Origin of the sequence: Marinobacter sp. G11 (assembly GCF_021282325.1) — a bacterium.
In the GTDB taxonomy this organism is placed as follows: Bacteria; Pseudomonadota; Gammaproteobacteria; order Pseudomonadales; family Oleiphilaceae; genus Marinobacter; species Marinobacter vinifirmus.
In genome coordinates this window covers 55758-113428 of record NZ_JAJSPB010000001.1, presented here as the reverse complement: position 1 = coordinate 113428, position 57671 = coordinate 55758, and the positions used below count along the sequence as shown (strand labels likewise).

Annotated in this window: 49 protein-coding genes (2 of these 49 cut by a window edge); 38 read left to right on the top strand and 11 right to left on the bottom strand. The window is 60.3% G+C overall.

What is annotated here, in order from left to right; translation table 11 throughout:
- From LWH94_RS00510 to ung, 6 genes are all read left to right on the top strand, one after another.
- Positions 1-315: the end of a homoserine dehydrogenase gene (locus tag LWH94_RS00510; protein ID WP_058340303.1), read on the top strand. The gene continues 987 nt to the left of window position 1, outside the view; only the last 315 of its 1302 coding nucleotides appear in the window; its start codon lies beyond the left edge, outside the window; the stop codon is at positions 313-315.
- 11 nt (positions 316-326) lie between these two features.
- Complete coding sequence (thrC, locus tag LWH94_RS00505; RefSeq protein ID WP_232900766.1) at positions 327-1727, top strand: threonine synthase; 1401 nt, start codon at positions 327-329, stop codon at positions 1725-1727.
- 6 nt (positions 1728-1733) lie between these two features.
- On the top strand, positions 1734-3467 hold the full coding sequence (gene recJ, locus LWH94_RS00500; RefSeq protein WP_232900763.1) for a single-stranded-DNA-specific exonuclease RecJ: 1734 nt from the start codon (positions 1734-1736) through the stop codon (positions 3465-3467).
- Positions 3468-3861: 394 nt separating this feature from the next.
- Positions 3862-4957, top strand: a protein-coding gene (prfB, locus tag LWH94_RS00495; protein ID WP_199456295.1) for a peptide chain release factor 2 whose coding sequence is annotated in 2 segments (ribosomal slippage) — positions 3862-3933 and positions 3935-4957 — 1095 coding nt in all. Because the reading frame shifts where the segments join, the coding sequence is not laid out codon by codon here.
- A gap of 51 nt (positions 4958-5008) precedes the next feature.
- A complete protein-coding gene (gene lysS / locus LWH94_RS00490) occupies positions 5009-6544 on the top strand; it encodes a lysine--tRNA ligase (protein WP_232900761.1) in 1536 nt (511 codons plus the stop codon).
- A gap of 4 nt (positions 6545-6548) precedes the next feature.
- The gene (gene ung, locus LWH94_RS00485; RefSeq protein ID WP_232900759.1) at positions 6549-7283 is read left to right on the top strand and encodes a uracil-DNA glycosylase; all 735 of its coding nucleotides are present in this window, start codon (positions 6549-6551) and stop codon (positions 7281-7283) included.
- Here ung and ygfZ read toward each other — a convergent pair whose 3' ends face one another.
- The 4 genes from ygfZ to nadB are packed head-to-tail and all read right to left on the bottom strand — an operon-like array spanning position 7284 to position 10638.
- A complete protein-coding gene (gene ygfZ / locus LWH94_RS00480) occupies positions 7284-8249 on the bottom strand; it encodes a CAF17-like 4Fe-4S cluster assembly/insertion protein YgfZ (protein ID WP_232900758.1) in 966 nt (321 codons plus the stop codon).
- A gap of 30 nt (positions 8250-8279) precedes the next feature.
- Positions 8280-8738 (bottom strand): hypothetical protein, encoded by a 459-nt coding sequence (locus tag LWH94_RS00475; RefSeq protein WP_232900756.1) that lies wholly within the window; start codon positions 8736-8738, stop codon positions 8280-8282.
- On the bottom strand, positions 8722-8994 hold the full coding sequence (locus tag LWH94_RS00470; RefSeq protein WP_058340296.1) for an FAD assembly factor SdhE: 273 nt from the start codon (positions 8992-8994) through the stop codon (positions 8722-8724). Before LWH94_RS00470 ends, LWH94_RS00475 begins: the two co-directional genes overlap by 17 nt.
- 36 nt (positions 8995-9030) lie before the next feature.
- Positions 9031-10638, bottom strand: a complete 1608-nt coding sequence (gene nadB, locus LWH94_RS00465) for an L-aspartate oxidase (RefSeq protein ID WP_232900755.1) — start codon at positions 10636-10638, stop codon at positions 9031-9033.
- 94 nt (positions 10639-10732) lie between these two features.
- Between nadB and rpoE the strand changes: the two genes are divergently transcribed.
- From rpoE to pdxJ, 13 genes are all read left to right on the top strand, one after another.
- Positions 10733-11422, top strand: a complete 690-nt coding sequence (rpoE, locus tag LWH94_RS00460; RefSeq protein ID WP_036219391.1) for an RNA polymerase sigma factor RpoE — start codon at positions 10733-10735, stop codon at positions 11420-11422.
- A gap of 15 nt (positions 11423-11437) precedes the next feature.
- Positions 11438-11995: a sigma-E factor negative regulatory protein gene (locus LWH94_RS00455; protein WP_232900753.1), complete on the top strand. Its 558-nt coding sequence runs from the start codon at positions 11438-11440 to the stop codon at positions 11993-11995.
- 16 nt (positions 11996-12011) lie between these two features.
- The gene (locus LWH94_RS00450; RefSeq protein ID WP_442914953.1) at positions 12012-13043 is read left to right on the top strand and encodes a MucB/RseB C-terminal domain-containing protein; all 1032 of its coding nucleotides are present in this window, start codon (positions 12012-12014) and stop codon (positions 13041-13043) included.
- Complete coding sequence (locus LWH94_RS00445; RefSeq protein ID WP_058340294.1) at positions 13040-13489, top strand: SoxR reducing system RseC family protein; 450 nt, start codon at positions 13040-13042, stop codon at positions 13487-13489. Before LWH94_RS00450 ends, LWH94_RS00445 begins: the two co-directional genes overlap by 4 nt.
- Before the next feature lie 156 nt (positions 13490-13645).
- Positions 13646-15049 carry a DegQ family serine endoprotease gene (locus LWH94_RS00440; RefSeq protein WP_232900913.1) on the top strand — a complete coding sequence of 468 codons (1404 nt, stop codon included), beginning with the start codon at positions 13646-13648 and terminating at the stop codon, positions 15047-15049.
- Positions 15050-15168: 119 nt separating this feature from the next.
- Positions 15169-17895 (top strand): bifunctional diguanylate cyclase/phosphodiesterase, encoded by a 2727-nt coding sequence (locus LWH94_RS00435; protein ID WP_232900751.1) that lies wholly within the window; start codon positions 15169-15171, stop codon positions 17893-17895.
- A gap of 104 nt (positions 17896-17999) precedes the next feature.
- Positions 18000-19802 carry a translation elongation factor 4 gene (gene lepA / locus LWH94_RS00430; RefSeq protein ID WP_094624780.1) on the top strand — a complete coding sequence of 601 codons (1803 nt, stop codon included), beginning with the start codon at positions 18000-18002 and terminating at the stop codon, positions 19800-19802.
- A 15-nt stretch (positions 19803-19817) separates the two neighbouring features.
- Positions 19818-20597, top strand: coding sequence for a signal peptidase I (lepB, locus tag LWH94_RS00425; RefSeq protein ID WP_232900749.1), 780 nt, complete (start codon positions 19818-19820; stop codon positions 20595-20597).
- 25 nt (positions 20598-20622) lie between these two features.
- Positions 20623-21009, top strand: coding sequence for a DUF4845 domain-containing protein (locus tag LWH94_RS00420; protein WP_022988878.1), 387 nt, complete (start codon positions 20623-20625; stop codon positions 21007-21009).
- Entirely contained in the window at positions 21006-21695 is a 690-nt protein-coding gene (rnc, locus tag LWH94_RS00415) for a ribonuclease III (RefSeq protein ID WP_036219388.1), read from the top strand. Before LWH94_RS00420 ends, rnc begins: the two co-directional genes overlap by 4 nt.
- Positions 21695-22612, top strand: coding sequence for a GTPase Era (gene era, locus LWH94_RS00410; protein WP_022988876.1), 918 nt, complete (start codon positions 21695-21697; stop codon positions 22610-22612). Before rnc ends, era begins: the two co-directional genes overlap by 1 nt.
- 7 nt (positions 22613-22619) lie before the next feature.
- Complete coding sequence (gene recO / locus LWH94_RS00405; protein WP_232900747.1) at positions 22620-23375, top strand: DNA repair protein RecO; 756 nt, start codon at positions 22620-22622, stop codon at positions 23373-23375.
- Positions 23375-24109 carry a pyridoxine 5'-phosphate synthase gene (gene pdxJ, locus LWH94_RS00400; RefSeq protein WP_022988874.1) on the top strand — a complete coding sequence of 245 codons (735 nt, stop codon included), beginning with the start codon at positions 23375-23377 and terminating at the stop codon, positions 24107-24109. Before recO ends, pdxJ begins: the two co-directional genes overlap by 1 nt.
- Here the strand turns inward: pdxJ and LWH94_RS00395 are convergent.
- Entirely contained in the window at positions 24106-26982 is a 2877-nt protein-coding gene (locus LWH94_RS00395) for an ATP-binding protein (RefSeq protein WP_232900745.1), read from the bottom strand. The two genes, pdxJ and LWH94_RS00395, sit on opposite strands and share 4 nt — an antisense overlap.
- A 150-nt stretch (positions 26983-27132) precedes the next feature.
- Between LWH94_RS00395 and cysM the strand changes: the two genes are divergently transcribed.
- The 9 genes from cysM to LWH94_RS00350 all read left to right on the top strand — a co-directional run bounded on the left by cysM (position 27133) and on the right by LWH94_RS00350 (position 39068).
- Positions 27133-28026, top strand: a complete 894-nt coding sequence (gene cysM / locus LWH94_RS00390; RefSeq protein WP_199456318.1) for a cysteine synthase CysM — start codon at positions 27133-27135, stop codon at positions 28024-28026.
- A 28-nt stretch (positions 28027-28054) separates the two neighbouring features.
- The gene (gene rlmD / locus LWH94_RS00385; RefSeq protein ID WP_232900744.1) at positions 28055-29404 is read left to right on the top strand and encodes a 23S rRNA (uracil(1939)-C(5))-methyltransferase RlmD; all 1350 of its coding nucleotides are present in this window, start codon (positions 28055-28057) and stop codon (positions 29402-29404) included.
- A 78-nt stretch (positions 29405-29482) separates the two neighbouring features.
- The gene (gene relA, locus LWH94_RS00380) at positions 29483-31720 is read left to right on the top strand and encodes a GTP diphosphokinase (protein WP_232900743.1); all 2238 of its coding nucleotides are present in this window, start codon (positions 29483-29485) and stop codon (positions 31718-31720) included.
- The gene (gene mazG, locus LWH94_RS00375; RefSeq protein WP_232900741.1) at positions 31717-32562 is read left to right on the top strand and encodes a nucleoside triphosphate pyrophosphohydrolase; all 846 of its coding nucleotides are present in this window, start codon (positions 31717-31719) and stop codon (positions 32560-32562) included. Before relA ends, mazG begins: the two co-directional genes overlap by 4 nt.
- 81 nt (positions 32563-32643) lie before the next feature.
- On the top strand, positions 32644-35289 hold the full coding sequence (ppc, locus tag LWH94_RS00370) for a phosphoenolpyruvate carboxylase (RefSeq protein WP_232900739.1): 2646 nt from the start codon (positions 32644-32646) through the stop codon (positions 35287-35289).
- Positions 35290-35302: 13 nt separating this feature from the next.
- The gene (locus tag LWH94_RS00365) at positions 35303-36685 is read left to right on the top strand and encodes an HDOD domain-containing protein (protein WP_232900737.1); all 1383 of its coding nucleotides are present in this window, start codon (positions 35303-35305) and stop codon (positions 36683-36685) included.
- A gap of 192 nt (positions 36686-36877) precedes the next feature.
- A complete protein-coding gene (adk, locus tag LWH94_RS00360; RefSeq protein WP_022988866.1) occupies positions 36878-37531 on the top strand; it encodes an adenylate kinase in 654 nt (217 codons plus the stop codon).
- A 36-nt stretch (positions 37532-37567) separates the two neighbouring features.
- The gene (tsaB, locus tag LWH94_RS00355; RefSeq protein WP_232900736.1) at positions 37568-38269 is read left to right on the top strand and encodes a tRNA (adenosine(37)-N6)-threonylcarbamoyltransferase complex dimerization subunit type 1 TsaB; all 702 of its coding nucleotides are present in this window, start codon (positions 37568-37570) and stop codon (positions 38267-38269) included.
- Positions 38232-39068 (top strand): class I SAM-dependent methyltransferase, encoded by an 837-nt coding sequence (locus LWH94_RS00350; protein ID WP_199456332.1) that lies wholly within the window; start codon positions 38232-38234, stop codon positions 39066-39068. The genes tsaB and LWH94_RS00350 overlap by 38 nt, the downstream gene beginning before the upstream one ends.
- A gap of 25 nt (positions 39069-39093) precedes the next feature.
- Here the strand turns inward: LWH94_RS00350 and plsB are convergent, their stop codons facing one another.
- A complete protein-coding gene (gene plsB, locus LWH94_RS00345; protein ID WP_232900734.1) occupies positions 39094-41565 on the bottom strand; it encodes a glycerol-3-phosphate 1-O-acyltransferase PlsB in 2472 nt (823 codons plus the stop codon).
- Between the two features lie 142 nt (positions 41566-41707).
- On the opposite strand from plsB, the gene nudC reads away from it, so the two are divergent.
- Complete coding sequence (nudC, locus tag LWH94_RS00340; RefSeq protein ID WP_022988862.1) at positions 41708-42532, top strand: NAD(+) diphosphatase; 825 nt, start codon at positions 41708-41710, stop codon at positions 42530-42532.
- 2 nt (positions 42533-42534) lie between these two features.
- A complete protein-coding gene (gene murI, locus LWH94_RS00335; RefSeq protein ID WP_232900733.1) occupies positions 42535-43380 on the top strand; it encodes a glutamate racemase in 846 nt (281 codons plus the stop codon).
- On the opposite strand, the gene LWH94_RS00330 is transcribed toward murI, so the two are convergent.
- Both LWH94_RS00330 and LWH94_RS00325 read right to left on the bottom strand, forming a co-directional pair.
- The gene (locus LWH94_RS00330; RefSeq protein WP_232900730.1) at positions 43358-44365 is read right to left on the bottom strand and encodes a DUF2156 domain-containing protein; all 1008 of its coding nucleotides are present in this window, start codon (positions 44363-44365) and stop codon (positions 43358-43360) included. The genes murI and LWH94_RS00330 overlap by 23 nt on opposite strands.
- A 50-nt stretch (positions 44366-44415) precedes the next feature.
- A complete protein-coding gene (locus LWH94_RS00325; protein ID WP_058340275.1) occupies positions 44416-45069 on the bottom strand; it encodes a class I SAM-dependent methyltransferase in 654 nt (217 codons plus the stop codon).
- A 461-nt stretch (positions 45070-45530) separates the two neighbouring features.
- Between LWH94_RS00325 and LWH94_RS00320 the strand changes: the two genes are divergently transcribed.
- From LWH94_RS00320 to LWH94_RS00305, 4 genes are all read left to right on the top strand, one after another.
- Complete coding sequence (locus LWH94_RS00320; RefSeq protein WP_199456337.1) at positions 45531-47069, top strand: fatty acyl-CoA reductase; 1539 nt, start codon at positions 45531-45533, stop codon at positions 47067-47069.
- A gap of 207 nt (positions 47070-47276) precedes the next feature.
- Entirely contained in the window at positions 47277-49226 is a 1950-nt protein-coding gene (gene acs, locus LWH94_RS00315; RefSeq protein WP_232900727.1) for an acetate--CoA ligase, read from the top strand.
- A 41-nt stretch (positions 49227-49267) separates the two neighbouring features.
- Complete coding sequence (locus tag LWH94_RS00310; protein ID WP_022988856.1) at positions 49268-49933, top strand: LuxR C-terminal-related transcriptional regulator; 666 nt, start codon at positions 49268-49270, stop codon at positions 49931-49933.
- A 372-nt stretch (positions 49934-50305) separates the two neighbouring features.
- Positions 50306-51403 (top strand): fatty acid desaturase family protein, encoded by a 1098-nt coding sequence (locus LWH94_RS00305; protein WP_232900726.1) that lies wholly within the window; start codon positions 50306-50308, stop codon positions 51401-51403.
- Between the two features lie 166 nt (positions 51404-51569).
- Here the strand turns inward: LWH94_RS00305 and LWH94_RS00300 are convergent, their stop codons facing one another.
- The gene (locus LWH94_RS00300; protein WP_232900725.1) at positions 51570-52550 is read right to left on the bottom strand and encodes a D-2-hydroxyacid dehydrogenase; all 981 of its coding nucleotides are present in this window, start codon (positions 52548-52550) and stop codon (positions 51570-51572) included.
- Between the two features lie 153 nt (positions 52551-52703).
- On the opposite strand from LWH94_RS00300, the gene LWH94_RS00295 reads away from it, so the two are divergent.
- Together LWH94_RS00295 and LWH94_RS00290 are read left to right on the top strand one after the other, a co-directional pair.
- The gene (locus tag LWH94_RS00295; RefSeq protein ID WP_022987986.1) at positions 52704-53930 is read left to right on the top strand and encodes a pyridoxal phosphate-dependent aminotransferase; all 1227 of its coding nucleotides are present in this window, start codon (positions 52704-52706) and stop codon (positions 53928-53930) included.
- A 69-nt stretch (positions 53931-53999) separates the two neighbouring features.
- Positions 54000-54569, top strand: coding sequence for a DUF1439 domain-containing protein (locus LWH94_RS00290; protein WP_232900723.1), 570 nt, complete (start codon positions 54000-54002; stop codon positions 54567-54569).
- 83 nt (positions 54570-54652) lie between these two features.
- Here LWH94_RS00290 and LWH94_RS00285 read toward each other — a convergent pair whose 3' ends face one another.
- Together LWH94_RS00285 and LWH94_RS00280 are read right to left on the bottom strand one after the other, a co-directional pair.
- Positions 54653-55912: an aspartate aminotransferase family protein gene (locus tag LWH94_RS00285; protein WP_232900721.1), complete on the bottom strand. Its 1260-nt coding sequence runs from the start codon at positions 55910-55912 to the stop codon at positions 54653-54655.
- 45 nt (positions 55913-55957) lie between these two features.
- A complete protein-coding gene (locus LWH94_RS00280; RefSeq protein WP_232900719.1) occupies positions 55958-57112 on the bottom strand; it encodes an isocitrate/isopropylmalate dehydrogenase family protein in 1155 nt (384 codons plus the stop codon).
- 143 nt (positions 57113-57255) lie between these two features.
- Here LWH94_RS00280 and LWH94_RS00275 point away from each other — a divergent pair, with 143 nt between their 5' ends.
- A complete protein-coding gene (locus LWH94_RS00275) occupies positions 57256-57417 on the top strand; it encodes an EAL domain-containing protein (RefSeq protein WP_227508232.1) in 162 nt (53 codons plus the stop codon).
- A gap of 23 nt (positions 57418-57440) precedes the next feature.
- Positions 57441-57671 carry the 5' portion of a hypothetical protein gene (locus tag LWH94_RS00270; RefSeq protein WP_232900717.1) on the top strand. It continues 126 nt past the right edge of the window, so only the first 231 of its 357 coding nucleotides appear in the window; the start codon lies at positions 57441-57443; its stop codon lies beyond the right edge, outside the window.

Here is a 57671-nt window from a genome sequence, read left to right as displayed (position 1 = left end):
GGCTTCAGCCCGGATGCACTGGAAGACCTGCCGGTATTGCCGATGGAAGATGTTCAGTCTGCCTACTATCTGCGCATCCAGGCCTTTGACCACCCGGGCGTGCTGGCCAAGGTGGCGTCGATTCTGAGTGAGCATGGCATCAACATCGAATCCATCATGCAGAAAGAATCCGAATTCAAGGATGGCCGTATTCCGGTCATCATCCTGACCCACACGGTTCAGGAGCGCCAGATGAACCTGGCCATCGAGGAAATGGAAGCCCTGGCCGACGTTGACGGCAAGGTTGTCCGCATCCGCGCTGAAAACTTTAACTGACAGGTACGCACGTGAGATACATCAGTACACGGGGTGAAGCTCCCGCTCTGGGCTTTGAAGACGTTCTTCTGACCGGACTGGCCACCGATGGCGGCCTGTATGTGCCGGAATCCCTTCCGCACTTCAGCCTGGAAGAAATCCGAAGCTGGCGTGGCCTGCCGTATGCCGAACTGGCCTACAAGGTCATGTATCCGTTCGTGGAAGATGCCATTCCGGCCGATGACTTCCGCAAGATGCTGGACGAAACCTACAGCGTGTTCACGCACCAGGCCGTCGCGCCGCTGGTACAGCTGGATACCAACGAGTGGGTGATGGAACTGTTCCGTGGCCCCACGCTGGCGTTCAAGGACTTCGCCCTGCAGCTTCTGGGTCGCCTGCTCGACTATGTTCTGGAAAAGCGTAACCAGCACGTGGTGATCATGGGGGCTACCTCCGGTGATACCGGCTCGGCTGCTATTGAAGGCTGCCGTCGCTGCGAGCACGTGGATATCTTCATCCTGCATCCGCACCAGCGGGTGTCTGAAGTACAGCGCCGCCAGATGACCACGGTGCAGGGTGATAACATCCACAATATCGCAGTCAAAGGCAACTTCGACGACTGCCAGCGCATGGTGAAGGATAGCTTCGGCAACCAGTCCTTCCTGGGCGGCAAAACCCAGCTGGCGGCGGTGAACTCCATCAACTGGGCGCGGATCATGGCCCAGATCGTGTACTACTTCCAGGCATCCCTGGCCCTGGGTGGCCCGGACCGCAGCATGGCGTTCTCGGTGCCCACCGGTAACTTCGGCGATATCTTTGCGGGCTACCTGGCCAAAAAAATGGGCCTGCCCATCAGCCAGCTGGTGATTGCCACCAACCGCAACGACATCCTGCATCGCTTCATGAGCGGTAACAAGTATGAGCAGCACCAGCTGGAGCATACCCTGTCGCCGAGCATGGATATCATGGTGTCCAGCAACTTCGAGCGCCTGTTGTTTGACCTGCACGGTCGTGATGGCGCTGCCGTGAAAGACCTGCTGGAGCGTGCCGCCAAGGGCCCGGTCAGTATCGAAGACTATCGCTGGAAGCACGCCCGCAAACTGTTCGACAGCGACGCGGTAGACGACAAGACCACCTGCGACACCATCCGGGAAATCTACGAGCAGAACGAATACCTGCTGGACCCGCACACCGCCATTGGCGTGCGTGCCGCCCGCAACTGCCGTCGTGACAGTGCCGTGCCCATGATCACCCTGGGTACCGCCCACCCGGCCAAGTTCCCGGACGCCATCGCCGAATCCGGCCTGAGCGTGAAGCCCGAGCTGCCGGCCCACATGGCCGACCTGTTCGAGCGGGAAGAGCGTTATACCGTTCTGGACAACAATGTGTCCGAGGTGCAGGGCTTTATTGCCAAGCATTGGAAGAACGCCTGATCCGGCATGACTCCTAAAAAGATCCTGCGTCGCCCCCAGCCGTCCGATGTGGCGGGCTGGGGGCAAAACCTGCCCCCCATCCTTCGCCGCCTGTACGCCGCCCGCGGTGTGCACTCCGACGACCAGCTCCAGTACACCCTGAAACACCTGGCTTCACCCCTGCAGCTTCGCGGCATTGATCGCGCGGTTGAACTGCTGGCCGAGGCTATTGTGCAAAAACAGCGGGTGATGGTGCTGGGGGACTTCGATGCCGATGGCGCCACCAGTACTTCTGTAGCCATGCTCGGCCTGTCTATGCTGGGCGTGGCAGCCATCGACTTCCGGGTACCCAGCCGCTTCTCTGATGGTTACGGCCTGACGCCGGGCATCATCCATCGCTTGCAGGAAGAAGGCGATTTGCCCGACTTGCTGGTGACCGTGGATAACGGCATCTCCGCCATCGAAGGTGTGCGTGCCGCCCGGGAGCTGGGTATCAAAGTGGTCATCACCGACCACCACCTGGCCGGTGACGAACTGCCAGACGCCGATGCCATCGTGAACCCCAACCAGCCCGGCTGCCCTTTTCTGAGCAAGAATGCCGCCGGCGTGGGTGTGATGTTCTATGTGCTGACAGCCCTGCGCAAACACCTGCGAGACAACAACCTGCTGCCGGACCCGGAGCCCAACCTGGGCAGCCTGCTGGACCTGGTCGCACTGGGAACCGTGGCCGACGTCGTGCCGCTGGACCACAACAACCGGATTTTCGTGGAGCAGGGCATCCGTCGCATCCGCAAGGGCGAAGCCAGACCGGGCATCCTGGCCCTGCTGGAAGTCGCTGGCCGCGACTACACCGAAATCAGCGCTACCGACCTCGGCTTTGTGGTTGGCCCACGCCTGAACGCCGCCGGCCGGCTGGACGATATGAGCATCGGCATCGGCTGCCTGCTCGCCGACAGCCGCGACGAAGCCCTGCGCCTGGCCCGGGAACTGGACAACTTCAACCGCGAACGCCGCAGCATCGAAAAAGACATGAAAGCCCAGGCCCAGGACCTGTTGGCCTCCATGTCCCTCGACATCGAAGGCCTGCCCTGGGGCCTGGCCCTGTTCGACCAGGACTGGCACCAGGGCGTAATCGGCATCCTGGCCGCCCGAATCCGCGAACAAACCCATCGGCCGACCATCGCCTTCGCGCCCGACGACGACGGCGAACACCTCAAAGGCTCCGCCCGCTCCATCCCGGGCCTTCACATCCGCGACGCCCTGGCCGTGGTCGACGCGAAGAACCCGGGCCTGATGAAAAAATACGGCGGCCACGCCATGGCCGCCGGCATGACCATCGCCCGGGACGACCTGGAACGTTTCAGCAACGCCTTCGACCAGGCCGTGCGCGATACCCTGAAACCGGAAGACCTTGAGGCGGCCATCACCACCGACGGCCCCCTGGCCCCGGAAGAACTGAACCTGGACACCGCCTACCTGCTGAAACGCGCCGGCCCCTGGGGCCAGCATTTTCCGGAGCCGGTATTTGACGGCGAATTCCGGGTGGTGAGCCAGCGGATTGTCGGCGAGAACCATTTGAAGCTGGTGCTGCAGCCGGTTGAAGGCGGGGGCATTATCGATGGCATCGCCTTCAACACCGGGCCGGAAGTGCCGGACTTTACCCGGAGTGGCGCGCGGGTGGTTTATAAGCCGGATGCTAATACGTTTCGGGGGCGGACTAATTTGCAGCTTTTGGTGGATTATCTGGAGCCTTTGGGGTGATTTTTTTGGCCACTAAATCCGCGAAAGGACACGAAAAAATAAGGGGTTAAAAGATAAGGATTTTTTGCCACGGAAGACACGGAAAAACACGGAAAGATAAAACGGCAAATACGTAGCCGCAGACTCCCCGAAACATGTCTGGGCGCAGGGTGGGTGGGAACCTTTCCGGGAGTATCGAAACATGGATGTTTTCGTTAAGCGTACATGGACGTATTCACAGCGTCTCCCGGAAAGGTTCCCGCCCACCCTGTGCTTGCACCAGAGCCGAAGCCTCAGGGCCGGGCTCGGAACTCAGATACTCCGTACTTTCCGCTTGCTGATTTACCCCGCAAATTCCGGTAGAATCCGCCCTCTGTTTTTATCGCATCATTTTTCCAAAGCGAGACAAGGTTTCATGGAAATTAATCCCATAGTGACGAAGATCAAAGAGCTTCGCGAGCGCACTGAAGCGCTGAGGGGGTATCTTTGACTACGATCAGCGCAGTGAACGCCTGACCGAAGTCGAACGCGAACTCGAACAACCCACCGTCTGGGACGATCCCGAGCGTGCCCAGAACCTGGGTAAAGAGCGCTCTGATCTTGAACTGATCGTCAAAACCATCGACAACCTCACCAACGGCCTGGCCGATGCAGAAAGCCTGCTGGATATGGCCGTGGAAGAGGATGACGAAGGTACCGTCCAGGAAATCGAAGCCGATCTCGAAGGCCTCGATAAAGAACTCGAGAAACTCGAATTCCGCCGCATGTTCTCCGGCGAAATGGACGCCAACAACGCCTACCTGGACATCCAGGCCGGCTCCGGCGGCACCGAAGCCCAGGACTGGGGCAATATGCTGCTGCGCATGTACCTGCGCTGGGCCGAGCGTCGCGGATTCAAATCCGAGATCGTTGAACTGCAGGAAGGTGAAGTGGCGGGCATCAAGAGTGCCACCATTCACATCCAGGGCGACTACGCCTACGGTTGGTTGCGCACTGAAACCGGCGTACACCGCCTGGTGCGTAAATCCCCGTTTGATTCCGGCAACCGTCGCCACACCTCTTTCTCTTCGGTATTTGTATCGCCGGAAGTGGACGACAGCTTCGAAATCGAGATCAACCCGGCGGATCTGCGGGTGGACGTTTACCGTGCCTCCGGTGCCGGTGGCCAGCACGTTAACCGGACCGAATCCGCGGTGCGACTGACCCACAACCCGACCGGGATTGTGGTGGCCTGCCAGGCCGGCCGAAGCCAGCACCAGAACAAAGACCAGGCCATGAAGCAGCTCAAGGCCAAGCTCTTTGAGCTGGAAATGCAGAAGCGCAACGAAGAGAAACAGAAAGCCGAAGACTCCAAGTCTGACATCGGCTGGGGCAGCCAGATCCGCTCCTACGTGCTGGATGACAGCCGTATCAAGGACCTGCGCACCAAGGTGGAAACCAGCAACACCCAGTCGGTGTTGGATGGTGACATCGACAAGTTTATTGAAGCCAGTCTGAAGATGGCGCTGTAACCAGCGCCATTCACCCACACCCGGACAATCCCGACTTCTTAGTGAGCCAACATGACTGAACACACCCAGAACGCTGCACAGCCCGAGGACAACAAGCTGATTGCCGAGCGCCGCGCCAAACTGGCAAACATGCGCGAGCAGGGCAATCCGTTCCCGAACGACTTCCGTCGCGATGCCACCGCTGCCGAGCTGCAGGAAAAATACGGTGACAAATCCAAGGAAGAGCTGGAGTCCCTGGGCATCAAGGTGGCCATTGCCGGCCGCATGATGCTCGACCGCAAGGCGTTCAAGGTGGTTCAGGACATGACCGGCCGCATCCAGATCTATGCCTCCAAGGATGTCCAGAAGGACACCAAGCACTGGGATATGGGCGACATCGTGGGCGTGCGCGGTACCCTGTCGAAGTCTGGCAAGGGCGACCTGTACGTCACCATGGAAGACTACGTGCTGCTCACCAAGTCTCTGCGCCCGCTACCGGAGAAGCACAAGGGCCTGACCGACACCGAAGCCCGCTACCGTCACCGGTATGTGGACCTGATGGTGAACGAAGACAGCCGCCGCGTGTTCCATGCCCGGTCGAAGATCATCAACACCATGCGCCAGTACTTCACCGACCGTGACTTCATGGAGGTGGAAACCCCCATGCTGCAGGTGATCCCCGGTGGCGCCACGGCCCGTCCGTTTGTGACCCATCACAACGCCCTGGGTATCGACATGTATCTGCGGATTGCCCCTGAGCTGTTCCTCAAGCGCCTGGTCGTGGGCGGTTTCGAGCGGGTGTTCGAGATCAACCGTAACTTCCGTAACGAAGGGCTGTCGACCCGGCACAACCCCGAGTTCACCATGGTCGAGTTCTACCAGGCCTACGCCGATTACAACGACCTGATGGACCTGACCGAAGACATGCTGCGCACCATCGCGCAGAAAGTGCTGGGCACCACCACCGTGGTGAACACCCGGGTACTGAAAGATGGCAGTGACGAAACCATCGAATACGATTTCGGCAAGCCGTTCGAGCGCCTGACCGTGGTAGACGCCATCCTGCGCTACAACCCGGACATCACCCGCGAGCAGCTGGCAGACGACGCCCAGGCCCGCGAAGTGGCGAAGAACCTGGGTATCCACGTGAAAGATATCTGGGGCCTGGGCAAGGTGCAGATCGAAATCTTCGAGGCCACCGCCGAGCATCGCCTGATGCAGCCGACGTTCATCACCGAGTACCCGAAAGAAGTGTCGCCCCTGGCACGCTGCAAGGACAGCGACCCGTTCGTAACCGAGCGCTTCGAGTTCTTCGTGGGCAGCCGCGAGATTGCCAACGGCTTCTCCGAGCTGAATGACGCCGAAGACCAGGCCGAGCGTTTCCAGGCCCAGGTGGCCGAGAAAGACGCCGGCGACGACGAAGCCATGTTCTACGATGACGACTACGTGATGGCGCTGGAATACGGCCTGCCGCCGACCGCCGGTGAAGGCATCGGTATCGATCGCCTGGCCATGCTGCTGACCGATTCGCCGTCCATCCGCGACGTTATCCTGTTCCCGGCCATGCGCCCGGAGCACAAGGCCGAGCAGAAGCCGGAAGGCGAGTAAAGCGATGCACCCTGCCGAGGCGCTGGCTCAGCAACTGAAGCCCAGTCGCGGCTGGGATGAGTGGCTGGCGGACGAGTTCCGTCAGCCTTACATGCGGCAACTGGCCGAGTTCCTGGCCGCCGAGGAACAGGCCGGAAAGGTGCTGTTTCCTCCAAGACACCTGTGTTTCAACGCCCTGAACAGCACGCCGCTGGATAAAGTGAGCGTGGTGATTCTGGGGCAGGATCCCTACCACGGCCCCGGCCAGGCCCATGGCCTGTGTTTTTCGGTCCGGCCGGATGTGCCTCCGCCACCGTCCCTGGTGAATATCTTCAAGGAAATTGAAACGGATCTTGGCCATCCCCGGCCTGATCACGGCTGCCTGCAAACCTGGGCTGGGCAGGGTGTGCTTTTGCTGAATGCGGTACTGACCGTGGAGCAGGGCAATGCCGGCGCCCATCAGGGCAATGGCTGGGAAACCTTTACCGACAAGGTGATCGAAACCATCAATCGCGAGCGCGACGATGTGGTGTTTCTGCTCTGGGGCAGCTACGCTCGCAAGAAAGGCCGGCATATCGATCGCAACCGTCACCTGGTGCTGGAAGGGCCGCATCCGTCGCCCCTGAGTGCCTACCGGGGCTTCTTCGGCTGCAGTCACTTCTCCCGGGCCAATGACTGGCTGCTCAGCCGGAACCGGCCTGCGATCGACTGGAGCCTGCCACCGAAGGCCGAATTGCTACAGCGTTACGGCAAGCAATAATCAGCTTGCCGGATCAGCTTCCCGCTCCGGTACCGGGTAGGGCAGGTCGAGCACTTCGAATTGGCACGCGTCGTTACCTTCCAGGCTCAGTGCCGACTTGTCCGCATCATGGCGCAGAACGGCCAGCAGCTCGCCCCCGTTGTCTGAGGTCATCACCGCATTGACCACATCCCCGGCCTTTTTGTCGCCTGCCAGCAGGTTGCTGTCAGCTTCAGGCGCCTGGGTGCAGCCGGTAAAGGCTAGCCTGTACAGGCTCTTCTTCAGCTGGCCGAGGAAGTGCATGCGGGCGATCACTTCCTGCCCGGTATAGCAGCCTTTCTTGAAATGCACGCCCTGCAGGTGCTGAAGGTTCAGCATTTGCGGTACGTAAGCCTCTGCGGTAGCCGGTGTCAGCCAGGGTACGCCGGCGGCAATGCTGGCGGCGTTCCAGTCGTTTATGGTCAGCTCGGGAAGCCCTTCGGGTAATTCGGCACCACCTTCCGGTAGCCACCATTCGTATCGGGGTAAAGCCCCGGCGCTGTCCTCAATGCGGATCAGGTAGCCGTTCTCTGTGGCCACTACATCGCCCGGGCTGGCCAGTTTGGCGGCGTTGTCTCCGGCAACCGTTACGGCGGCCTCCTGGCCCAGCAGGCCGATAATCCGGGCCTGCTCTACGACATCCATGCGGGTACCGCGGAACAGCATCAGGTATTTCTTCAGCTGGCCCAGGGTGGCGTCTGACAGTTCCCGGTCCAGGTCCATCAGCAGGTCCTGCTGGTCCCGCACCAGGCGGGTCAGGCAGTAGGCGCGGCCTTTTGGCGTGCTGGCTGCGGCCCGGCGTGATTGTTGGGGGGTAACGTCGTCCACGTGCTGGGAAAACTGGCCCTGAACAAACTTGTCGGTGCCCGGGCCGCTGATGCGGACCATGACCCTGTGCTCAAGCACCGCGTAGCCATGTTGGTTGGCGGTGGTGGGGCGGTTGTTCATAAAGCTCTCCGCAATGGGGTGGAAAATTCGTTAAGCCGTTGTTGGCCGGCCGGCTCTCAGCCACATCCGTAACCGGCGAAAATCGGTCTCCGGGGCGTTGGCGCCAAACAGGGAGCTGGCACCGAGAACCAGTACAAACATAGTTCTGGATGTGGTGTCTGCAGGGCGAAGTTTCAAGGCCAGGAAGGAGGCGCCGAGGCTGCTCGAACCGCAGATTCTTACAGTGCGGGTTTCCCCGTTTGCCAGCTGGCAGGTGAGGGTGTCGGCGTCAGATTGCAGGGCAACAATGGCGTCAGGGCCCTTTAACAGCCCGCAACGCCGGAACTGGCGAATAGCCATGATCCCTGCAGGCGCCAGCAGCAACAGCAGCCAAAGACTGCTGGCCGGGGCTGCGACGAGGCTGAACACCATCAGTACCAGCCAGGGCAGGGCAGCCAGTATGCCGGCCGCCCGTGAAGGGGAAAGTCTCAGTTCAATCCGGCTGGACACGGTTCAGGATGATCTCCACGATCCGCTGCAGATCCGGGTCCTGCGGCTTGCTGCGCTGCATGAACCACTCGAACATGTCGGTGTCTTCGCAGCTCAGCAGCTTGCGATAGCGCTCCTGGTCTTCCGGATCGAGATCCCGGTAGGCTTCTTCCAGAAACGGCAGCAGCAGTACATCCAGCTCGAGCATGCCCCGGCGGCTGTGCCACCACAGGCGGTGAAAGTCGGTATGGTCGTTGGATGCGTTGGTGTCAGACATAGTCGATTGCCTTGAAAACAGAATGGAATCTCCCGGTCAGGGAGACAGCGTGCGATAGGTGGTGGGTACCAGGACCGTGTCTTGCGGATCGTTCAGCATGCCCGGGTAGTCCAGTGTGTAGTGCAGGCCCCGGCTTTCCTTGCGTTGGAGGGCCGAGCAGATGATCAGGTCTGCTACGGTAACCAGGTTACGCAGCTCTATCAGGTCATTGGTTACCCGGTAATTGCTGTAGAACTCGCCGATTTCCCGGGACAGCAGATCGACCCGGTGCTTGGCCCGCTGCAATCGCTTGGTGGTGCGCACAATGCCCACGTAGTCCCACATGAAGTGGCGAAGTTCGTCCCAGTTGTGGGAGATCACAACGTCTTCATCGGAATCCCGTACCTGGCTTTCATCCCAGTCCGGTGCTGCGGGCGGTGCCGGAATATCCGATTCCCGGCGGGTGATATCGGCAGCGGCGGCGCGGCCGTACACCAGGCATTCCAGCAGGGAGTTGCTGGCCATGCGGTTGGCGCCGTGCAGGCCGGTGAAGGCTGCTTCCCCCACCACATAGAGCTGGTTGATGTCGGTGCGGGCGCGTTCGTCGCTGACAATGCCACCACAGGTGTAGTGGGCCGCAGGCACCACCGGAATAGGCTCCCTGGTGATGTCGATGCCAAAGCCCAGGCACTTCTCGTAAATGGTCGGGAAGTGGTGCTTGATGAAGTCTGCCGGTTTGTGGCTGATGTCCAGGTACAGGTGGTCTGCACCCAGGCGCTTCATTTCATGGTCGATGGCCCGGGCGACGATGTCCCGGGGCGCCAGCTCGGCGCGTTTGTCGAAACGGTCCATAAACCGGCTGCCGTCTGGCAGCTTCAGTACACCACCTTCACCGCGAACGGCTTCGGTAATCAGGAATGACTTGGCGTGCGGGTGGTACAGGCACGTAGGGTGGAACTGGTTGAATTCCATGTTGGCGACCCGGCAACCGGCCCGCCAGGCCATGGCAATACCATCGCCGGAAGCACCATCCGGGTTGGTGGTGTACCGGTAAGCCTTGGAAGAGCCGCCGGTGGCAATCACGGTAAACCGGGCCCGGAACAGTTCCACGTGGTTGTCTTCCAGGTTCAGGATGTAGGCGCCCACGCAGCGGTTGCCCGGCAAGGCCAGTTTACGGTTGGTGATTAGGTCTACCGCCACCCGGCCGGATTTCAGGTCGATATTCGGGCGCGCCGCAGCCTGGCTGGCCAGGGTGGTGGATACCGCATGGCCGGTGGCATCGGCGGCATGGATGATACGCCGGTGGCTGTGCCCGCCTTCACGGGTCAGGTGGTAGTCAGCGCCATCGTCCTGGCGGGTGAACTCCACACCGGATTCAATCAGCCACTCGATGCTTTCCTTGCTGTGCTCCACGGTAAAGCGCACGGCGTCTTCGTGGCACAGGCCACCGCCGGCGTTAAGGGTGTCCTGTATGTGGTTTTCCACCGAGTCGGTATCGTCGAGCACCGCCGCAATGCCGCCCTGGGCCCAGAGTGTGGCGCCCGAACTGATGTCGGCCTTGCTGACCACGCACACCCTGAGGTGTTCCGGCAGGTTGAGCGCTACGGTCAGGCCGGCAGCGCCGCTGCCGATAATGAGAACGTCGTATTCGTAGGACTGTGGCATTGAGTCGATGTCGCGGGCCATAATGTGGACGTGTATTGAACTAAACTTTGCGCTTGCTGTCTATTTGGCCTGAACGAACGCAGGAAAATGCCCAATGACTCAAGCAAATCTTGCCAAGGCCAGAAAGCCAGTGGCCAGCAACAGGGGACACACTGCTGTTTCGTCCATGACACCTGATAAAGACTGGAATCCCGGAGAGCAGTCCGACAGCCAGACGGACCTGCAACTGGTACGCAAGGTTCGTAATGGCGACCGTGCGGCCTTCGACCTGCTGGTGGTGAAATACCAGTCGCGCGTGGCCTCTATTATCAGCCGCTATGTCTACGACAGCCAGGAAGTCATGGATCTGGCCCAGGAAACCTTTGTCAAAGCCTACCGGGCGATTGACCGTTTCCGGGGCGACAGTGCGTTCTATACCTGGTTGTACCGGATCGCTGTTAATACCGCCAAAAACTACCTTGAAGCCCGGGGGCGCAGACCTCAGGGCTCGGCCGATGCCGCCGAAGCCGAAAACTTTGATGATGGCAGCCGCCTGCGCGACGTCGCCTCGCCAGAGCGGCTGCTGCAGCGGGAGCAATTACAGAAAGCCCTGACCGAAGCCATCGCCGGTTTGCCGGAGGAACTTCGGTCTGCGTTTCTGCTCAGAGAGTATGACGGCCTGAGCTACGAAGACATTGCCCGGATTCTGGAGTGTCCGATAGGAACCGTTCGTTCCCGGATATTCAGGGCGCGGGATGCAGTGGATCGCCAGTTGGCGCCGCTGCTGAATCATTCAGAGATATAAACGAGGTTGCACCTGATGGATGATCGTCTCAGAGAGACCCTGTCAGCGATGATGGACGACGAAGCGGATGAACTGTCGGTTCGGCGCTTGTTGTCCCATGCCAGCCAGGGCGAAGTCCGGGATCAATGGCAGCGCTGGCAGCAGGTCCGGGATCTGATGCACGAAAACCACGGCCCGGCGGAAGGCCTGGATATCGCCTCTGCTGTGCGTGAGCAGCTTGATGGCCGGAGCCGCCGCGAGGTAGCGGCCAGTGAGGTTGCCCGGTCGCCGCGCCGGCGCTGGCACATGCCGGTCGCTGCCATGGTAGTGATGGCGCTGGTGGTCGGCTTTGGTGCCGGGGCCGGCTGGGATTCCCGACCGGGTGACGTTCCCGCAGCCCTCGCCGGGCAGGGTGCGGTTGCAGCGGTTGCCTTGCCATCGGCAGTGGAAGAGGTGGCCCTGCAACGCCTGGATGAAGAACAACTGCAGCAGATGCGCCAGTATCTGCTTGAGCATGCGCAGCACAACAGCGTGGGCGCCGGGCGCGGTTCGGTAGGCTATGCCCGCCTGGTCAGTGCCAGCGGCGGTTATTGAGTTTGGAGCAGTTTCAATGATGGTTCCGGTTGGCATGAATGTCAGGTTGGTGGGTACTGCGCTGGTGACAGTTCTGGTATGGCTTTTTGCCATGCAGCCGGTAAAGGCCGACGAGTCGCCTGTTGAGCCGGACCCGGCCATGGCCTGGCTGGAGCGCATGGGCCCGGCCCTGAATATGACGTCTTATCGCGGTGTGTTTGTTTATGCCCGGGGCGACCGGGTTCACTCCATGCGCATCGCCCACCGCTACCGCAACGGCCGGGTGGAAGAACGCCTGGTGATGCAGGACGGTGGCAGCGGGGAGATTGTCCGCAAGGGCATGAATGTAGTGTGCGTGTTGCCGGATCGTGGCCGGATCAGCCTGGAAGAAGTCATTCCCTCCGGCCCGTTTGCCGAGGCCTTTACCAGCCAGCTGATGCCATTCGGGCAGTGGTATCAGCCGGAACTGATCGGTGAAGACCGGGTGGCGGGATACGATGTGGTTACCGTGGCCCTGACCGCCCGAGACAGCGATCGTTACAGCCACCGGCTGTGGCTGGAGAAAGAAACGGCTCTGCTGGTGAAAAGCCATGTGCGCAACGCTGACGGTGAGGTGCTGGAGCATTTCCAGTTCACCAACCTGGAGATAACCGGCGATATTCCCGACGAAGAGTTCGAAGTGCAGACCCGGGGCCGGGAAATTACCCGTACGCTCGACGACGCCGGCCAACCCCGGCAATCGATGATAGCGCGCATGAACGGCTGGACCCTGAACTGGCGCCCCGAGGGTTTTGAACCCGCAGCAGCGCCTCGTTCCGGCAAGGGCAAGGCAGTTGCTTTCTCTGATGGCCTGGCGGCGTTTTCGGTATTTGTTGAACCCATGGGCCGGCTGAAAATGCCCGCCGGGGCGTCCAGAATCGGTGCTACCACCGTATATATGCGTGAGGTGGCGGTAAATGAACGCGCGTTCCTGATCGCGGTGGTGGGAGAGATCCCGCCAGCCACGGCACGAAAGGTGGCCGATGGTGTGAAAATTGACGGCGCCCTTGGCCTGGTGTCTGAACGATGATCACTGAAACCGGCAAAGTGGTTGCCCTCAAGGGCGACCGGGCCTGGGTGCAGACTATCCGCACCAGCGCCTGCCAGAGTTGTTCGGCCCGCTCCGGTTGCGGCCAGCGGGCACTGGCGTCTGTATCCGGTGGGCGTGCGAACCAGATACTGGTGGCCAACACCGTGGATGCCCGGGTGGGCGATGAAGTGGTGATCGGAGTGGATGAGCAATCGGTGCTGACCGCGTCGCTGGCGGTATACGGGCTGCCCCTTGTACTGATGGTGCTGGGCAGTATCGGGGCCTATCGGTGGCTGGGGGCGACGGACCTTGTCGCGATTACCGGCGCGCTGGCGGGCCTGGCTGCGGGCTTTGTCGCAGTCAGACACTGGCAGTCCGGCTCCGGTGACCGGTTTGAACCGCGCCTTGTGAGGGTCAACCGTATCGCAACGGTGAACTGTCTCTGAGTCCTACCGTTTTTTAAGTTGAAAATCAGAGGCCTGACCCCAGAATTAACGCTGTATCACAGTCATAACAGGGGGTTGTAGATGTCGAGAACAAACACAAAAGCTGCCCGGTTGTCCCCGGCCCTGAAGCCCTGGCCGGTGCTGGGCGCACTGCTGATGTTGTCAGCACTGGTGTCGGTATTCTGGAGTCAGGACCTGGCGGCCCGCGGCTTGCCGGACTTCACCGAGCTGGTGGAGGAAAATTCCAGTGCCGTGGTCAACATAAGCACCACAACGGATCCGCAAAGCAGCGGCTCCCGCTTCCAGGGTATGCCCTTCGACGAGCGCCAGTTCGAGCAGCTGCCCCCGTTCCTGCAGGATTTCTTCCGTGGCCCCCAGTCGCCGTTTGGCGGGTCTCCCCATTCCCAGCAGCCCAGCCGTTCCATGGGCTCCGGCTTCATTGTTTCCAAAGACGGCTACGTGTTGACCAACAACCACGTGGTGGAGGGTGCAGACGAAGTGATCGTGCGCCTGAATGATCGCCGGGAGTTCAAGGCGGTTATCGTAGGCACAGATCCACGCTCTGACATGGCGGTGCTGAAAATCGACAACGGTGATGACCTGCCGGTGGTCAGTGTTGGTCGTTCTCAGGATCTCAAGGTCGGTGAGTGGGTGTTTGCCATCGGATCGCCGTTCGGGTTCGACTACACGGTAACTGCGGGCATTGTCAGCGCGCTTGGCCGCTCCCTGCCATCGGAAAACTATGTGCCGTTTATCCAGACCGATGTGGCCATCAACCCCGGCAACTCCGGCGGGCCGCTGTTCAACCTGGATGGTGAGGTTGTCGGCATCAACTCCCAGATTTACACCCGCTCCGGTGGCTTCATGGGGGTGTCGTTTGCCATTCCCATTGATGATGCCATGAGCGTATTCCGCCAGATCCGTGATGAAGGCAGTGTGGCCCGGGGCTGGCTGGGTGTGTTGATCCAGGAAGTAAACCGGGACCTGGCCGAGAGTTTTGGTCTGAAGCGCCCCCGTGGTGCCCTGATCGCTGAAGTGATGGAAGGCTCTCCGGCTGAAAGCGGTGGCCTGCAGTCCGGCGATATTGTCCTCGAGTTCAATGGCGAAGCTATCCAGCGTTCCTCAGACCTGCCGCCCATGGTGGGTCGCACTGCGGTGGGCGAGTCGGCCCGGTTGACCGTGTTGCGTGAAGGCCGGGAGATGGACCTGGATGTCGAGATCGGTCGCTTGCCGGAGGACGGTGAAACCGCAGCCAGCCCGGAAGTGGGCAGCAACGAGAACAGCGGCGCCAACCCCCTGGGGCTGGCGGTCGAGTCGCTGAATGATGAAATGGCCCGGGCAGCAGGCGTCGACGGTGGGGTGCTGGTGTCCGGAGTTGGTCAGGGCGCAGCCTACGAGGCCGGAATTCGTCCCCGGGATATCATCACCGAAATCAACCGCAAGCAGGTGCGTTCGGTTGACGAGTTCCGCAAGGTGGTCGCGGGCCTGCCGGATAACCGGGCCGTTTCGGTACGCATCGTGCGCCAGGGCCGGGCTATCTATCTGGTGATGAAGCCCTGACCTGAACGCCCGCGTTCGACAGCTCACAAAGCCCCTGACGTAGTTCACGACACGCTCAGGGGCTTTTGCTATACTTTTTCGACCGATAATAACGATGGCTATGGCACGGATCGCCGGAAATGATGACAAAAAAGGAACTCCCCCTCCGTAAGTTGCTGAAATTCCGGAACGCTTGGGTTGCCTGGGGCGTGTTCCTGGTTTCAGTCATTGCCACCATTCTGCTCTGGCAATTGTCCATCCGCCTGGTGGAAGATCGCACCGAGGCCCGCTTCCGTACCCAGTCCCTTCAGCTGAGAACTGCCATTGAAGAGCGTTTGCTCAATTACGAGCAGGTGCTGGCCGGCAGCGCCGGGCTGTTCGCTGTCAGTGGCCGCGTTACCCGAGAGCAGTGGAGCGAGTACGTCAATAAAGTGGACATCAACCGCTACTACCCGGGCATTGAGGGTATCGGGTTTGTCGAGCGCATTGGCGTGCGACAGATGGCGGATCACATCTCTTCGGTGCGGGCCCAGGGGATATACGATTACCTGGTCCGGCCGCTGGGCAAGGGGCCCTACTATTACCCCATGGTGTATCTGGAGCCGGGTACCGACAGGAACCGGCGGGCACTGGGGTACGATGCGTTCAGCGACCCGGTGCACCGGAGTGCCATGGAGCGGGCTCGGGATGCCGCAGTGCCTATGGTTACCGGCAAGGTGGTGCTGGTGCAGGAATCGGTTGATGAAGACCAGGCCGGCTTTCTCATGTATTACCCGGTTTTTCAGGGCGGTGAGGTGCCGGAAATCCGGGCCGAGCGACGCATGATGCTGGCGGGCTATGTGTTCAGTGCCTTTCGTATGAACAGTCTGTTTGACGGCATTGTCGGGCTGATCTCCCCGTTCCTGGACGTTCGCATCTACGATAACGGCGTAGTGTCCCGCGACACCCTGATGTACGGCTCCAACCTCGGTTCCCTGGAAAACGATTTCAGTTTTGAAATGAGCCAGACCGTGTCGCTCGGTGGCCGGGACTGGTTGCTCCAAACCCGCTCCACTCCAGCCTTTGATTACCTGGCCTCTGACGCGCGCCCGCCGATTGTGCTGGGCTCCGGCTTGGCCATCAGCCTGTTGCTCTGGCTGTTTGCCCTCGCCCTGATCCGTTCGCGGATGATTGCCCAGGCCAGCGCCGGCCGTTACCGGGCCATTACCGAGGGGGCCGCCAACGTAACGCTGGTCCTGGATGAAGAGGGCCATGCCCTGTACGCCAGCCCCTCCAGCAAGGATATTCTGGGCTTTGATCCGGACGCCGTTGATGAACTGGAGTTTGACCAGCTGGTGCATGCGGACGACTGGTCGGCCCTGAAGCGCGGCTTCAAGGATGCGATGGCAGAGCCGGGCAAGCAGATGCCGGTGGTGCGGGCCAGGATACGGGATGCCCAAAGCCGCTGGCGCGATATGGAAGGTACCTACACCGCCATGCTGACGGTTCCCGGGGTGAATGGCGTTGTGCTCAGCCTGCGGGACCTTACCCAGCTGAAGGCGGCCCAGTCGGAATTGCATCGCCTGGCCTTCTACGATCCGCTGACCGGGCTGGCAAACCGGCAGCTGTTCCGGGACCGGCTGGACCACGTGGTGCGCCGGTGCCGGCGCAGTGGTGAACCGGCCGCGCTGATGTTCCTGGACCTGGACGGGTTCAAGCGAATCAACGATACCCTCGGCCATGACGCCGGTGATGAACTGCTGTGCCAGGTGGCTCAATGGCTGCAGGGCTGTGTCCGGGAAGAAGATTCGGTGGCGCGGCTCGGTGGTGACGAATTTGTGGTACTGCTTTCGCGTATCAGCGATTCCGACGCTGCAGGGCGGGTCGCCGAGTCGATTCTGCGCCGGCTTTGCCAGCGTATCCGCCTGAACGAGCACGAGGTAGGGGTAACTGTCAGTATCGGGATCACCATGATTCCCGACGACAGCGAAGATGCCGGCACCCTGATGAAATACGCAGACCTCGCCATGTACCGGGCCAAGGAGGTCGGCCGCAACACCTATCAGTTCTTTACCCCGGCGATGAATATCAAGGCGGCCAGGCGGCTGTTGCAGCAGGAAGAGCTGGCAACCGCCCTGGAAGGCGACCGGTTTGTACTGCATTACCAGCCGAAACTGGACCTGGCCAGCCAGCGGGTAATCGGGGTAGAGGCCTTCCTGCGCTGGCATCATCCGGAAAAGGGATTGGTATCGGCGCAGCAGTTTATCAGCCTGGCAGAGGAAACCGGCCTGATCATCCGCCTCGGTGAGCTCGCCCTGCGCCAGGCCTGCATCCAGGTACAGGCGCTGGAGCGGGCGGGCTTTGAATCCCTGAAAATGGCGGTGAACCTCTCGGTACGGCAGCTCACAGATTCCGGTTTCCCGGATCTGATGCGCCGGGTGATTACTGAAACCGGGGTATCACCGGACCGGCTGGAGCTGGAAATGCCCGCCGAGCTGCTCAATGAAGACCCGAGACTGGTGCGGGAGTTGCTGTTGTCGTTGAGTGATCTTGGTGTGTGCCTGATCCTGGACGACTTCGGCACCGGTTCCTGCTCTCTGGCTGCCCTGCAGCAGTTACCGCTGAACGTGATCAAGATTGATCACCGGTTTATCCGGGACATTCCCTACAATGTCAGCGCTACCGACGTAGCCTCGGCCGTTATCGCCCTGGCGCACCAGCTGCACCTGACCGTTGTGGCGGAAGGGGTGGAAACCATGCAGCAGCTTAACTTCCTGAAATCCGCCGGTTGTGCCCAGGGGCAGGGTAACCTGTTCAGCTATCCGCTGGACGAAGATGCCCTGATCGGGTTCCTGATTCGCCAGTACGAGAAGCCGCTGATTTCCTGATCATGGCAATGACGGCCGGTAACCGGTAAAATCACGCCGTTCCCGGATCCCGGTAGCGGCCCCTCCGGGCTCAATCCTACGTCTTATATGAGTAATCATTGTCTGTGACTGAACTGAGCCGAATCCGTAACTTTTCCATTATTGCCCACATCGACCACGGTAAATCCACGCTGGCGGACCGCTTTATCCAGATTTGCGGTGGCCTGACGGACCGTGAAATGGCCGAACAGGTCCTGGACTCCATGGACCTCGAACGGGAACGGGGCATCACCATCAAGGCCCAGAGCGTAACGCTCAACTACACCGCCAAAGATGGTGAAACCTACAAGCTGAATTTTATCGACACCCCTGGCCACGTGGATTTTTCCTACGAGGTATCCCGCTCATTGTATGCGTGCGAAGGCGCGCTGCTGGTGGTGGATGCCGGGCAGGGGGTCGAGGCCCAGTCTGTGGCCAACTGTTACACCGCCATCGAGCAGGGGCTGGAAGTTGTTCCTGTCCTGAACAAGATGGACCTGCCGCAGGCCGAGCCCGACCGGGTAGCCGCAGAAATCGAGGACATTATCGGAATCGACGCCACTGACGCCGTGCGCTGCAGCGCTAAGAGCGGTCTGGGTGTCGAGGATGTGCTGGAAGACCTGATCAAGAAGATTCCGCCCCCCAAAGGAGATCGAAGCGCACCGCTGCAGGCGCTGATCATCGACTCCTGGTTTGATAACTACCTGGGGGTTGTGTCGCTGGTGCGGGTCACCGAAGGGGTGCTGCGCAAGGGCGACAAGATTGTCATCAAGTCCACCAAGAAAGCGTGGAACGCGGACAAGGTCGGTATTTTCAACCCGAAGCCTACCGATACCAATGTCCTGGAAGCCGGCGATGTGGGCTTCGTGGTGGCGGGTATCAAGGACATTCACGGGGCACCGGTGGGCGACACCATCGTGCACCAGAAGTTTGCTGAAGAAACCCCGATGCTGCCGGGCTTCCAGAAAGTGAAGCCGCAGGTGTATGCCGGTTTGTTCCCGGTCAGCGCCGATGATTACGACGATTTCCGGGATGCCCTGGAAAAGCTGACCCTGAACGATGCTTCGCTGTTTTTCGAGCCGGAAAACTCCGATGCCCTGGGCTTCGGCTTCCGCTGTGGCTTCCTGGGCATGTTGCACATGGAGATTATCCAGGAGCGACTGGAGCGGGAGTATGACATTGACCTCATTACCACCGCGCCCACGGTTATCTACGAAGTGGTCACCAAGCAGGGTGAGACCCTGTCGGTGGACAACCCTTCCCGGCTGCCGGATATTGGCTCCATCGAGGAAATGCGCGAGCCGATCGTAGAAGCCAATATCCTGGTGCCCCAGGAACACCTGGGTAACGTGATTGCCCTGTGCGAGGAAAAGCGCGGCGTTCAGAAGAATATGCACTTTATGTCCACCCAGGTGCAGGTCAGCTATGAGTTGCCCATGGCGGAAGTGGTGATGGATTTCTTCGATCGCATTAAGTCGGCCAGCCGGGGCTTTGCCTCACTGGATTACCACTTTGTGCGTTTCCAGACGGCCAACCTGGTGCGACTGGATGTGCTGATCAACGGCGAGCGGGTAGACGCCCTGGCCCTGATCGTTCACAAAGACCTGGCCCATCGCAAGGGCCGGCAGCTTATCGAAAAGATGAAAGAGCTGATTCCGCGGCAGATGTTCGATATCGCCATCCAGGCTGCGATTGGCACCCAGGTGGTGTCCCGGGTAACCGTTAAGGCCCTGCGCAAGAACGTAACGGCCAAGTGTTACGGTGGTGACGTCAGCCGTAAGAAGAAACTGCTTCAGAAGCAGAAGGAAGGTAAAAAACGTATGAAGCAGCTGGGCAATGTCGAGGTGCCTCAGGAAGCGTTTCTTGCCGTGTTGAAAGTCGATAACTAAAACTAAGGCGCCCGGATGGACATTGATTTTCCACTGGTACTGGTAGTTCTGACATTGGTAACCGGTGTGATCTGGCTTGCCGACAAACTGGTTTTGAAGAAGCGGCGCCTGGCCGCGGCGGGAGCAGAGGATGCCCCCGCCGAGGAAGCACCGGCCGAACCCTGGCTGGTAGATATCAGCCGGTCGTTCTTTCCGGTGCTGGCCGTGGTGCTGGTGCTGCGGTCATTCCTGGTTGAGCCGTTCCAGATTCCCTCGGGTTCCATGTTGCCCACGCTGGAAGTGGGCGACTTCATCCTGGTCAACAAGTATGCCTACGGCCTGCGCCTGCCGGTTGCCGGTACCAAGGTTGTTGAAATCGGCGATCCGGAGCGGGGCGATGTGATGGTCTTCCGTTACCCGGAAGACGGTTCCACCAACTACATCAAGCGGGTGATCGGCCTTCCGGGTGACCATATCCGCTACCGTAACAAGCAGCTGTTCATCAATAACGAGCCGGTGGCCCGGGACTTTGTGGCGCGTCTGCCGCCGATGGAGCGCTGGCGCGAGCAGCTGGGGCCGGTAGAGCATGACGTGTACCTGACCATGGGCCGCGTCAGCGGTACCGGTGAGGGCGAATGGGTGGTGCCGGAAGGGCATTACTTTGTTATGGGCGACAATCGCGACAACAGTAACGACAGCCGATTCTGGGGTACCGTGCCGGACGACCTGGTGGTGGGCAAGGCGTTTGCAATCTGGATGCACTGGCAATCGCTGACAAGTCTGCCATCTTTTGATCGAGTAGGCTCTATTGAGTAATCCATTGTTCCGGAGACAGAAAAGAATGAATAACAAAACTCCTGCAGGCCTGAAAAAGCAACAAGGTGGCGCACTGGCCATGATGATCATCGCGCTGTTCTTCGGTGCGCTGCTCACCCTGGCGATCAAGATCGGGCCGGCCTACATTGATGACATTACCATCCAGGAAGCACTGGAAAGCCTGGAAGGTACCGAAGGCCTCGGGCAGATGGGGCCGGCACAGGTACGCACACTGATCAACAAACGCTTGAGCGTCAATAACGTCCGGGGCTTCGATGCCAAGAACATCACTGTGGAAAAGAACGGTGAGTTTGTGGTGATCAAGGTGGACTATGAGGTTCGCAACAATATCATCGGGAATGTGGACAGCATTGTTCATTTCCAGCACGAGTATGAGTTAGAGGGCAAGTGAGTTCACAACCAGATCTTGATCAGTTACAGCGCCGGATCGGCTACCAGTTCAGGGAACCTGAAAGGTTGCTGCTGGCGCTGACCCACCGAAGCTACGGCAACCAGAACAATGAGCGGCTGGAGTTTCTGGGCGATTCCATCGTGAATATGGTGATCGCCGAACATCTGTTCCTCCACTTCGAAAAAGCCCGGGAAGGCCAGCTGAGTCGCCTCCGGGCACGCATGGTCAAAGGCGTGACCCTGGCGGAAATCGGCCGGGAGTTCCAGCTGGGCCAGTATCTTCGCCTGGGTTCCGGTGAACTCAAAAGCGGTGGTTATCGCCGGGAATCCATCCTGGCGGATGCCGTGGAATCCATCATCGGGGCCATTTACCTGGACAGTGATTTTCACACCTGCCGCGAGCAGGTGCTGCGCTGGTTCAAGGAGCGGCTGGCGAAACTGGATATCCAGGATACCCAAAAAGATCCGAAAACCCGGTTGCAGGAATACCTGCAGTCCCGGCAGTTCCCGTTACCCCGGTATGAAGTGATTTCCGTGGACGGCGAAGCCCACAACCAGACCTTCCATGTGTCCTGCGCCTTGCCGTCACTGGATCGGAAAACCTCCGGCACCGGCAGCAGTCGCCGTATTGCTGAACAGCAGGCCGCCCGCAGTGCCCTGAAACAACTGGGCGTGGAGAACGACTGATGAATGATATTACCCGCCCGGAGAATCCGGACAGCCGCTGTGGCTTTGTGGCCATTGTGGGGCGCCCGAACGTGGGCAAGTCCACGCTGCTGAACCACATCCTGGGCCAGAAGCTGAGTATTACCTCCCGCAAACCCCAGACCACGCGCCACCAGGTGCTGGGCATCAAGACCGTGGGTCCGGTGCAGGCCATCTATGTAGACACCCCGGGCATGCACGAAGAAGAGCCCCGGGCCCTGAACCGCTACATGAACAAGGCTGCGACATCGGCCCTGATCGATGTGGACGTTGTGGTGTTTGTGGTTGACCAGCTGGCCTGGACCAGCGCCGACGAGATGGTGCTGGAAAAACTGAAGCGCCTGAAGTGTCCGGTCATCCTTGCGGTTAACAAGGTCGACAAGATCGAGAAACGGGATTTGCTGCTGCCACACCTGGAAACGCTGTCGAAGAAGCGGGAATTCGCCGAGATTATTCCGCTGTCGGCCCTGAAAGAGACCAACCTGAAACCACTGGAAGAAGCGGTGGGCCGGTATCTGCCGGAGAGTGTGCATTTCTACCCGGATGACCAGATTACGGATCGCAGCGAGCGTTTCATGGCTTCGGAAATGGTGCGTGAGAAAATCACCCGGCAACTGGGCGCGGAATTGCCGTATTCCGTAGCGGTCGAAATTGAAGAGTTCAAGCATCAGGGCAAAACCCTGCATATTTCAGCCCTGATCCTGGTCGAGCGTGAAGGCCAGAGGAAAATCATCATCGGTGATAAGGGCGAGCGCCTGCGCCAGATTGGCCAGGATGCCCGTATGGATATGGAGAAGATGTTCGGCTGTAAGGTGATGTTGCGGCTGTGGGTCAAGGTCAAGCGGGGCTGGGCAGACAGCGACCGGGCCCTGAAAAGTCTGGGCATGAGCGACTTCTGAGGCCGCCATGGTGGCCTCGAAGGGAGCTGTGCAGCAGGAGCCGGCGTATGTGATCCACCGCCGGCCCTGGCGGGAAACCGCCCTGCTGGTAGACCTGTTTACCCTCAACCATGGCCGCATGAGCCTGGTTGCCCGGGGTGCCAACAGTGCAAAAAGCCCCCTCAAGGCCCAGCTGCAGCCGTTTCAGCCCTTGCTGGTCGACTGGACCGGCCGCAGTGACCTGAAAACCCTGGTGCAGCTGGAAGTGCGCTCTGCACCGTTGCTCAGGCAGACCCTGTCGCTCTACAGTGGCCTTTACATCAACGAGTTGCTGCAACGGGTCTTGCCGGTTGCCGATCCTTATCCCACCCTGTTCGCCAGCTATATCGATACCCTGCAAGCCTTGACCGGCCTGGCCGGCCTGGCCGGCCGGGGTGAGCTGGAGCCCTTGCTGCGTCGCTTCGAGCGGGAGTTCTGTTCCGCGCTGGGCTATGACTTTGCCTGGGACCAGGCCACCGATACCGGCTTGCCGGTCAGCGCCGGCCAGGTATACGGATACGACCCGGCCCAGGGAATTGTGTCGGCGGCCAGCCGTGATGCCCGCCTGAATCAGTTGCCCGGGGATGTGCTGATAGCCCTCGCTGCCGGTGACTACACCAGTGAAGCCAGCCGCAAAACCGCCAAGCGGGTGATGCGTGTACTGGTAGACTACCTTCTGCAGGGAAAGCCCCTGCACAGCCGCAATCTTTTCAGCCAGACGGTTTCGTCTTCAGGGAGAACGTAATGAACCCCAGAGTGTTGCTCGGAGTGAATATCGACCACGTGGCCACCCTTCGCCAGGCCCGGGGTACCCGTTATCCGGACCCGGTGCAGGCCGCACTGGTGGCGGAGGAAGCCGGCGCGGACGGCATCACCATTCACCCCCGGGAAGACCGCCGGCATATCCAGGACCGGGACGTATTGCTGCTCAAAGAAGTGCTGCAGACCAAGATGAACCTGGAAATGGCGGTGACCGACGCCATGCTGGCCTTTGCCGAACAGGTACGGCCGGAGTGTGTGTGCCTGGTACCGGAAAAGCGGGAAGAGCTGACCACCGAAGGCGGGCTGGATGTGGATGGCCAGGAAGACCGGGTAGCCCGGGCCTGTGAACGGCTGGCGAAAATCGGCGCAGAAGTGTCACTGTTTATTGATCCGGACCCGGTCCAAATTGACGCTGCGGTGCGCTGTGGTGCGCCGGTGGTGGAACTGCACACCGGCGAATATGCCGAGGCAGAAACCCCGGAGCAGGCCGATGCCTCTTTCCGGATTCTGGCGGATGCCGTGGCCTATGCCCGCAAGAAGGGACTGATCGTCAACGCCGGCCATGGCCTGCATTACCATAACACCGAGCGGGTGGCGGCCATTCAGGGCATCAATGAACTGAATATCGGCCATGCCATTATTGCCCGCGCCGTGTTTACCGGCCTGAAAGAGGCCGTGCGTGATATGCGGGCGATTCTGGATAGCGTACGCCGCTAGGCTTGCGGGCTGGTGGCCGGCTGGTGCTGTTCCCGGAACAGTTGCTGCCAGTCGGTCTGCTCGCTCCAGTCCTGCAGTCGGGCCATCGCGGTCAGCAGCTGGTCTTTCTGGATTTCCAGGTCCTGGGCCTGGCACTTCAGGGCGGTTTCAAACCGGTTGGTGGCCGTGCGCAACTCCGGAACGCCACAATAGCGGGTGGCGCCGTGGAGCTTGTGCACACACTCCAGCAGAACATCCAGTTGCTGCTTTTCCCATAGCTCGGGGATGGCCTTGCTGTCGGTATGCAACTGTTCCAGCAGCATGCTGAACAGCTCCTCCGCCAGGTCAGCCTTGCCGGCGGCCAGCTGAATACTCTCGTCAATACTTACGCAATCCTGGTGCGTCCGGCGGTTAGACGGCCGCAGACCGCGCCGGGTATCCCGCACCTCGGAAATCTTGAACCGGGGCTGGCTGCCGGAGCACTCGTAGCCCGTGAATTCTCTTACCAGTTCAATCAGCTGGGCGCTGCTGATGGGCTTGGGCATGTAGCCGTCAAAGCCCTGCTTGGCCAGTTTTTCCTGTTCGTCGGCCAGGGTATGGGCGGTCAGGGCAATGATCGGCGTTTGATGGGAGCCGGAATCCAGGGCCCGGATACGGGCGGTGGTTTCCACCCCGTCCATGCCAGGCATTTGCAGGTCCATGAACACCAGGTCAAAGGGCTTCTGCCGGGCCTTGGTCAGGGCTTCGAAGCCGCTGGAGGCGCTCTCGGCATCCAGGCGGCAATCTTTCAGCAGGGTCATTACCAGCTTCAGGTTAGCCTCGTTATCATCCACCGCCAGGATGCGCGGCACCCGGCCGGCGCCGGAGGTTCTTGTGCCGGGCACGGGCTGGGGCAGGGTGCCCCTGCCGGTATGGATTCCGTGAATCAGCAGCAGTAATTCGTCATACAGGGGATCACGGCACACCGGCTTGGTCAGGTGACCGCTGGCCAGCCCGGACAGCGGCAGGTCGTGGGTCTCCAGGGTGGGTGTCAGCAGCAGGGTGCGGCAGTCCCGCTCCACCTCCAGGCTGCGCACCAGGCTGCAATACTGGCTGGAGTTTAGCAGGTGCCGGGTAATGCCGAGCAGGACAACGGCATAGCCTTCCTGGCGGCGCTGGGCTTCTTCTACCTGTTCCATCAGGGCGCCGGGCGAGGCCACCCGGTCAACCGCCACGCCCCATTCCCGCAGCAGGTGTTCCACCGCAAGCCCGGTGGTTTTCTGGTGCTCCAGATAGATAATCCGCTCGCCTTTCAGAGCCTCCCTGGAGAAGGAGCCCTCGCCGGTGACGGACAGTTCCGGTGTCAGCGTGAACCAGAAAGTCGAGCCCCGGCCCAGTTCGCTCTCCAGGCCGATTTCGCCGCCCATTTCTTCGACCAGGCGCTTGGAAATCGCCAGCCCAAGCCCGGTACCGCCATACTGCCGGGCGGTGGAAGCATCAGCCTGGCTGAAGGCGTTGAACAGGGATTGCTGCTGGGCCCGGGACAGCCCCACCCCGGAGTCGGTTACGCTCAGGCGCAGGGTGACCCGGTTGGCCTCCTTGTCCTCGTCTTCCAGGCTGGCGCGCAGTACGACTTCGCCGGTCTGGGTGAACTTGATGGCGTTGTTAACCAGGTTGGTGATCACCTGCTTGACCCGGAGCGGGTCACCCATGATGTTGTCCGGTACGTCGTTATAGACCAGCGGAACCAGGTCCAGGTTCTTGGCGTGGGCCGCCGGTGCCAGCATCACCATCACTTCTTCCACGATATCCCGCAGCTGGAAGGGCACGCGGTCCAGGATCAGTTTGCCGGCTTCGATTTTCGAGAAGTCCAGGATGTCGTTGATGATGGTCAGCAGGATTTCCGACGACTTGCGGATGGTGTTCAGGTGGTCCCGCTGTTGGCGTGGCAGGGGGCTTTTCAGCAGTAATTCGGTGAAGCCGATAATGCCGTTCAGCGGCGTGCGGATTTCGTGGGACATGTTGGCCAGGAATTCCGATTTGATCCGGCTGGCTTCCAGGGCCTCTTTGCGGGCAAAGTCCAGTTCGATGTTCTGGATTTCGATGGTCTCCAGGGTTTCCCGAAGATCCCCGGTGGCCTGGTCGATGTTCTGCTGCATTTCTGCCTGGGCCTGGCTCAGCTCCGACGCCATCTCGTTCAGGCCGGATTCCAGCTGTTCAAACTCCGGCCCGGCCCGGGTGTATACCCGGGTATCCAGCTTGCCTTCCTTGAGCTTGGCCACCGCTTCATTCAGCTGGAACACAGGGTCGGTAAAGGCCCGGCTCAGGCGCAGGGAAACCAGCAGGCTCAGCAGCACGCCGCCAACCACCAGCATCAGGGAGATCAGCAGCGCCTGGTAGGTTTCTTTTTCGGTGCGGATATGGGACATCTCTACGGCCACCCAACCGAGCGGCTCGGCCAGCTCGGTGGCGGATTCCCGGGCGTCCGGGTCGAGCATGGTTTCGATCATCAGGTCTTGCAGGTACACCGGGGTGACGAAGCGGGTGCTGCTGTCTGAGCTCAGCTTGACCGGTCTTTCCGAGCCCAGGGCCGAGGCCGGGATGGTTTCCGTGCTGCCGGGGCCGCTGTGCAGCAGGCGTTGGCCGTCCCGGTCGAAGAAGGTGATGGAGCGGACATCCTGCTCTTCCAGCAGTGCCGTGGACAGGCTGCTCAGAAGGCTGCGGTTGGCGGTAAACAGGCCATACTCGGCACCGGCCGACAGTTGGCGGGACAGGGATTCGCCCCGGTCGTTCAGCAGGTTTTCGATGTTCTTCACCCAGCTGTAGGTAAAGAACAGGCCCAGCAACAGGGTGGTCAGAAGGGTGGGAACGAGGGTCACCACCAGAACTTTTTTTCGAATGCCCCAACGCCGCATACTGTGTTCCCGTCAGTCTTACGAGCCCGGTGCTGTGTTGGCAGCCAATACCGGGTACTTCCCTGTCAGCATAGATGATCCGGATCGGAATGACTGTGGCCGCCATCCCGCGTATGATTCAAAGCCGAAAGTGTATCACAGGGTTTGCGTATGATTTTCCCCACCATTGAAGATTATGTCGGCCACACGCCACTGGTTCGTTTGCAGCGGATACCGGGCAATACCTCCAATGTCATCCTGGCCAAGCTGGAGGGTAATAACCCGGCCGGTTCGGTAAAAGACCGGCCCGCCATCAGCATGATCCAGGAAGCCGAGCGCCGGGGTGAAATCCAGCCGGGTGATACCCTGATTGAAGCCACCTCTGGCAACACCGGTATCGCCCTGGCCATGGCCGCCGCTATCAAGGGCTACCGGATGGTGCTGATCATGCCCGATAACCTGAGCGAAGAGCGCCGGGCCTCCATGCGAGCCTATGGTGCGGAAGTGGTGAATGTTACCCGCGAACAGGGCATGGAAGGCGCCAGGGATCTGGCGATCCGTATGGAAGCCGAAGGCAAGGGCAAGGTGCTGGACCAGTTCAGCAACCCTGATAACCCCCTGGCCCACTATCGCAGCACCGGTCCGGAAATCTGGGAACAGACCCAGGGCAAGGTGACTCACTTTGTCAGCTCCATGGGCACCACCGGCACCATCATGGGCGTGTCCCGTTACCTGAAAGAGCGCAACCCGGATGTCCGTATTATCGGGCTGCAGCCGGAAGACGGCGCCTCCATTCCCGGTATCCGGCGCTGGCCGGAAGCCTATCTGCCAAAAATCTACGATGCCGCCCGGGTAGACCAGGTGCTGGACATCGGCCAGCAGGAAGCAGAAGACACCATGCGGGCCCTGGCCCGTGAAGAAGGTATCTTCTGTGGTGTGTCTTCGGGCGGGGCCATTGCGGCTGCGCTCAAGCTGTCTGGCCAGGTTGAAAACTCGGTGATCGTGGCCATTATCTGTGACCGCGGAGACCGTTACCTGTCTACCGGTGTATTCCCGGGCGCCTGAATCGTTAATCTTCAAGAGACCAGCCAATATGAGTAAGCGCCGCCGCAAGGTTCTGCCGCAAGAACCCGTGCGTTGTGAAATTGAATCCCTCGGCCATGATGGCCGTGGCATCGCCCGAACCGAAGGCAAAGTCCAGTTTGTGGACGGCGCCCTGCCCGGGGAAACGGTGATGGCAAAGATGGTCAGCACCCGCAGCAAGTTCGACGAGCTGCGCACCCTGGAAGTGCTGGAAGCTGCCCCTGACCGCCAGCAGCCCCCGTGCAAATTTGCCGACCTTTGCGGCGGCTGCAGCCTGCAGCATATGAGCGCCGATGCCCAGATCCGGTTCAAGGAAGACACCCTGCGGGAGCACTTTGCCCATTTCGGGGGCATAGAGCCGGAGCAGTGGATCGAGCCCATGCGTTCACCGGATACCCTGGGATACCGCCGCAAGGCCCGGCTCGGGGTACGTTACGTAAAGGCCCGGGAATCGGTGCTGGTGGGATTCCGGGAAAAGCGCAACAGTTTCCTGACTGACATTAGCGAGTGTGTGGTGCTGGACCCGCGTATCGGCAAACGCATCACACCGCTGCGGGAGCTACTGCACGGCATGGTTGCGTTTGACCGCATCGCCCAGGTGGAAGTGGCCTGTGGTGACGACGTTGCCGCCATGGTGTTCCGTAACATGGACGACCTGGTGCCGGAAGACCGGGAAAAGCTGATTGCCTTTGGCCAGGCCCATGACTTGCATATCTACCTGCAGCCGAAGGGCCCGGACACCGTGCACCGGATCTGGCCGGAATCGGCGGGCCGGAACGACGAACGCCTGGCCTACCGTATGGATGAATTCGACCTGACCATGCAGTTCCACCCCATGGACTTCACCCAGGTGAATGCCGGTATCAACCGGGACATGGTGCACCGGGCGGTTGAGTGGCTGGATATCCAGCCTGGCGAGCGGGTGCTGGACCTGTTCTGTGGCCTGGGTAATTTTACGCTGCCGCTGGCCCGTAAGGGTGGCCAGGTTGTGGGGGTGGAAGGCGACGATGCCATGGTGGTTCGTGGCCGGGAAAATGCACGGTTGAACGGCCTGGATAATGTGGAGTTTTTCGGGGCTGACCTGCACGGCGACTTCACCGGCCAGGGCTGGGCGAAGGAAGGTTTCGACAAGATCCTGATCGACCCGCCCCGCTCCGGTGCCGAGGATATCTGCAAGTACCTGACCGCCTTTGGCGCCAACCGGATTGTCTATGTGTCCTGCAACCCGGCCACCCTGGCCCGGGATGCCGGTGTCCTGGTGCGTAACGGCTATCGGCTGCTGCGCGCCGGTGTGATGGATATGTTCCCGCACACCACCCATGTTGAGTCCATCGCCCTGTTCGAGCGCGACCCGCGCTGACCGGTTCGGGGAGCCGGCCTTGCCCCTGCTCCGGACGGGCCCGGGCAACGCCGGAAATTTATCAGGTAAGTTATTGCTATGGTTAAAGTTAGGGAAGAGTACGGGGTAACCGGCGACGGTGAAGTGGATATTGACCGTTGGGTTCAGCACATTGCCGAGCTGACGCATCTGGATAAGCCGGACCAGCTGCGACTGGCCTGCGAGAAAGCGGCCCTGATTGCACTGCAGGCGTTCCGCGAGGACCGCCTGTGGACGCCCGGCTCCAGCAGCTTCCGCACCGGGCTGGAAATGGCCCAGGTGCTGGCGGAACTGCACCTGGACCAGGCCAGCCTGGTGGCTGCCGTACTCTATCGGGCCGTTCGGGAAGAGCGGGTCGCCCTGGAAGAAATCCGAAAGGAATTCGGCGACGAAGTCGCCGGGCTGATCAACGGTGTCCAGCAGATGGCGGCGATCTCGTCGGTTCACCATCCGCTCAAGGGCAACGTGCTGGGCCAGAGTGAAGGCCAGCTGGACAACGTGCGCAAGATGCTGGTCACCATGATCGACGACGTGCGGGTGGCCCTGATCAAGCTGGCGGAGCGAACCTGCGCCATCCGGGCGGTGAAAGACGCTCCGGAAGAAAAACGTATGCGGGTGGCCCGGGAGGTGTTCGACATCTACGCGCCGCTGGCCCACCGGCTGGGTATCGGCCATATCAAGTGGGAACTGGAAGACCTGTCTTTCCGCTACCTGCATGCTTCCGCCTACAAGAAAATCGCCAAGCTGCTGGATGAAAAGCGGCTCGACCGTGAAGGCTATATCCGCCGGGTGATCGATACCCTGCAGACCGAGCTGAAGGCTTCCGGCATCAAGGGCGACCTCAGTGGCCGGGCCAAGCACATCTACAGCATCTGGCGCAAAATGCGCCGCAAGGGCATTGATTTCTCCCAGGTATACGATGTCCGGGCGGTGCGGATTCTGGTGCCGGAAGTGCGGGATTGCTACGCCGCACTGGGTATCGTGCATACCCTGTGGCGGCACATCCCCAACGAGTTTGATGACTACATCGCCAACCCCAAGGAAAACGGTTACCAGTCCCTGCATACGGCGGTGATCGGCCCCGAGGGCAAGGTGATGGAAGTACAGATCCGTACCCATGCCATGCATGAAGATGCCGAACTGGGTGTTTGTGCCCACTGGCTGTACAAGGGTACCGACAAGAACAACAAGTCCTCCGGCTACGATGCCAAGATCAACTGGCTGCGCCAGGTGCTGGAGTGGCAGGAAGAGCTGGGGGATATCTCAGGGCTGGCGGACCACCTGAAATCCGATGTGGCCTCAGACCGGGTCTATGTGTTTACCCCGGAAGGCCACGTGGTGGACCTGCCTCAGGGGGCCACGCCGGTGGACTTCGCATACCGGGTGCACACCGAAATTGGCCATGCCTGCCGGGGTGCCCGGGTGAACAGCCGCATTGTGCCGCTGACCTACCCGCTGAAAACCGGCGACCAAGTGTTCATCCTGACTTCCAACAATCCGGCGCCCAGCCGGGACTGGCTGAACCCGAGCCTGGGCTACATCCAGACCTCCCGGGCCCGGGCCAAGGTGACCCATTGGTTCAAGCAGCAGGACCGGGACCGCAACGTGGTCGATGGTCGCGCCATCCTGGAAGACGAATTCAAGAGGCTGTCCATCTACGATGTTGACCTGACAGAACTGGCGAAGAAGGTTAACTACCACTCCACGGAAGACATGTTTGCAGCGGTTGGCGCCGGTGATTTGCGCCCCACCCATGTAGCCAACGTGGCCCAGCAGATGCTGGAGCCGAGAACCGAGCAGCTGGATCTCAAACTCACCGGCAATCGGAAGAAAGCCTACGACACCGAGTCGGACATCCAGATTCTGGGTGTGGGCAAGCTGAAAACCCAGGTGGCCAAGTGCTGCAAGCCGCTGCCGGGCGACCCGATTGGTGGCTACATTACGGTGGGCCGGGGCGTTACCGTGCACCGTCAGGACTGCATGACTTTCCTGAACCTGAAGGAATTCGAGCCCAACCGGATCATCGAAGTAAACTGGGGTGGCCAGCCGGCAGCGGTGTATCCGGTGGATATCGAGATCGAGGCCTACGACCGGTCAGGATTGCTGCGGGATATCACCCAGGTGCTGTCGGCGTCCAAGAGTGATGTCATGTCGCTGCATACCCAGACCAATAAAGACGAGAACACCGCGACCATGCTGGTGACGGTGGAAATCTCCAGCCTGGAACAGTTGGCGCGGTTGCTGGCGCAGATCCGCAACCTGCCGAACATCATCGACGTAAGGCGAAAGCGCGGATGAGCTATTCCATCGACGACCTGAAAACACTGATGGCGCGCCTACGGGAGCCGGACACCGGTTGCCCGTGGGATACGAAGCAGACCTTCGCCAGCATCGTGCCCCATACCATCGAGGAAGCCTACGAGGTGGCCGATGCCATCGAGCAGGGCGATTACCCCCATGTGAAAGACGAGCTGGGGGATCTGTTGTTCCAGGTGATCTTCTACGCCCGGATGGGGCAGGAAGAAGGTCACTTTGATTTCGATGGTATTGTCGACAACCTGGTGCGCAAACTGATCCGCCGGCATCCCCATGTGTTTCCGGAAGGTACCCTGGAAAGCCGGATAGACCCGGACAACCGGCCCACGGAAGCCTGGATCAAGGAAAGCTGGGAGCGCATCAAGGCGGAAGAGCGGGCGCAGAAACCTGCGCCGGATGCCGATACAGCGGTCAGCCGCCTGGACGGTATAGCCCGCACACTGCCAGCCATGGCCCGGGCCGAGAAGTTGCAGCGCCGCGCGGCCCGCCACGGCTTTGACTGGCCGGATATCGGCCCGGTGTTCGACAAGCTGCACGAAGAAATCGATGAGCTGAAGGAAGCCTGGCAGGCCGCCGAAGACGGCACCGGCGAGCGGGATGCGGTGGAAGACGAACTGGGGGATTTGCTGTTTGTATGCGTGAACCTGGCCCGGTTCATGAAAGTGAATCCGGAGCAGGCACTCAAGCGCACCAATCGCAAATTCGAAATGCGCTTCCGGGCCATTGAGGAGATCCTGGCCGCCGAAGGGCGTGACATGGACGAAGAAAGCCTGGAGGCGCTGGATGCCATCTGGCAGCGGGTCAAGGGCGTGGAAAAAGGGTAACCCCAAGGCCTGATAGACTTTCCCGGGTAATCCTTAGTATCGTAACTCTCTCCTGATTACGCCCTACAGAAGGAACCCGCTGTGACAGAACTGCATCCCGATCTGCGAGAGAACGTACGTTTACTGGGTGAATTGCTCGGCCAGAGCATTCTGCAGCATCCGGGGCAGGAGTGCTTCGACCTGATCGAGGAAATCCGGGCGGCGGCGAAAGCCGATCGCCGCCAGGAGAGCGGTTCCGGCCAGCGGCTTGAAACCCTGCTGCGCCAGCTCAGCGATAACGAATTGCTGCCGGTTACCCGGGCTTTCAACCAGTTTCTCAACCTGGCCAACCTGGCCGAACAGTATCACGGTATTCGGCGCAAGCAGGGGCACCCGTCTGACCTGATGGTGGAATCCCTGAGCGAAGTTTTCGACCGGCTGAAATCCGGCGGCGTTGACCCGGAAGAACTGCATCGCCGTGTGGCCGACCTGCGTATTGAATTTGTGCTTACCGCACACCCCACCGAAGTGGCCCGCCGTACCCTCATCCTGAAATACGATGAAATGTCAGACTGCCTGGCCCGGCTGGACCATGACGACCTGATGCCGGCGGAGCGGGGTGAAGTCACCGACCGCCTGTCGCAGCTGATCGCCGAAGCCTGGCATACCGACGAAATCCGCCACGAGCGGCCCACCGCGGTAGACGAGGCCAAGTGGGGGTTTGCGGTGATCGAAAACAGCCTGTGGCAGGCGCTGCCGAAGTTTCTGCGTAGCCTGGATACTTCCCTGGAAGATGCCACCGGCAAGGGGCTGCCGTTGCAGGCGACACCGGTACAGATTGCCTCCTGGATGGGCGGCGACCGGGATGGCAACCCCAACGTCACCCACGATGTGACCCGGCAGGTATTTCTGCTTGGCCGCTGGATGGCGGCCGACCTGTACCTGCGTGATATCCAGGCCCTGCGGGCGGAACTTTCGATGTGGCAGGCCAGTGATGAATTGCAGGCAGTCACCGGTGACTCCCGGGAGCCGTACCGCCAGGTGCTGGCACAGTTACGGGACCGGCTGATCCGCACCCGGGACTGGGCCGAGGCCAGCGTCAAAGGCGAACCGGCCGACAGCACCGATATCCTGTTTGAAAACGAAGACCTGACCGCACCGCTGGAGCTGTGTTACCGCTCGCTGGTGCAATGCGGCCTTGAACACATCGCCAACGGGCCGCTGCTGGACACCATTCGCAGGGCCCACACCTTCGGGCTGCCGCTGATCCGGCTGGATATCCGCCAGGAAGCCACACGTCACGCCGAGGCGGTGGCCGAGATGGTGGATTACGCCGGCCTGGGTGACTATTTATCGTGGCCAGAACAGGAGCGCCAGGCCTTTCTGGTACGGGAACTGCAGGGCCGCCGGCCGCTGGTGCCCAGAAACTGGGAACCCTCCGAGCCGGTAAGGGAAGTGCTGGCCACCTGTGAAGTCGTGGCACAACAAACCCCGGAAGCGCTGGGCTCTTATGTGATTTCCATGGCCAGCACGCCGTCGGATGTGCTGAGTGTGATCCTGCTGCTGCGGGAAGCCGGCATGAAGTTCCCGATGCGGGTTGTGCCGCTGTTCGAAACCCTGAGCGATCTGCAGGGCGCGCCGGACAGCATGGCCGCCCTGTACGAGGTGGGCTGGTACCGCGAATACTGTCAGGGCCGGCAGGAAGTGATGATCGGCTACTCGGATTCGTCCAAGGACGCAGGCCAGCTGATGGCCGCCTGGGCCCAGTACCAGGCCCAGGAAAAGTTGACCCGGGTGGCCAGCCAGTATGGCGTACACCTGACCCTGTTCCACGGCCGCGGCGGTACGGTAGGCCGGGGCGGTGGCCCTGCCAACCGGGCGATCCTGTCCCAGCCCCCGGGGTCAGTAAACGGCAGTTTCCGGATTACCGAGCAGGGCGAGATGATCCGCTTCAAGTTCGGCCTGCCTCGGCTGGCGGTGCAGAGCCTGACCCTGTACACCACGGCGGTTATCGAGGCCACCCTGGCGCCGCCACCGGAGCCGGAAGACAGCTGGCGCGAAACCATGGACTGGCTGACTGAAAGGTCCCTGAAGGCCTATCGGGATGTGGTTCGGGAGAATCCGGATTTTGTGCCTTATTTCCGCCAGGTAACGCCGGAAACCGCCCTGGGCAAACTGGCCCTGGGCAGTCGCCCGGCCCGGCGCAAGCCCACGGGTGGCGTGGAAAGCCTGCGGGCAATTCCATGGATCTTTGCCTGGACCCAGATGCGCCTGATGCTGCCGAGCTGGCTGGGCAGCGATGTGGCCCTTGAAGAGGCAGCACAGGCGGATCGCCTGCCGGAACTTCGGGAAATGATGCGTGGCTGGCCGTTCTTCCGCACCTACGTGGATATGCTCGAGATGGTACTGGCCAAGGCCGACCTGCGCATTGCCAGCTATTACGAACAGACCCTGGTGGAAGACGACAAGCTCAAGGCATTGGGCGCCAGCCTTCGGGATCGGCTGACCGGATGCATTGCGCGCTTGCTGGAGCTCAAGGAGCAGCAGGATCTGCTGGAAGGCGAACCGGTGTTCGCCCACTCCATGAAAGTTCGCAACCCCTACACAGATCCGCTGCACTACCTGCAGGCGGAACTGCTGCGCCGTGACCGGGAAAGCGAAGACAAAGGCGAGGTGCCGGAGATGGTCGAGCGGGCCCTGAAAGTTACCATGGCCGGTATTGCTGCCGGCATGCGTAACACGGGCTGATGCCGGGGAGACAATGCGTTTGAACGTATCCGAGCGACTGGAACAATACCTCGCCCGCCGTGGGCTGGCCTGGACACCGGTGGATATTGCGCCGGTTACCAGCCTGGATGAGGCGATCAAGGCGTCCGGGCAGGCGGCTGACTTTGCCGTGGCCACGGTACTGATCGATGTAAGCGGCCTGTTGATGGTGGTGCACCGTGCCGGAAATCCGCCATCGCTTGCGCAGCTGCGCAAAGTCATGGGCCGGCCCTTGCAGCAGCTGGAGCCTTTGCAGGCCGCCAGCTTCTTTGACGATTGCCATCCCGGCTTTATTCCGCCGGTGGGCGCGGCCTGGGACCTGGATGTGCTGGTGGATGAAGACATCTACAGTGCCCGGCAAGTGTGTTTTACCTCGGGCAGTGAGCAGGTTCTGATACAGATGGCTGGCGAGGAATTCCAGCGTGCCCTGGACAACGCCCGGAGAATGGATTTCACCGGTAATGAAGCGTGTAACGGCGGGGATGATGAAGCCGATGTCACCCCGACCCTGAACAAGGTGGCAGACCGCCTGAAAGGCCTTACCCGGTTGCCGCCCATGCCAGCACTGGCCGGCCGGATGGCGGAACTGGCACAAGACCCGGAGCAGCACGGTGATGAACTGGCGAACCTGGTCGGGATCGACCCGGGCCTGGCAGCCCAGGTACTGAGGTACGCCCGTTCCGGATTGTTCGGGCAGACCCGCCAGAACGGATCCCTGGCAGAGGCGATAGAATTGCTGGGGGCGGACCGTCTGGCCCATGTGGCCCGCGGTGCAGTCGGTGTGCGTTCGTTCAGGGTTGCCCGGGACGGAGCGCTGGGCATCAACAGCCTGTGGCGCCACTCCCTGTACTGCGCGTTTATGTGCCGTGCACTGGCGGAGCGGCTGGAGCTTGACCAGGATATGGCCTACCTGTGCGGCCTGCTCCACAACTTCGGTTTGCTGCTGATTGCCTGGCTGTATCCGTCCGAATTCCGTGAATTGCAGGCGCTGCGGGAAATCAATCCGGAAAGCGACATGCGTTCGCTGGAGCGTGAAGTGTTTGGCTCCGGCGAGGGCGGCGATACCGTACCGATGGGGCATGCGACCCTGGGCGGATTGCTGTACCGCTTATGGCAGTTGCCGGAGCCGGTCATCAAGGCCGCAGGCCTGCACCAGAGCCCGGACTATCAGGGCGCTGATGAAGACTACGTGCGAATGGTTTTACTGGCCAATGGCCTGCTGAAAAAGCGCGGGATCGGCGACGAGCTCAGCCCGGATGATATACCGGCACTGACCGATGCCCTTGGCCTGGGGTCGGTGGCACTGGAAGAAGTGCAGCAGGAAATCAGCAGTCTGTCGGCGGACCTGGACGCCCTGATAACCCCCCTCGAACCTTGAGTTCAGTCAGTTACTCATTCAATGATACGGAGGTCGACTTTCTATGCGGGGTCTGACTTCGTATAATGCGGCCTCGATTCTGGGCAGGTGTGCCGTTAACCCACTGGAATCCTGTTGAGAGGTTGCCGCAAAGGCAGGGGTCTTTGCCGCAGTTTTTCAAACGATAATATAAGACAACGGGAGCACAACGTTATGCGAATCATTATGTTAGGCGCGCCAGGCGCGGGTAAGGGTACCCAGGCCCAGTTTATTACCGAGCGTTTCGAGATCCCCCAGATCTCCACCGGTGACATGCTGCGGGCCGCGGTCAAAGCCGAGTCCGAGCTGGGCAAGCAGGTAAAGGAAGTCATGGCTTCCGGCGGCCTGGTATCTGACGACATCATCATCGCGCTGATCGAAGAGCGCATCCAGCAGCCGGACTGCAAGAACGGCTTCCTGCTGGACGGTTTCCCGCGCACTATTCCCCAGGCCGAAGCGCTCAAGGAACAGGGCATTGCCATTGATTACGTGGTCGAGATTGCCGTAGCAGACGAAGAAATTGTCAGCCGCCTGTCTGGCCGTCGTGTGCACGAAGGCAGTGGTCGCATCTATCACGTGAAATACGATCCGCCCAAGGTAGAAGGCAAAGACGACGAAACCGGCGAGCCGCTGGTTCAGCGTGAAGACGACAAGGAAGAAACTGTACGCAAGCGCCTGGGTATCTACCACGACCAGACCGCTCCGCTGATCGGTTTCTATCAGGACTGGGCCGGTAAGGCGCCGTCTGAAGCACCCAAGTACGTGCGCGTAGAAGGTGTTGGCAGCCTGGACAGCATCCGCGACCAGATCCTGTCCCAACTCAAGTAATATCAAGGCCGGAGCGGCCCCGGAGGCACTGATTCTGTGAAGTTACTGGCACTGGATACGTCTTCCGAAGGCTGCTCCGCCGCGCTCTGGCTGGATGGCCATATTACCGGGCGCTTTGAAGTGGCCCCCCGGGGCCACACCCGTCTTCTGATGCCCATGGTGCGCGAGTTGCTCGCGGAGCAGGGCCTCACTCCTTCCGGCCTGGATGCCCTGGCGTTTGCCCGGGGGCCGGGCTCTTTCACCGGCTTACGCATTGCCACCGGCGTGGTTCAGGGCCTGGCCTGGGGGCTGGATATCCCTGTGGTGCCGGTATCTTCCCTGGCTGCTGTTGCGCTGCAAGCCATCGACAAGCATCACTTGCCCGAAGGGGCCTGCGTAGCCGTAGCTTTCGACGCCCGCATGGGTGAAGTCTACTTGGGCACTTTCCAGTGCCGTGACGGCTTGCCGGTGTTGCTGGCAGACGAGCGGGTATGCCCGCCATCGGCAGTCAGCCTGCCGGATGTCAGTGCAGATCGCTGGATCGGTGTTGGTTCCGGCTGGGCCTTCGCCGGTGATATGCCTGCGGATGTAGCGGAAACCGTCGCTGTGGTTGATGACACCCTGGTACCCCGGGCCGGCGAAGTTGTCCGGCTGGCGGAACAGGGCTATCGCCAGGGTGAAGCAGTGCCGGCGGAGCAGGCCCAGCCGGTTTATATCCGCGATGAAGTCGCCTGGAAAAAGCTGCCAGGCCGTGACTGAGCCTTCCGTGCCAGGCACCCTTGCGGTGGCCTGCAGCCCGCTGGGCGACCAGCACCAGGCCCGAGCGCTGGCTGAGGAGCTGGCACTGCCCTGGTTGGGCGTCGTCAAGCCGCAACAGGTTCGTGATTACTCCATTCTTCTGTATTCCGACGACCAGGGCCTGGCCCTGCAGATCACCGGTAAAGGTGCGCCTGGCCCGGTACGGGCCGAGTTTGTTACCGGTAAGATGGGTTATCGCCGGGAACACGGTGGCGGTACGGGCCAGCTGGTCGCCAGGGCAGTGGGCTTGCAGAAGACCCGCGCAGGTTTACACGTTCTGGATGCCACGGCCGGGTTGGGGCAGGACGCCTTTGTACTGGCTGGCCTTGGCTGCCGCGTCACCTTGCTGGAGCGAAACCCGGTGATCCATGCCTTGCTGGCCGATGGGCTGGCCCGGGCTGCACTGAACCCGGATTGCGCGCCAGTGGTGGCCAGGATGACCCTGGAAGCCGGCAGCTCCATTGACTGGCTGGTGAAGGCTGACCCGGAATCGGTGGATGTGGTGTACCTGGACCCGATGTTCCCGCATCGGGACAAGTCGGCCCTGGTGAAAAAAGAAATGCAGGTGTTCCGGCAGGTGGTGGGCGACGACGATGATTCAGCTCAATTGCTGCAAGCGGCACTCAAGGCTGCCCGTTACCGGGTGGTGGTCAAACGCCCCCGCAAGGCCCCGGCCGTAGAAGGTCCGGAACCGGCTACCCGCATCGAAGGCAAGAGCAGCCGCTACGATATCTATTCCCTGAAAGCCCTGCCGGCCTGAGGCTGACCCAAACCGGCAACCGGCTTCAGGCGTCCAGCATGGTGACCTGCTGGATGGCCTGGCGTTTCTCTACACTCAACACCAGACGAGCATCCTCGGCCACCTCATCCAGGCCTTCGCCATAACACAGCAGGCCGTTGTCGTCGGTGGTCAGAACTCCTTCCTTCTGCATGTTGGCAATGAAGTTCCGGAACAGGGTCTTGTCGAAGAATTCCGGGGCATTCAGCCCGAACAGGATAGACATCCGCTCGGCCAGCAGGGTGCTCTGCTCCTCCAGTTCGGCGGCGGTCAGCTTGCCGGAACCGTATTTCCGGAGAATGCCCAGGGCAATGTGGTAACGCTCCAGGGTCTGGATAATGAACCGGGACAAAATACGCGCTCGCAGCATGGCTTCTGTGCCTTCTTCCGGCCGGCTCAGGCGTTCGTCATCCAGGGTCACCAGCAGGCCCTGGTCAACCAGCACATCAATCCAGTCGTTAATGACGGATTCGATCTCGTCCTGCGAGTATTTCAGGAACAGTTCTGATTGCAGGTAGGGGTAGGCCACGCTGGCCAGGAAGACGATTTTGTCCCGGCGCAGGCTGGACTTGTTTTCGAACAGGCTGACAACCAGGGCCGGCAGGGCAAACAGGTGCTGGATGTTATTGCGGTAGTAGGTCATCAGGGTGGCGTTGGAGCCTTCCAGGCCGATGATGTCTCCCAGCTTCTGTGGCTGGCGGGACACCAGCCCCATGCCTTCACAGTAGGCCACCCAGTCCTTGCCACTGCCCTCGGGCAGGGTAACGGTGCCGGCGTAGGGCCGGGCTTTCAGCAGGCTGGCGTACTGGTCCAGCAGCCGGATCAGCTGGCCTTCGTCCATGGCCAGGCGCTCGGTGCCCAGCAGCACGGTGGCGGTCATGCCAATGGGGTTCACCGCAACCGAGGCGTTGATGTTGCTGGCAACCCGCTGGGCCAGGGCGTCAACGGCATCCGGCAGCCAGGACGGCCGGAATTCCGCATCGTAGGCCTCTTCGCGCCAGCTGTCGTGTACGTTGTCCAGAACCTCGGCTAGCGGAATCGGGTCGCCGAAGTTGACCGCTACCCGGCCAAAGGAGTTGGTGAGCTTGCGGGCGGTCTTGGCGAGCCCGAATACGCTTTCCTTCTGCTTTTTCTTGCCCCGGAGTTCGCCCAGGTAAGACCGGCCTTCCATCACTTTCTCGTAACCGATATACACCGGTACAAAGACAATCGGCTTGCGGTGATCCCGCAGGAAGCTGCGCACCGTCATCGACAGCATGCCGGGCCGTGGGGCCAGCATGCGGCCGGTGCGGGAGCGGCCGCCCTCCACGAAGTATTCCACCGAGTAACCCCGGGTGAACATCACGTGCATGTATTCGTTGAACACGGTGGCGTACAGGGGGTTGTCACGGAAACTGCGGCGCATGAAGAAGGCACCGCCACGGCGCAGGATCGGCCCGACAACGGGCATGTTCAGGTTGATGCCGGCAGCAATGTGCGGCGGCATCAGGCCGTTCTTGTACAGCACGTAGGACAGCAGCAGGTAGTCGATGTGGGAGCGGTGGCAGGGCACATAGACCACGGCATTGTCCTGTGCTGTTTCCTTGGCCACCTTGATGTTGTTGATGGCAATACCGTTGTAGATCCGGTTCCACAGCCAGGCCAGCACCAGTTCCAGGAAGCGTATGGTGACAATGGACATGCTGGCGGCGATTTCATCGGCGTACTTGTAGGCCTTGGCCCGGACTTTCTCCGGGGGAATATCGTCCTTGGCGGCGGTTTCGCGAATGGCTTCTTTTACCGCCTGGGTGCGTACCAGGCCTTCCACCAATGTGCGGCGGTGGGACAGGTCTGGCCCCAGTACCGCCTGGCGTACCCGACGGAAATGGGTGCGCAGCAGGCGCGCCAGTTTGCGGTTGGCTTTCTGCTCGTTATCCCGGTATTCCTCAACCACCTGGTTGAGTGACAGCGGCTGGTTGAACTGCACGTAGGTGTTGCGCCCGTGCACCAGGATAATCAGGAACTTCTGTAAACGGCCGGCGACAGACCAGGTGTCAGACAGCAGCAACTTCACCAGGGATTTTTCCTTGTCCGGAGAACGACCCCAGAACAGGGAAACCGGAACAATCTGTACGTCCTGCTCGGGGTGTTCCAGCCCGAAACGGACCAGGTCACCGAATTCCCTGGTGGGAACGGGCTTGTGCCGGCCGCCGCGGAACAGGCCGCCAATCCGCTTGTACAGAAAGAAAAACGAATGGGATGGCCCGTTCTTGACGGGCAGGACCGGCGTGGCACCGGGCAGCCGGGCCTGGATGACCTCCTGCTCCAGCACCAGTCGGCTGGAAAGCGAACTGTATTGCAGCACGTAACACACCGGCTTCTGCGGATCGAGGCCGAGGGCTTCAAGGGTGTTGCCGCTGACATCCGTCCTGACCCAAAGGAACAGGATCTTGCGGAAAAGAGACAGGATCAGGCTGCGAATACCCTGATAAAGTCGCATAAGGTGCTACTCCGGTGCTGGAAACAGGCGCCAAGTTTAACGGGTTGGAGCGGGGCCGGAAAGCGCTATGCCGATTCTGGCCGGTGAATGTGATGTGGTACATTGCCACGGAACGTAATCGCTGCAGGTACAAGGCAAGGGTATGGTCGATCAAAACATGCAATGGGTACCGGGTTGGTCTGAACAGGGGCCGGAGCCGGGTGACCTGTTACTGGCGTTTGCCGGTAACAGCATTCTCAAACCCGGTGACGGCTGGTTTCTGACCTGGGGCGGCCCCGAAATGGGTGACAGCCGGCCGGAAGCCCTGATGCTTGGCACCGTCGGCGGCCGAAGGCTATATGTGACGGCATTGCCCGACACCGGCCTGCCCGGGCTGGAAACCCTGAGCCTGCGCGAGGCCATGTTGCATACGCCTGATGCCCCCTCCGAACTGCTCAGTACCGGTTTCCAGGTGTGGCAGTGGTGGCAGGACCATCGCTATTGCGGACGCTGTGGCGAGCGCACGGGGCCGCATCCCCGGGAGCGCGCCCGTTGGTGTGGCCGGTGTAACATTCCCTGGTACCCCAGGATTGCCCCTTGCATCATTACTGTGATTCGCCGGGATGATCGTTTTCTGCTGGCCCGGTCGGCCCGGGTAACCCGAAATTTCTTCAGCCTGATTGCCGGTTTTGTGGAGCCGGGCGAGAGCCTGGAGCAGGCCGTGGCTCGGGAAGTGATGGAAGAAACCGGCCTGGAAGTGACCAATATCCGCTACCAGGCTTCCCAGCACTGGCCATTTCCCCATCAGCTGATGGTGGGCTTCCTGGCAGACTATAAAAGTGGCGAGCTGAAGCTGCAGGAAGACGAGCTGGCCGAAGCCGGCTGGTTCACGCCGGAGGAGCATCCGCCGATCCCGCCGGAAACCACCATTGCCGGCCGCCTGATCAGTGCCATGAAAAAGGAAATCGCCGGTGGGTCGGGTAACTGATCATGGCTGATGCACGTCCCAGGGTATTGGTGTTCGATTCCGGCGTGGGTGGCCTGAGTGTGGCGTCCTGCATTCATCAGGCCTTGCCGGGGGCCGAGCTTGTTTACCTGGCTGACAACGCCGGCTTCCCTTATGGCGATAAACCGGAGCAGGTGGTGATCGAGCGCAGCTGTGGCCTGATCATGGAGTGCCTGGCCCGGTGGTGCTGCGATGTCATTGTGATTGCCTGTAACACCGCCAGTACCGTGGCCTTGCCCAGCCTGCGGTCCAGAACGGACATTCCGGTGGTGGGAGTGGTGCCGGCGGTGAAGCCCGCCGCCGCCTGCAGTGAAAACCGGCGCATCGGCTTGCTGGCTACCCCGGCTACGGTGCGGCGAGCTTACCTGGACGACCTGGTGCGCGAGTTTGCGGCGGATTGCCAGGTGGTTCGGTTGGGGCATCCGGGCCTGGTGCTCTGGGCCGAAGCCCTGGTGTCTGGTGCCGAGCCGCCTCAACAAGAGTTGGACCAGGCTATGCAACCGCTGCGGGAAGCGGGGGTTGATACCGTAGTGCTGGGCTGTACCCATTACCCGCTGCTGCTGGCCTGGTTACGCAAAAGCCTGCCGGACGTACGCTATTGGGTAGAGTCTGGTGAAGCGATTGCCCGAAGGGTGGCCTACTGGCTGGAGGAAGCCGGGCGTTTGCCAGAGGCGGAAACACCGAGGGAGGCAGGGCTGCCGGTTGTCCGGGAAGCCTGCTTTACCGGCGAGGTAGCGCCACAGATGGACCTGTTCCTGGCTGAGATGGGAATTCCGGTGGGGCAGGTGACTGGCCACTGGCCCGGCGTTACAGCAGCCGGGTCAGTTTGAACATGGCCAGGAATTCCAGTGCCGGAATTGCCCGCTTGTGGCAGCAGTAGGTTTTGAAGTCATCACCGCGGAAGCGTGACTTGGTGAACTCCAGCCCCTTGAAGTTATAAAGGAAGTTTCCTTTCTCGTAGACGCCGTGCAGTAGCGATTTCAGCAGCCGGCTTTCCTGGTGCTCGGTGGTTTTATCCAGCGATAGCGGAATCAGGCCCAGATCCAGGTAAGGCACGCCTTCTTCTTTGAACACCTCCATGGCATGGGCCATCAGGGTGTAAAAAATGCCCTGGCGGAAATCGGCGTTGGCCCGGGAAATATTGGGCACATAGCTGATGATTTCGTTGTTGCGATACACCGGGTCAAAGTAGATAAAGCCCACCGCCTTGTCGTCCTGGTAGGCGTAGAAGTGGCGCTCGTTCTCCCGGTACTCCATTTCCATCGGCCGGATCAGGAAACGGATTTCATTACTTTTGCACTTGCGGGTACGAATCCAGGCCTCGGAAATTTCCCGAGTGTGGTCGTCACTGAACCGCTCTTTAACGGTAATGCCGCTCTTCTCGGCCTGGTTGAGAGCGGTACGCAGAATCTGCTTCTTCTTGCCGCTCAGGCTCCATTTACGGAGGTCGATCCGGGATTCGCTGCCAAACTGGGTGCCGTAGAGGCCAAAGCGCAGGTGCAGGAAATCCACCACCGGCTTGGATACCTGGATGTAGCAGGCATTTGGGAATTTCTGGTGAAAGCGTTCCAGGATGGCAGGGAAGTGTTCGGGCGCGCTGACCGGGTCAGACAAAACAAAGGTGCCGCCCCATTTGCGCATGTAGGCAATGTAGCCCATGCCGGGCACGTCAAAGTATTGCATGCCCGGTTGCAGGGTAGAGAACGACTGGGTGTGGGCTCCGTACCTTTTCAGGTAGTTAACCCGCTCGGAGAAGGAGAACTGGCCATCGGCCAGGTCCCTGACGCTGTCGAGTGCGAGAATCTGATCGGTCATGGTGAAGCTCCCGTTATCCGGTTGTTATTGTGTTGGTCGGCGGGCAGGGGTCAGGCCTGCTTTTGCCCGAGAATCGACCAGTAACAGTCCATGTTGAGAAGCTTGAACTTTTTCTTTTCCGTTACCTGCAGGCCAAGGCGCTGCATGTGTTCGGGATAGTTGTAGATTTTGTGAAAAGCGTTGTTGGCAAACAGCCAGAAGGTGAACACTGCCATGTACCAGTACATCTTCTTGAACAGGCGGGACAGCAGGTTTCCGGTGGGGTAGCAGAAGTCACCGACAACCACCTTGGCATCGGCCTTGCCCAGCCGGATCAGGTGTTCCAGTACTTTTACCATCATGTCTTCGTCGAAAACGTTCAGGAAAAAGTTGGCCACCACCATGTCGTATTGCTCGAATTCATCCACCTTCATGATGTCACTGTGGATGCGGCGAATGGTCAGGTTTGGTGCCTCGCTGTGCTGGGCTTCGGCAAACTTGCGCAGCATGGTTTCGGACAGGTCGACCACGGTCACGTCGGCGCCCAGCTCGGCGGCGCGAATGGCATCGCGGCCATGGCCAACGCCGGCAAACAGGATGCGGTCGCCGGGTTTCACGGTTTCCACGTCCAGCATGGCGGTTTTGCAGCGGTGGATGTTCTTGCCGCTGTAGAGGTTGCTCAGAAAGTCGTAAACAGGGCCGATGTATTTATATTTGTCGCGCATATCACTGCAGCCTTCGTTCTTGTTCCCTGGGGCCGTCACCGTTTTTATGGTTTTTGATCCGGCGTAAGCCGGTGCGGTGATCGGTTGTGATGGATCGAGCTTAGAGAAGGCTGTGGTCGAAATATGTGCAGTAGGCCGCATTTCCGGATGCACAAAGTAACGCTCTGCAACGCTTTGCAAACTGCGTCAATATTTATAATAAGAGTGTCAGACAATCAATAATTGAAGTGTGAATTCGGGAATAGAGCCGTGTGCCGGCAGGGTGCAGCTGCCCTGATAATGTGCAGTTTGGTTCGTCATTTTATTGTCGGTCCGGGTTGTGTAAGTTTGCAGTCTGTCACCACCCTGTCACCTGTGGTGTGCAAGAATTGAGCGATATCGTTTTCGTGGCCCGCATTATGCGGGTACCGGTTTGCTGGCATCGTTGCCGGCTACGTGAAGATCAGAGAAGGAGTTCTACCATGACAAAACGGCAGGTCAGCGGCGGTGAAGCATCGTCAAGGGTGCTGGAGCAGTTACGCGGCAAAAAAGTGCTGATTACCGGAACAACCGGTTTTCTCGGCAAGGTGGTACTGGAAAAGCTGATCCGGGCGGTTCCGGATATCGGTGGTATCTATCTGCTTATCCGCGGCAACAAGCGTCATCCGGATGCCCGCAGCCGCTTTCTGAACGAAATCGCCACATCCTCGGTATTCGATCGCCTCCGCGAGGCAGATACCGAAGCATTCGATGCTTTCCTTGAAGATCGAATTCACTGTGTAACCGGTGAGGTCACCGAGCCCGGCTTTGGTCTGGGAGAGCCGGCCTGCCGCAAACTGGCCATGGAGCTGGATGCGGTCATCAACTCCGCAGCCAGTGTGAATTTCCGGGAAGAACTCGACAAGGCGCTGACCATCAACACCCTGTGCCTGGAAAACATCGCACAGCTGGCCCGCATGAATCCTGCCCTGGCGGTGTTGCAGGTATCCACCTGCTATGTGAATGGCATGAACTCCGGGCAGGTGGCCGAGGCGGTGATCAAGCCGGCAGGCGAGGCTATCCCGCAATCGCCCGAAGGTTATTACGAGATTGAAGACCTGGTGCGACTGCTGCACGACAAGATCGAGGATGTCCGCTCCCGTTACACCGGTAAAGCGTTGGAAAAGAAACTGGTGGAGCTGGGCATTCGCGAGGCCAACCGCTATGGCTGGAGCGACACCTATACCTTCACCAAGTGGCTGGGCGAGCAGCTGTTGATGAAAGCACTGCAGGGGCGGAGCCTGACCATCGTGCGGCCTTCGATTATCGAAAGTGCGCTGGAGGAACCGGCGCCCGGCTGGATTGAAGGGGTCAAGGTGGCTGATGCCATCATCCTGGCCTACGCCCGCGAAAAGGTCACCCTGTTCCCCGGCAAGCGCTCCGGCATTATTGATGTTATACCGGTCGACCTGGTGGCCAACGCCATCATTATGGGGCTGGCAGAAGCCCTGGCCGAGCCGGGTGAACAGCACATCTACCAGTGCTGCAGTGGCGGTTCCAACCCGGTTACCCTGGGCCAGTTTATCGATCACCTGATGGAAGAGTCGAAAACCAACTATGCCGCCTATGACCACCTGTTCTACCGCCAGCCGAGCAAACCCTTTGTCGCCGTAAACCGGGGCCTGTTTGACCTGGTGGTGAGCGGCGTTCGCCTGCCTCTGAGCATCACAGACCGGGTGCTGAAACTGCTGGGCAACTCCCGGGACCTGAAATGGCTGCGCAACCTGGATACTACCCAGTCCCTGGCGACTATCTTCGGTTTCTATACCGCCCCGGATTATGTGTTCCGCAACGACCGTCTGCAGGACCTTGCCGAGCGGATGGGGCAGACCGACAAAGCCCTGTTTCCGGTTGATCCCAAGGCGATTGACTGGCAGCACTACCTGCGCAAGATCCACCTTGCCGGCCTGAACCGCTATGCGCTGAAAGAGCGCAAGGTCTACAGCCTGAAATCTTCCCGCCAGCGTAAAAAAGCGGCCTGAGCCGCTACCTCACCGGGCCCGGCCAGGCACCTGTCCTGGCCCGGATTACTGCCTTATGAGAATGCCATTTGGACGTTAGTCTAATTCATTGTGTAGTGGCACACATGTTGAACTACGGGTATCTGTCTTAAGAAGGACTGATAAAGTCCCACCACCCTGAATTTTGAAAACCCATAATGACAACAGACTCTTAATAGGGGGAGCACAATGACTGATAAACAGGTATATCCGGTGAGTCCGGAAGTGGCCGATCGCGCACTGGTTACCCGCGAACAGTACGAAGCCATGTATCGCCAGTCGGTAGAAGACCCGGACACCTTCTGGGGCGAGCACGGCAAGCGCCTGGACTGGATCAAGCCCTACAGCAAGGTCAAGAACAGCACCTACGACTACAACAACCTGTCCATCAAGTGGTTTGAAGACGGCGTGCTGAACGCCTCTGCCAACTGCCTGGACCGTCACCTGAAAGACCGCGCAGACCAGACCGCCATTATTTTCGAAGGCGATGATCCCTCGGTTTCCCGCAACGTCACCTACCGCGAACTGCACGAAGAAACCTGTAAGTTTGCCAACGTACTGAAAGATCAGGGCGTCAAGAAGGGTGATGTCGTCACCATCTACATGCCGATGATTGTTGAAACTGCCGTTGCCATGCTGGCCTGTGCCCGTATCGGTGCCATCCACTCGGTGGTGTTTGGTGGTTTCTCTCCGGAAGCACTGGGAGCCCGCGTTGTTAACGGCAAATCCCGCTTTGTGATCACTGCCGACGAAGGCCTGCGTGGCGGCCGTGCCATACCGCTGAAGAAAAACGTGGATGCCGCCCTCAAGCATGAGGAAGACGCCAAGGTTGAACGCGTGATTGTGGTCACCCGCACCGGCAACGACCAGGTGCCCTGGACCGAAGGCCGCGATGCCCGCTACGAAGACCTGATGAAAAACGCCTCGGCCGAGTGCGAGCCGGAGCCGATGAACGCGGAAGACCCGCTGTTCATGCTGTACACCTCCGGTTCTACCGGCGCCCCGAAAGGCGTTCTGCACACCACCGGTGGTTACATGGTGTATGCCTCCATGACCCATCAGTACGTGTTCGATTATCACGATGGTGACGTGTACTGGTGTACCGCTGACTTCGGTTGGGTAACCGGCCACAGCTACATCCTGTACGGCCCGCTGGCCAATGGCGCCATCACCCTGCTGTTTGAAGGTGTGCCCAACTATCCGGACAGCTCCCGCATGGGGCAGGTGGTGGACAAGCACCAGGTTAACATCCTGTATACCGCACCGACCGCTATCCGTGCCCTGATGGCCGAAGGCGAGTCCTGCATGAGCGGCACCAAGCGTGACAGCCTGAAGCTGCTGGGTTCTGTGGGTGAGCCGATCAACCCGGAAGCCTGGGAGTGGTATCACCGGGTGATCGGTAACAGCAAGTGCCCGATTGTGGACACCTGGTGGCAGACCGAGACCGGCGGCATCCTGATTTCCCCGCTGCCGGGCGCAGTAGACCTGAAGCCGGGCTCCGCTACCCTGCCGTTCTTTGGCGTACAGCCGGCGCTGGTGGATAACGAAGGTAACATCCTGGAAGGCAAGACCGAGGGCAACCTGGTCATCATGGACAGCTGGCCGGGCCAGATGCGCACCATCTACGGTGACCATGAGCGCTTCATCCAGACTTACTTCAGCACCTACAAGGGCATGTACTTCACCGGTGACGGTGCCCGTCGCGACGAAGACGGTTACTACTGGATTACCGGCCGTGTGGACGACGTACTGAACGTATCCGGTCACCGCCTGGGTACTGCCGAAGTCGAAAGCGCGCTGGTTGCCCACGAAAAAGTGGCCGAGGCCGCTGTGGTAGGCTATCCGCACGAGATCAAGGGTCAGGGCATCTACGTGTACGTAACCCTGGTTCAGGGCGAAGAGCCGTCTGATGAACTGAAGAAAGAATTGGTGCAGTGGGTGCGCAAGGAAATCGGCCCGATTGCCTCTCCGGACGTGATCCAGTGGGCGCCTGGACTGCCCAAGACAAGATCGGGCAAGATTATGCGCCGGATTTTGCGTAAGATTGCCGCTAACGAGCACGATCAGTTGGGTGATACTTCTACCCTGGCTGATCCGGGCGTAGTGGATGAGCTGATCGACAGCCGCGAGTTCAAATAACCCGGCCCTCGACAGCCCTTAACCTGAGAGGAATCTGTTGAATGACACAAACAATTATCGTCGCTGATGATCACCCGTTGTTTCGGGCAGCATTGAAACAGGCGGTCAATCAGGCGGTGCCGGATGCCGAGACCGTAGAGGTCGACAGCATCAAGGCCCTGCAGGCGGCGGTAGAGTCGCACCCGGATGCCGATCTGATCCTGCTGGATCTGAATATGCCGGGTGCCCACGGCTTCTCGGGTCTGGTGTTCATGCGTGGCCAGTACCCGGGCTTGCCGGTGGTGGTTGTGTCAGGATCGGAAGACTTGCAGGTTATGCGCCGTTCGGTGGACTACGGTGCCTCCGGGTTCATTCCCAAGAGTGCACCGCTGCCAACCATTACCGAGGCCATTCAGGCAGTTCTGGAAGGTGATGTCTGGCTGCCGGAAGGCGTAGCGGACAAGATCGAACGCATGCAGGCTGAAACCACAGACTTCTCGGAGCGCCTTGCGTCACTGACGCCGCAGCAGTTCCGGGTGCTGGGTATGCTGGCCGAGGGGCTTCTGAACAAGCAGATTGCCTATGATCTGGATGTTTCTGAGGCGACCATCAAGGCGCATATCACAGCGGTGTTCCGCAAGCTTGGGGTTCGTAACCGGACCCAGGCGGTGATTGCTATTCAGCAGATGGAGCTGGATCCTTCGGAGCAGTCGCTTTCGGGGGGCTGAGGTTTTAGCTTTTAAGTTTGTTTCAGAACGGGAGCCTTTGGGCTCCCGTTTTGTTTTGGGGCCCTTGAGTTCAGGTGTTGTGCTGCAGGTGACGAGCCCCTCCCAGGAAACGCTACAAGCACATCCCTGTGCGCTTCACTTTGGCCATCCATGGCCAAAGAGATTCCTGGGAGGGGCTCATCACCCGCAGCGCCGGACATCAGTGATTGCTTTTCAGAACACATCTGTTCTTTATTTTTGTGTGTTTGTCACTTGTTAAGCCTTCTGCCATTGTTTCATTTTGTTTGTTGTTGTATTTTTCAGCTAACAAGTGTGCGCTGAAATCTTGGCGCATGGTGACTTAAATCAACAGCAAACGTGGACAGGTAACCGATGAACGCAGCAGTGAAACAGGGAACGGCGGCGGCGACGGCCGTGTTTGGGAAGCCGGATGAACGGGAACTCCGGGACAGGATGAAGCAAGAACTTCCCGCTGATACGTTTAAAGCTCAAACCTGGCGGGTGATCTGGTTTTTGCCGTTGCAGGCGGTGATCTGGGCCGGGCTGGCGGTTATTTTGATGGCGGGTTTGCCTTGGTATGCCAATCTCGGGCTGGGGCTGCTGGTGGGGCATACCATTGGTTGCCAGGCGTTGCTGGCCCATGAGGTGCTGCATGGTGCGCTGGGGATGAGCCGGCGGTGGCAGAATTTCTTTGGCTGGCTGGGGTTCGGCCCATTGCTGGTACCGCCGGAGTTCTGGCGGAAGTGGCACAACGTAGTGCACCACGCCAATACCAACACCGGCGACACCGACCCGGACAGCTTCGGCACCCTGCGCCGCTACAAAACCAACCCCGGCCAGAAGAAGTTCCACAAACTGGCCCCGGGTTCCGGCACCTGGTACAGCTACCTGTTCCTGACCTACTCCTTCACCTTCCACGCCCAACTGGTGCTGTGGATCCAGGCCAGGCACCGAAAACAGTTCAAAGGCTTCAACCGCAAGCAGGCCATCGCCCAGGTATTCGTCTGCCTGGCCTTGTGGGCAGCCCTGGCACTGGTTTCCGGCCCGCTCGCCGTGTTCACGGTGCTGATCCCGTTCATGACCGCCAACGCCCTGGGGCAGGGATACATCCTCACCAACCACTTCCTGCGCCCGCAGACGCCCACGAATAACCCTCTCGACAACTCCATGAGCCTGCGCTGCAATCCGATACTGGACCGGCTGCACTTCCGCTTCAGCCACCACATCGAACACCATTTCTTCCCGAAAATGGCCCACAACATGGCGCCAAGGGTTCGCAAATGGCTGGAGGAAAACGAGCCGGAACGTTACATGGCCATGCCTCATGGCACCGCGCTCAGGATGCTGTATACCACCCCGAGGGTCTACAAATCCCCGACAGAATTGGTGGATCCGAATGATGAGAGGCGGGTGTTTGATCTGCTGCCTTTGCAGACGCAGTTCTCTGCAGCAAACCGCAGTTCGGTTTAAGAAATAAGGCGGCAAACTCTTAGGAGCGGATGACTGGTAGGGCTTTTCAAAACTGTGCGGAGCCATGGATGGCGGAGCTCAAGCGTCACATGGATGTGCCGAAGGAGCGTGTTTTGAAAAGCCCTACCAGTTAGCCGCTCCGGTGCCAGACAAAGGCTCCAAGACACTAACTCCCTGCGTACCCAAGCTCTTTGTTAACGAGGTTAAACAGCTCCCCTCCCTGGTGCCACCGGTCAAAGTTCTCCAGGAACTGATCGGTCAGCGCCCGCTTCCAGCCGATGAAATCGCCCGCCATGTGCGCCGTCATAATCACATTCTCCCGCTCCCACAGCGGATGATCAGACGGCAACGGCTCTTCCTCGAATACATCCAGCGCCGCCCCGGCAATCTCGCCTTCATCCAGCGCCTTCACCAGGTCCCCGGTTTTCACAATCGGCCCACGGCCAATGTTGATCAGGCGGGCAGATTTCTTCATCACCGCAAAGGCCCTGGTATCAAACAGCCCCTCCGTCTGGGGCGTCAGCGGTGCCGCAATCACCACAAAATCCGCGTGCCGAAGCTGGTCATAAAGTTCGTCATTGCCGTGCACCGCTTCAAAATCCGGGTCTGTCTTTCGGGGCGTGCGGGCAATGCCGTGGGGGTGCATGCCGATGGCCTTCACCAGCCGGCCGATCTGCCGGCCGATGGAGCCCGCGCCCACCACCAGCACCTGCTTGCCTTCTGCCCGCTCGGTATCCCGGTGCTGCCACTGGTGCTTGTCTTGAAGGCGGATGGAGCGGGGAAAGTCCTTGGCGAACATCAGAATGCTGCACAACACATATTCGGCAATGGTGCGGTCGAAAATACCCCGGGCGTTGGTGACGATAACATCGCTCTTGATCAATGCCGGAAACATCAGGGCATCTACCCCGGCACTGGTGGCGTGAATCCATTGCAGGCGGTCTGCGGCGGGCCAGGCGGCTTCCAGCGCTTCGGTGCGGAAGTCGGTCACCATCATCACGTCGGTGCCGGGCAGGGTGTCCCGCAGGGTTTGCTCGTCCCAGGCAAAGCGCACTTCGGCCCGTGCCTTGACGGCTTCGATGCCGGCCGGGGCATCTTCGCCCGGGGCGGTCAGAACAGTGATAACCGGTTGGCGGGATTCGGTCATTTCAACTCCGGAGATTGCTGAAGGCGTTTAATGGTCTTTTTATAGTCTGGTAGCGGGGCCGGCCGGGGTCAATGTTGGCGGTTTCCTTGTACCACTCATTTTTCGTGACTACGCTGCAATCAGGCCTTTATTTCCTGATGCGTGGAGGTGCATATGGCAGACCCGGTGAACAAGGACACAGGTGAGTCCAAGCCGCGGAAAATGAAGTACCGTAAGGCGAAGGCCAGCTGGAACCCGGCCATGCAGGCCATCCCGGTATCCGGCATTCGCCGCCTTGTGAATATGGCAGCCACCATGAAGGATGTGATCCATCTTTCCATCGGCCAGCCGGACCTGCCAACGCCGAAACATATTATCGACGCCTATGTGGATGCCCTGAACGCCGGCCAGACCGGCTACACCATGGACGCCGGCCTGCCGGAGTTGCTGGTGGCGCTGCGGGACTACTACGGCAAGCGATACAACCGCAAACTCACCCGCGATAACATCCTGGTGACCAGCGGTGCCACCGAGGCCATGTACCTGGCCATTTCCGCCACGTCGGCCCCTGGGCGGCAGTTCATCGTGACGGACCCGTCTTTCCTGCTATACGCGCCACTGATCCGCATGACCGGGGGCGAGGTGAAGTTCATCCCCACCCGGGCAGAGAACGACCACCAGCTGGACCCGGACGAAGTGATCCGGGCCATGGGCTCGCGCACCTTCGCGTTGATCCTGAACAACCCGAATAACCCCACCGGCGCGGTTTACCCCCGCAGTACCGTGGAGACCATACTGGAAGAATGCGCCTACCGGGGCATCCAGGTGTACGCCGACGAGGTGTACGACCACATGCTGTTTGATGACGATGACTTTGCCAGTGTGCTCAACTGCTCTATGGACCTGGACAACATCATGTGCATCAGCAGCTTCTCCAAGACCTACAGCATGGCCGGGCTGCGGGTAGGCTGGGTGATTTCCAGCCAGGCCGCTATCAAGTCCCTGCGCCGGTACCACATGTTCACCACGTCGGTGGCCAACACACCCGCCCAGTTTGCCGGGGTGGCCGCACTGAACGGCGACCAGCAATGCGTAAAGGATATGGTGGATATATACCGGGAGCGGCGGGACAAGATTGTGGACCTGATCGACCAGACGCCATACCTCACCGGCTACAAGCCCGGCGGCGCCTTCTATGCCTTCCCGAACCTGCCGCCCCATGTGGACGGCTCTGATGTAGCCTTGCGGATGCTCAAGGAAACCGGCGTTTGTGCCGTGCCCGGGGATGCCTTTGGCGAAAGCTGCACCAACGCCTTGCGCTTCAGCTTCTCCACTCCCTGTGAGCGGCTGGATGAAGCCTTCGACCGGATCATCCCCTGGATGGCCAAGCAACAGTTCTGATACCGGAGTTTAAGTTGTCAGTGCCCCGGAGATGCCGCACTATAGTGGCATTTCCGAGGAGACTGACTTATGACGGACGTATTGAAACCTTTCCTGAGACTGGCTGCGCTGTTTGCCGTGGTGCTGGTCAGCGGCTGTGCCAGCTTTTCCCCGTATTCCATTTCCGAAGGTGAAATCGAAGGCCACCTGAAAAATGCCGTGGCCAAGTACGACCGTGAGCAGCTGAACAGCGGCTCGCCGCTCAGCCTGAGCCTGAGTGATGCCGATATTACCCTGGGGCCGGACGGTCGCGATGTGGCGGTCATCGATCTGAAAGGGCAGGTGGCCCTGAACGCGTTGATGACGAAGTTGCCGGTAGACCTGGCCCTGAAAGTGGAAGGTGCCCCGGTCTACGACAGCCAGGAAAAAGCCGTGTATATCCGCCGGCTGCAGTTGCTGGAAAGCTCTATTGATTCACCCTTCTTCAAAGGCGACCTGGCGCCGGTTACCGATACCGTGATGCGGGTGGTGGCCCAGATGCTGGAAACCATGCCGGTATACCGGCTGGATGAAACCGATACCGCCCAGCGCATGTTCGGCCTGGTGCCCATGGATATCCGGGTAGCCCCGGGTCGGCTGGAGTTTGTAATGGCGGAGTAACCTGCCTCGATTGCTGACCGGCATCCATAAAAAACGCCAGGTGGTTTCCCGCCTGGCGTTTTTCGTTGTTGCCGGTTTAAGGATCAGGCGGTGGCTTTAAGGGCTTCCTCGAAGATTCCGCACGCCTCGTCAATCTGCTGTTCGTTGACGATCAGCGGCGGCAGCCAGCGTACGATTTCCTGGTAGGGGCCGCAGCGCAGCATCAGCAGGCCCCGCTTCTCACATTCCTTGAGAATCTTGCCGGCCCGCTCGCCGTCCGGGCATTCGCCCCGGCGCATTTCCACCCCGATCATCAGGCCCTTGCCACGCACATCGGCCATGTCCGGGTAGTCTTTCTTCAGGTTATGCAGGTTGTCCCACAGGCGTTTGCCCATGCGGTCGGCGTTCTGCACCAGGCCTTCTTCCCGGATCACCTCGATGGTTGCGATGGCCGCGGCTGCAGCCACTGCGTTACCGCCGTAGGTGCCGCCCTGGGAGCCGGGCCAGCCCTTGGCCATGGTTTCCTCAGACGCCGCCAGCGCGGAAATCGGGAAGCCGCTGGCCAGCCCCTTGGCAATCATGATGGCATCCGGCGTTACCCCGAAGTGCTCGTGGGCCCAGAACTTGCCGCTGCGGCCGAAGCCGGCCTGAACTTCATCGAATACCAGCATGATGCCGTGCTTGTCGCAGCGTTCCCGCAGCCCCTGCATAAAGCGGGCATTGGCGGGCACGTAGCCACCTTCCCCCTGAACCGGCTCGATCAGCATGGCAGCGGTTTCTTTCGGGGCGGAATAGGTGACAAAGATGCGGTCCAGTTCTTTCAGGCAGAAATCGGTGGCTTCGTCTTCACTCCAGCCGTAGTGGAAGGCGTGGGGGAAGGGGGAAACCACGACACCACCCATCATCGGGCTGACCCCGGCCCGAAGGCCGACGCTGGAGGTGGTCATGGACAGCGAGCCCATGGTGCGGCCATGGAACCCGCCATGGAACACAATGATGTTGGGCCGGCCGGTTACCTGCCGTACCAGCCGGATAGCGCCCTCGGCCACTTCGGTGCCGGCGTTGGAGAAGAAAAAGGCATTGAGCGGGTCTGGTGTGAGCGCACCGAGTTTTTCCGCCAGCTCCGGTAACCGGGGATTCATCACCGTGGTGGCCTGGGCGTGAATCATGGTGGCCACCTGTTTCTGGGCGGCTTCCACCACTTTCGGGTGGCAATGGCCGGTACTGGTTACCCCGATACCCGAGGTGAAATCCAGGTAGCGACGGCCGTCTGTATCAACAATGTAGGCGCCTTCGCCCTTGGCGGCGGTGATGCCGGTAGCCTGCTTGAGCAGGGGAGAAAGTTTGCCTTTGTGGTCGGTCATGGATACCTCCCGAAGTGAATGGAACAGCTCTCTATTGCAGCCTAGTCACGGGGCCAGCCGTTTACAAATAGCGTCGCCGATTTCACGGGTGGCGCGCCGGTCTCCGCCGTGTTCGGCCAGGTCTGCCGCCACCGCATCGAACAGTTCTTTGCCGGCCTGGGCCAGGGTCGGGTCTTTACGGCCCAGCCAGTCGAGCATGCGGGCGGTGGTGAACAGCATGGCGGTGGGGTCGGCAATGCCCTGGCCGGCGATATCCGGAGCGCTGCCGTGGGTAGGCTCGAACATCGACGGCATGTCCGGGTCTGTGGGGTTCAGGTTGCAGGAGGGGGCCACTCCCATGCCGCCGGAGATCACTGCGGCCAGGTCAGTCAGGATGTCGCCCTGCAGGTTGCTGGCCACCACCACGTCAAAGGCCCAGGGGCTGGATACAAACTTCATGCAGGCGGCATCCACCAGCTCGTGGTGGGTGGCCACATCCGGGTATTCCCGGGCGATGTCCTCGAACACCTCGGTGTACATGTCGCCCCAGTAACGCAGGGCATTGCGCTTGGTTATCAGGCACACCTGGCTTTCACAGGTGGAACCGTCGCACCGGTGGAAGCTGCGGGTGCGGCCGTCCTGAACGCGCTCGGCGGCGCGCTGGCGGGCCTGCTCGAAACCGTAGCGGATAATCCGCTCGGTGGCCCGGCGGGTGAAAACTTCCATCTGGGTCGCCACTTCATCCGGCGTGCCCTGGCGCAGGCGGCCACCCTGGCTGACATACTCGCCCTCGCTGTTTTCGCGGATCACCAGCATGTCGATGTCCCGGGCTCGATCATCTTTCAGGTACTGGCGGGCGCCGGGCAATAACCGGGCCGGGCGTTCGCACACCCACTGGTCAAAGCCTTTGCGCATCTCCAGCAAGGGCGCAAGGGAAACGCTGTCTGATAGCAGGTAACGGTTGGTGTCATCGACCGGCCCGGGGTCGCCCAGTGCGCCCAGCAGAATGGCGTCACAGGCTTTCAGTTGCTGCAGGGCATCCTTCGGCCAGCTTTCGCCGTATTCCTCATGCCAGGCGTGTGAGGGCCAGGGAAACCGTGTCCACTCCAGGGCCAGGTCGTGCTTTGCACGCAGGGTTTCCAGGCAGCGGACGGCTTCAGCCACCACTTCCGGGCCAATGCCGTCACCGGGGGTGACGGCGATGCGAGCGGTCTGGGCCATTCCCGAATCTCCTTCATGCTTTGCTGTAGGGTGTGATGCAACACCGTCAGTGTAGTTCCCGACAGGCCAGATGCCAGTGGCAACGCCCCGTTTCCGGATTTGCTGTTTTACCCCTGCAGACTTGCTGGCTATAGTGGCAGGTAATTGATTTCTGGAACGGCTTACTCAGCCGGATTGTGGCTGAGGGGGTGGAAGTTCCCGAAGAGTATTACTGGCTGCGATCTCAGGGCATTGTGCTGTATCAGGGCTATCTGTTCGCCCGGCCCGGATTCGAGTGCCTGCCGGAGCCGGTGTTCCCCGATTGATCATGTTTTAACAGGATGCCCACGTGCTGTATCGGATAATTACCCTGATTGGCGGCCTGGTGTTTGTGGCCGCACTGTTTGCCCTGGTGTGGTTCTTCTGCAAGAAGTTCCTGGAGCACCACGGTGTAACCGACCAGACCTCTGACCGGGCCATGGTGCTGGCCACCTGGACCTTTGCCGGTATTGCCATCGGGCTAGTGTTTGCCGTGGTAGGTGCCTTTGTACTGGGCCCTTGGGCTTTCTATCGCACTCTG

Excerpts from the sequence above, each read along its gene's own strand:
- recJ (WP_232900763.1), top strand. The coding sequence starts at position 1,734 with ATGACTCCTAAAAAGATCCTGCGTCGCCCCCAGCCGTCCGATGTGGCG.
- lysS (WP_232900761.1), top strand. The coding sequence starts at position 5,009 with ATGACTGAACACACCCAGAACGCTGCACAGCCCGAGGACAACAAGCTG.
- ung (WP_232900759.1), top strand. The coding sequence starts at position 6,549 with ATGCACCCTGCCGAGGCGCTGGCTCAGCAACTGAAGCCCAGTCGCGGC.
- ygfZ (WP_232900758.1), bottom strand. The coding sequence starts at position 8,249 with ATGAACAACCGCCCCACCACCGCCAACCAACATGGCTACGCGGTGCTT.
- LWH94_RS00470 (WP_058340296.1), bottom strand. The coding sequence starts at position 8,994 with ATGTCTGACACCAACGCATCCAACGACCATACCGACTTTCACCGCCTG.
- nadB (WP_232900755.1), bottom strand. The coding sequence starts at position 10,638 with ATGCCACAGTCCTACGAATACGACGTTCTCATTATCGGCAGCGGCGCT.
- rpoE (WP_036219391.1), top strand. The coding sequence starts at position 10,733 with ATGACTCAAGCAAATCTTGCCAAGGCCAGAAAGCCAGTGGCCAGCAAC.
- LWH94_RS00455 (WP_232900753.1), top strand. The coding sequence starts at position 11,438 with ATGGATGATCGTCTCAGAGAGACCCTGTCAGCGATGATGGACGACGAA.
- LWH94_RS00450 (WP_442914953.1), top strand. The coding sequence starts at position 12,012 with ATGATGGTTCCGGTTGGCATGAATGTCAGGTTGGTGGGTACTGCGCTG.
- LWH94_RS00445 (WP_058340294.1), top strand. The coding sequence starts at position 13,040 with ATGATCACTGAAACCGGCAAAGTGGTTGCCCTCAAGGGCGACCGGGCC.
- LWH94_RS00440 (WP_232900913.1), top strand. The coding sequence starts at position 13,646 with ATGTTGTCAGCACTGGTGTCGGTATTCTGGAGTCAGGACCTGGCGGCC.
- LWH94_RS00435 (WP_232900751.1), top strand. The coding sequence starts at position 15,169 with ATGATGACAAAAAAGGAACTCCCCCTCCGTAAGTTGCTGAAATTCCGG.
- lepB (WP_232900749.1), top strand. The coding sequence starts at position 19,818 with ATGGACATTGATTTTCCACTGGTACTGGTAGTTCTGACATTGGTAACC.
- LWH94_RS00420 (WP_022988878.1), top strand. The coding sequence starts at position 20,623 with ATGAATAACAAAACTCCTGCAGGCCTGAAAAAGCAACAAGGTGGCGCA.
- era (WP_022988876.1), top strand. The coding sequence starts at position 21,695 with ATGAATGATATTACCCGCCCGGAGAATCCGGACAGCCGCTGTGGCTTT.
- recO (WP_232900747.1), top strand. The coding sequence starts at position 22,620 with ATGGTGGCCTCGAAGGGAGCTGTGCAGCAGGAGCCGGCGTATGTGATC.
- pdxJ (WP_022988874.1), top strand. The coding sequence starts at position 23,375 with ATGAACCCCAGAGTGTTGCTCGGAGTGAATATCGACCACGTGGCCACC.
- LWH94_RS00395 (WP_232900745.1), bottom strand. The coding sequence starts at position 26,982 with ATGCGGCGTTGGGGCATTCGAAAAAAAGTTCTGGTGGTGACCCTCGTT.
- cysM (WP_199456318.1), top strand. The coding sequence starts at position 27,133 with ATGATTTTCCCCACCATTGAAGATTATGTCGGCCACACGCCACTGGTT.
- rlmD (WP_232900744.1), top strand. The coding sequence starts at position 28,055 with ATGAGTAAGCGCCGCCGCAAGGTTCTGCCGCAAGAACCCGTGCGTTGT.
- relA (WP_232900743.1), top strand. The coding sequence starts at position 29,483 with ATGGTTAAAGTTAGGGAAGAGTACGGGGTAACCGGCGACGGTGAAGTG.
- mazG (WP_232900741.1), top strand. The coding sequence starts at position 31,717 with ATGAGCTATTCCATCGACGACCTGAAAACACTGATGGCGCGCCTACGG.
- LWH94_RS00365 (WP_232900737.1), top strand. The coding sequence starts at position 35,303 with ATGCGTTTGAACGTATCCGAGCGACTGGAACAATACCTCGCCCGCCGT.
- adk (WP_022988866.1), top strand. The coding sequence starts at position 36,878 with ATGCGAATCATTATGTTAGGCGCGCCAGGCGCGGGTAAGGGTACCCAG.
- LWH94_RS00350 (WP_199456332.1), top strand. The coding sequence starts at position 38,232 with ATGAAGTCGCCTGGAAAAAGCTGCCAGGCCGTGACTGAGCCTTCCGTG.
- plsB (WP_232900734.1), bottom strand. The coding sequence starts at position 41,565 with ATGCGACTTTATCAGGGTATTCGCAGCCTGATCCTGTCTCTTTTCCGC.
- nudC (WP_022988862.1), top strand. The coding sequence starts at position 41,708 with ATGGTCGATCAAAACATGCAATGGGTACCGGGTTGGTCTGAACAGGGG.
- murI (WP_232900733.1), top strand. The coding sequence starts at position 42,535 with ATGGCTGATGCACGTCCCAGGGTATTGGTGTTCGATTCCGGCGTGGGT.
- LWH94_RS00330 (WP_232900730.1), bottom strand. The coding sequence starts at position 44,365 with ATGACCGATCAGATTCTCGCACTCGACAGCGTCAGGGACCTGGCCGAT.
- LWH94_RS00325 (WP_058340275.1), bottom strand. The coding sequence starts at position 45,069 with ATGCGCGACAAATATAAATACATCGGCCCTGTTTACGACTTTCTGAGC.
- LWH94_RS00320 (WP_199456337.1), top strand. The coding sequence starts at position 45,531 with ATGACAAAACGGCAGGTCAGCGGCGGTGAAGCATCGTCAAGGGTGCTG.
- acs (WP_232900727.1), top strand. The coding sequence starts at position 47,277 with ATGACTGATAAACAGGTATATCCGGTGAGTCCGGAAGTGGCCGATCGC.
- LWH94_RS00310 (WP_022988856.1), top strand. The coding sequence starts at position 49,268 with ATGACACAAACAATTATCGTCGCTGATGATCACCCGTTGTTTCGGGCA.
- LWH94_RS00305 (WP_232900726.1), top strand. The coding sequence starts at position 50,306 with ATGAACGCAGCAGTGAAACAGGGAACGGCGGCGGCGACGGCCGTGTTT.
- LWH94_RS00300 (WP_232900725.1), bottom strand. The coding sequence starts at position 52,550 with ATGACCGAATCCCGCCAACCGGTTATCACTGTTCTGACCGCCCCGGGC.
- LWH94_RS00295 (WP_022987986.1), top strand. The coding sequence starts at position 52,704 with ATGGCAGACCCGGTGAACAAGGACACAGGTGAGTCCAAGCCGCGGAAA.
- LWH94_RS00290 (WP_232900723.1), top strand. The coding sequence starts at position 54,000 with ATGACGGACGTATTGAAACCTTTCCTGAGACTGGCTGCGCTGTTTGCC.
- LWH94_RS00285 (WP_232900721.1), bottom strand. The coding sequence starts at position 55,912 with ATGACCGACCACAAAGGCAAACTTTCTCCCCTGCTCAAGCAGGCTACC.
- LWH94_RS00280 (WP_232900719.1), bottom strand. The coding sequence starts at position 57,112 with ATGGCCCAGACCGCTCGCATCGCCGTCACCCCCGGTGACGGCATTGGC.